This is a genomic window from Marinicella rhabdoformis, from assembly GCF_009671245.1.
GTDB lineage: Bacteria > Pseudomonadota > Gammaproteobacteria > Xanthomonadales > Marinicellaceae > Marinicella > Marinicella rhabdoformis.
Genome location: NZ_VTFS01000005.1, coordinates 1 through 57,671 on the forward strand (window position 1 = coordinate 1; position 57,671 = coordinate 57,671).

55 protein-coding genes and 1 tRNA gene (1 of these 56 running past the window's edge) are annotated in these 57,671 nt (G+C 42.1%); 12 read left to right on the forward strand and 44 right to left on the reverse strand.

Translation table 11 applies throughout. The features are described from left to right. Positions 1-459: 459 nt before the first annotated feature. From FET73_RS11765 to FET73_RS11775, 3 genes are read right to left on the reverse strand one after another with little or no spacing between them, the layout of a single operon-like run. Positions 460-909, reverse strand: a complete 450-nt coding sequence (locus FET73_RS11765; protein WP_154224163.1) for a hypothetical protein — start codon at positions 907-909, stop codon at positions 460-462. Further along, positions 909-1,484: a DUF1287 domain-containing protein gene (locus tag FET73_RS11770; RefSeq protein ID WP_154224164.1), complete on the reverse strand. Its 576-nt coding sequence runs from the start codon at positions 1,482-1,484 to the stop codon at positions 909-911. The genes FET73_RS11765 and FET73_RS11770 overlap by 1 nt, the downstream gene beginning before the upstream one ends. A 5-nt stretch (positions 1,485-1,489) precedes the next feature. Beyond that, positions 1,490-2,329 carry an FAD-binding oxidoreductase gene (locus FET73_RS11775; protein ID WP_218944322.1) on the reverse strand — a complete coding sequence of 280 codons (840 nt, stop codon included), beginning with the start codon at positions 2,327-2,329 and terminating at the stop codon, positions 1,490-1,492. A 28-nt stretch (positions 2,330-2,357) separates the two neighbouring features. Here FET73_RS11775 and FET73_RS11780 point away from each other — a divergent pair, with 28 nt between their 5' ends. After that, positions 2,358-3,377 carry a glycosyltransferase gene (locus tag FET73_RS11780; protein WP_179952260.1) on the forward strand — a complete coding sequence of 340 codons (1,020 nt, stop codon included), beginning with the start codon at positions 2,358-2,360 and terminating at the stop codon, positions 3,375-3,377. Positions 3,378-3,390: 13 nt separating this feature from the next. Here FET73_RS11780 and msrB read toward each other — a convergent pair whose 3' ends face one another. From msrB to lptM, 15 genes are all read right to left on the reverse strand, one after another. Beyond that, entirely contained in the window at positions 3,391-3,786 is a 396-nt protein-coding gene (gene msrB, locus FET73_RS11785) for a peptide-methionine (R)-S-oxide reductase MsrB (RefSeq protein WP_218944323.1), read from the reverse strand. 7 nt (positions 3,787-3,793) lie between these two features. Next, complete coding sequence (gene glmS, locus FET73_RS11790; RefSeq protein ID WP_154224166.1) at positions 3,794-5,626, reverse strand: glutamine--fructose-6-phosphate transaminase (isomerizing); 1,833 nt, start codon at positions 5,624-5,626, stop codon at positions 3,794-3,796. A 1-nt stretch (position 5,627) separates the two neighbouring features. Beyond that, the gene (gene glmU, locus FET73_RS11795; RefSeq protein WP_154224167.1) at positions 5,628-6,977 is read right to left on the reverse strand and encodes a bifunctional UDP-N-acetylglucosamine diphosphorylase/glucosamine-1-phosphate N-acetyltransferase GlmU; all 1,350 of its coding nucleotides are present in this window, start codon (positions 6,975-6,977) and stop codon (positions 5,628-5,630) included. A 171-nt stretch (positions 6,978-7,148) separates the two neighbouring features. Next, complete coding sequence (locus FET73_RS11800) at positions 7,149-7,571, reverse strand: F0F1 ATP synthase subunit epsilon (protein ID WP_154224168.1); 423 nt, start codon at positions 7,569-7,571, stop codon at positions 7,149-7,151. A gap of 11 nt (positions 7,572-7,582) precedes the next feature. Further along, entirely contained in the window at positions 7,583-8,974 is a 1,392-nt protein-coding gene (gene atpD, locus FET73_RS11805) for a F0F1 ATP synthase subunit beta (RefSeq protein ID WP_154224169.1), read from the reverse strand. Positions 8,975-8,986: 12 nt separating this feature from the next. Continuing rightward, positions 8,987-9,850, reverse strand: a complete 864-nt coding sequence (atpG, locus tag FET73_RS11810; RefSeq protein WP_154224170.1) for a F0F1 ATP synthase subunit gamma — start codon at positions 9,848-9,850, stop codon at positions 8,987-8,989. Positions 9,851-9,884: 34 nt separating this feature from the next. Continuing rightward, positions 9,885-11,432: a F0F1 ATP synthase subunit alpha gene (gene atpA / locus FET73_RS11815; protein WP_154224171.1), complete on the reverse strand. Its 1,548-nt coding sequence runs from the start codon at positions 11,430-11,432 to the stop codon at positions 9,885-9,887. A 35-nt stretch (positions 11,433-11,467) separates the two neighbouring features. Next, entirely contained in the window at positions 11,468-11,995 is a 528-nt protein-coding gene (locus FET73_RS11820; protein WP_154224172.1) for a F0F1 ATP synthase subunit delta, read from the reverse strand. Positions 11,996-11,997: 2 nt separating this feature from the next. Further along, positions 11,998-12,468, reverse strand: coding sequence for a F0F1 ATP synthase subunit B (locus FET73_RS11825; protein WP_154224173.1), 471 nt, complete (start codon positions 12,466-12,468; stop codon positions 11,998-12,000). A gap of 29 nt (positions 12,469-12,497) precedes the next feature. Continuing rightward, positions 12,498-12,785, reverse strand: coding sequence for a F0F1 ATP synthase subunit C (gene atpE, locus FET73_RS11830; RefSeq protein WP_154224174.1), 288 nt, complete (start codon positions 12,783-12,785; stop codon positions 12,498-12,500). Positions 12,786-12,829: 44 nt separating this feature from the next. Beyond that, positions 12,830-13,693, reverse strand: a complete 864-nt coding sequence (atpB, locus tag FET73_RS11835; RefSeq protein WP_154224175.1) for a F0F1 ATP synthase subunit A — start codon at positions 13,691-13,693, stop codon at positions 12,830-12,832. A 9-nt stretch (positions 13,694-13,702) separates the two neighbouring features. Continuing rightward, on the reverse strand, positions 13,703-14,131 hold the full coding sequence (locus tag FET73_RS11840; protein WP_179952261.1) for an ATP synthase subunit I: 429 nt from the start codon (positions 14,129-14,131) through the stop codon (positions 13,703-13,705). A 365-nt stretch (positions 14,132-14,496) separates the two neighbouring features. Next, positions 14,497-15,192: a DUF484 family protein gene (locus FET73_RS11845; RefSeq protein ID WP_154224177.1), complete on the reverse strand. Its 696-nt coding sequence runs from the start codon at positions 15,190-15,192 to the stop codon at positions 14,497-14,499. Next, positions 15,189-15,935 carry a diaminopimelate epimerase gene (gene dapF, locus FET73_RS11850; protein WP_154224178.1) on the reverse strand — a complete coding sequence of 249 codons (747 nt, stop codon included), beginning with the start codon at positions 15,933-15,935 and terminating at the stop codon, positions 15,189-15,191. The genes FET73_RS11845 and dapF overlap by 4 nt, the downstream gene beginning before the upstream one ends. Further along, positions 15,922-16,128, reverse strand: a complete 207-nt coding sequence (gene lptM, locus FET73_RS11855; RefSeq protein WP_154224179.1) for an LPS translocon maturation chaperone LptM — start codon at positions 16,126-16,128, stop codon at positions 15,922-15,924. The genes dapF and lptM overlap by 14 nt, the downstream gene beginning before the upstream one ends. Before the next feature lie 81 nt (positions 16,129-16,209). Here lptM and FET73_RS11860 point away from each other — a divergent pair, with 81 nt between their 5' ends. The 4 genes from FET73_RS11860 to FET73_RS11875 all read left to right on the forward strand — a co-directional run bounded on the left by FET73_RS11860 (position 16,210) and on the right by FET73_RS11875 (position 18,915). Next, entirely contained in the window at positions 16,210-16,863 is a 654-nt protein-coding gene (locus FET73_RS11860; protein WP_154224180.1) for an alpha/beta hydrolase, read from the forward strand. A 3-nt stretch (positions 16,864-16,866) separates the two neighbouring features. Then, a complete protein-coding gene (locus FET73_RS11865; RefSeq protein WP_154224181.1) occupies positions 16,867-17,742 on the forward strand; it encodes a biotin--[acetyl-CoA-carboxylase] ligase in 876 nt (291 codons plus the stop codon). Between the two features lie 153 nt (positions 17,743-17,895). Next, complete coding sequence (locus FET73_RS11870; RefSeq protein WP_154224182.1) at positions 17,896-18,525, forward strand: hypothetical protein; 630 nt, start codon at positions 17,896-17,898, stop codon at positions 18,523-18,525. 314 nt (positions 18,526-18,839) lie between these two features. Then, positions 18,840-18,915, forward strand: a tRNA-Thr gene (locus FET73_RS11875). A 17-nt stretch (positions 18,916-18,932) separates the two neighbouring features. Here FET73_RS11875 and FET73_RS11880 read toward each other — a convergent pair. The 5 genes from FET73_RS11880 to FET73_RS11900 form a co-directional block, all read right to left on the reverse strand. Then, complete coding sequence (locus FET73_RS11880) at positions 18,933-19,229, reverse strand: hypothetical protein (protein WP_154224183.1); 297 nt, start codon at positions 19,227-19,229, stop codon at positions 18,933-18,935. Positions 19,230-19,261: 32 nt separating this feature from the next. After that, positions 19,262-21,700, reverse strand: a complete 2,439-nt coding sequence (locus tag FET73_RS11885; protein ID WP_154224184.1) for an ABC transporter permease — start codon at positions 21,698-21,700, stop codon at positions 19,262-19,264. After that, positions 21,690-22,373 (reverse strand): ABC transporter ATP-binding protein, encoded by a 684-nt coding sequence (locus tag FET73_RS11890; RefSeq protein WP_154224185.1) that lies wholly within the window; start codon positions 22,371-22,373, stop codon positions 21,690-21,692. The genes FET73_RS11885 and FET73_RS11890 overlap by 11 nt, the downstream gene beginning before the upstream one ends. A gap of 11 nt (positions 22,374-22,384) precedes the next feature. Continuing rightward, positions 22,385-23,485 (reverse strand): efflux RND transporter periplasmic adaptor subunit, encoded by a 1,101-nt coding sequence (locus tag FET73_RS11895; RefSeq protein ID WP_218944324.1) that lies wholly within the window; start codon positions 23,483-23,485, stop codon positions 22,385-22,387. Between the two features lie 259 nt (positions 23,486-23,744). Continuing rightward, positions 23,745-24,620 carry a winged helix-turn-helix domain-containing protein gene (locus FET73_RS11900; RefSeq protein WP_154224187.1) on the reverse strand — a complete coding sequence of 292 codons (876 nt, stop codon included), beginning with the start codon at positions 24,618-24,620 and terminating at the stop codon, positions 23,745-23,747. 161 nt (positions 24,621-24,781) lie between these two features. Between FET73_RS11900 and FET73_RS11905 the strand changes: the two genes are divergently transcribed. From FET73_RS11905 to FET73_RS11920, 4 genes are all read left to right on the forward strand, one after another. After that, positions 24,782-26,110: a hypothetical protein gene (locus tag FET73_RS11905; RefSeq protein ID WP_154224188.1), complete on the forward strand. Its 1,329-nt coding sequence runs from the start codon at positions 24,782-24,784 to the stop codon at positions 26,108-26,110. Positions 26,111-26,364: 254 nt separating this feature from the next. Continuing rightward, positions 26,365-27,792, forward strand: coding sequence for a leucine-rich repeat domain-containing protein (locus tag FET73_RS11910; protein WP_154224189.1), 1,428 nt, complete (start codon positions 26,365-26,367; stop codon positions 27,790-27,792). A 7-nt stretch (positions 27,793-27,799) separates the two neighbouring features. Next, on the forward strand, positions 27,800-28,189 hold the full coding sequence (locus FET73_RS11915) for a hypothetical protein (RefSeq protein ID WP_154224190.1): 390 nt from the start codon (positions 27,800-27,802) through the stop codon (positions 28,187-28,189). A 101-nt stretch (positions 28,190-28,290) separates the two neighbouring features. After that, on the forward strand, positions 28,291-29,733 hold the full coding sequence (locus FET73_RS11920; protein ID WP_154224191.1) for a hypothetical protein: 1,443 nt from the start codon (positions 28,291-28,293) through the stop codon (positions 29,731-29,733). 297 nt (positions 29,734-30,030) lie between these two features. Here the strand turns inward: FET73_RS11920 and FET73_RS11925 are convergent, their stop codons facing one another. From FET73_RS11925 to sufT, 7 genes are all read right to left on the reverse strand, one after another. Beyond that, positions 30,031-30,375, reverse strand: coding sequence for a PAN/Apple domain-containing protein (locus tag FET73_RS11925; RefSeq protein ID WP_154224192.1), 345 nt, complete (start codon positions 30,373-30,375; stop codon positions 30,031-30,033). A gap of 51 nt (positions 30,376-30,426) precedes the next feature. After that, positions 30,427-32,511 carry a right-handed parallel beta-helix repeat-containing protein gene (locus FET73_RS11930; RefSeq protein ID WP_154224193.1) on the reverse strand — a complete coding sequence of 695 codons (2,085 nt, stop codon included), beginning with the start codon at positions 32,509-32,511 and terminating at the stop codon, positions 30,427-30,429. A gap of 328 nt (positions 32,512-32,839) precedes the next feature. Next, complete coding sequence (locus FET73_RS11935; protein WP_154224194.1) at positions 32,840-33,268, reverse strand: acyl-CoA thioesterase; 429 nt, start codon at positions 33,266-33,268, stop codon at positions 32,840-32,842. Positions 33,269-33,353: 85 nt separating this feature from the next. Next, positions 33,354-33,833, reverse strand: coding sequence for a hypothetical protein (locus FET73_RS11940; protein ID WP_154224195.1), 480 nt, complete (start codon positions 33,831-33,833; stop codon positions 33,354-33,356). 77 nt (positions 33,834-33,910) lie between these two features. Next, positions 33,911-34,432: a hypothetical protein gene (locus FET73_RS11945; RefSeq protein WP_154224196.1), complete on the reverse strand. Its 522-nt coding sequence runs from the start codon at positions 34,430-34,432 to the stop codon at positions 33,911-33,913. After that, the gene (locus tag FET73_RS11950; RefSeq protein ID WP_154224197.1) at positions 34,429-35,235 is read right to left on the reverse strand and encodes a polysaccharide deacetylase family protein; all 807 of its coding nucleotides are present in this window, start codon (positions 35,233-35,235) and stop codon (positions 34,429-34,431) included. The genes FET73_RS11945 and FET73_RS11950 overlap by 4 nt, the downstream gene beginning before the upstream one ends. Before the next feature lie 5 nt (positions 35,236-35,240). Beyond that, entirely contained in the window at positions 35,241-35,789 is a 549-nt protein-coding gene (gene sufT / locus FET73_RS11955; protein ID WP_154224338.1) for a putative Fe-S cluster assembly protein SufT, read from the reverse strand. Between the two features lie 180 nt (positions 35,790-35,969). On the opposite strand from sufT, the gene FET73_RS11960 reads away from it, so the two are divergent. Both FET73_RS11960 and FET73_RS11965 read left to right on the forward strand, forming a co-directional pair. Next, a complete protein-coding gene (locus tag FET73_RS11960; protein WP_154224198.1) occupies positions 35,970-37,685 on the forward strand; it encodes a choice-of-anchor B family protein in 1,716 nt (571 codons plus the stop codon). 105 nt (positions 37,686-37,790) lie between these two features. Then, complete coding sequence (locus FET73_RS11965) at positions 37,791-39,536, forward strand: vWA domain-containing protein (RefSeq protein ID WP_154224199.1); 1,746 nt, start codon at positions 37,791-37,793, stop codon at positions 39,534-39,536. 70 nt (positions 39,537-39,606) lie between these two features. On the opposite strand, the gene FET73_RS11970 is transcribed toward FET73_RS11965, so the two are convergent. The 9 genes from FET73_RS11970 to FET73_RS12010 form a co-directional block, all read right to left on the reverse strand. Further along, on the reverse strand, positions 39,607-41,781 hold the full coding sequence (locus tag FET73_RS11970; protein WP_154224200.1) for a M3 family metallopeptidase: 2,175 nt from the start codon (positions 41,779-41,781) through the stop codon (positions 39,607-39,609). A gap of 97 nt (positions 41,782-41,878) precedes the next feature. After that, entirely contained in the window at positions 41,879-43,069 is a 1,191-nt protein-coding gene (locus tag FET73_RS11975; protein ID WP_154224201.1) for a tetratricopeptide repeat protein, read from the reverse strand. 40 nt (positions 43,070-43,109) lie between these two features. Further along, positions 43,110-43,817, reverse strand: coding sequence for a glutamine amidotransferase (locus FET73_RS11980; protein ID WP_154224202.1), 708 nt, complete (start codon positions 43,815-43,817; stop codon positions 43,110-43,112). Positions 43,818-43,842: 25 nt separating this feature from the next. After that, positions 43,843-45,612, reverse strand: a complete 1,770-nt coding sequence (locus FET73_RS11985; protein ID WP_154224203.1) for a GspE/PulE family protein — start codon at positions 45,610-45,612, stop codon at positions 43,843-43,845. After that, entirely contained in the window at positions 45,605-46,297 is a 693-nt protein-coding gene (locus FET73_RS11990; protein WP_154224204.1) for an ABC transporter ATP-binding protein, read from the reverse strand. Before FET73_RS11990 ends, FET73_RS11985 begins: the two co-directional genes overlap by 8 nt. Beyond that, positions 46,294-47,253 (reverse strand): FecCD family ABC transporter permease, encoded by a 960-nt coding sequence (locus FET73_RS11995; RefSeq protein WP_154224205.1) that lies wholly within the window; start codon positions 47,251-47,253, stop codon positions 46,294-46,296. The genes FET73_RS11990 and FET73_RS11995 overlap by 4 nt, the downstream gene beginning before the upstream one ends. 10 nt (positions 47,254-47,263) lie before the next feature. Then, on the reverse strand, positions 47,264-48,583 hold the full coding sequence (locus tag FET73_RS12000) for a hypothetical protein (RefSeq protein WP_154224206.1): 1,320 nt from the start codon (positions 48,581-48,583) through the stop codon (positions 47,264-47,266). Positions 48,584-48,592: 9 nt separating this feature from the next. Next, on the reverse strand, positions 48,593-50,326 hold the full coding sequence (locus tag FET73_RS12005) for a phospholipase D-like domain-containing protein (RefSeq protein WP_179952263.1): 1,734 nt from the start codon (positions 50,324-50,326) through the stop codon (positions 48,593-48,595). Beyond that, positions 50,326-50,868 carry a 4'-phosphopantetheinyl transferase family protein gene (locus FET73_RS12010; protein ID WP_154224208.1) on the reverse strand — a complete coding sequence of 181 codons (543 nt, stop codon included), beginning with the start codon at positions 50,866-50,868 and terminating at the stop codon, positions 50,326-50,328. The genes FET73_RS12005 and FET73_RS12010 overlap by 1 nt, the downstream gene beginning before the upstream one ends. 5 nt (positions 50,869-50,873) lie before the next feature. Here FET73_RS12010 and FET73_RS12015 point away from each other — a divergent pair, with 5 nt between their 5' ends. Further along, positions 50,874-52,004, forward strand: a complete 1,131-nt coding sequence (locus FET73_RS12015) for a class I SAM-dependent methyltransferase (RefSeq protein WP_154224209.1) — start codon at positions 50,874-50,876, stop codon at positions 52,002-52,004. Here the strand turns inward: FET73_RS12015 and bioD are convergent. The 5 genes in view from bioD to FET73_RS12040 are tightly spaced (at most 2 nt apart) and all read right to left on the reverse strand, a layout consistent with a single transcriptional unit that may run on beyond the window. Beyond that, entirely contained in the window at positions 51,999-52,622 is a 624-nt protein-coding gene (gene bioD / locus FET73_RS12020) for a dethiobiotin synthase (RefSeq protein WP_154224210.1), read from the reverse strand. The genes FET73_RS12015 and bioD overlap by 6 nt on opposite strands. Next, on the reverse strand, positions 52,619-53,380 hold the full coding sequence (rsmA, locus tag FET73_RS12025; RefSeq protein WP_154224211.1) for a 16S rRNA (adenine(1518)-N(6)/adenine(1519)-N(6))-dimethyltransferase RsmA: 762 nt from the start codon (positions 53,378-53,380) through the stop codon (positions 52,619-52,621). Before rsmA ends, bioD begins: the two co-directional genes overlap by 4 nt. Then, positions 53,377-54,291 carry a 4-hydroxythreonine-4-phosphate dehydrogenase PdxA gene (pdxA, locus tag FET73_RS12030; RefSeq protein ID WP_154224212.1) on the reverse strand — a complete coding sequence of 305 codons (915 nt, stop codon included), beginning with the start codon at positions 54,289-54,291 and terminating at the stop codon, positions 53,377-53,379. Before pdxA ends, rsmA begins: the two co-directional genes overlap by 4 nt. Before the next feature lie 2 nt (positions 54,292-54,293). Then, positions 54,294-55,562, reverse strand: a complete 1,269-nt coding sequence (locus FET73_RS12035; protein WP_154224213.1) for a peptidylprolyl isomerase — start codon at positions 55,560-55,562, stop codon at positions 54,294-54,296. Continuing rightward, positions 55,562-57,671 carry the 3' portion of an LPS-assembly protein LptD gene (locus FET73_RS12040; protein WP_154224214.1) on the reverse strand. Its footprint extends 62 nt past the window's final position, so the window shows 2,110 of its 2,172 coding nt (coding positions 63-2,172); its start codon lies beyond the right edge, outside the window; it ends in the stop codon at positions 55,562-55,564. The genes FET73_RS12035 and FET73_RS12040 overlap by 1 nt, the downstream gene beginning before the upstream one ends.

Sequence of the window (57,671 nt, forward strand, 5' to 3'; positions counted from 1 at the left end):
AAAGAGTAGCAAGCTTCATTAATGCTGGACTAACATCCTCAGGCTTATACCACGGAGAGCCTGAGTACTCTTCCCAATCTATTTTTTTGATTCTCTCAAGTACGCTCATACTTTCCAATGAAACTTAACAATTTATTAAACACACATCTTATACTATTAACAAAGGTGAAATGCTTCAATTTTGCTTATTATTTGGGCTTTTTAGTCAATAATTTAGCTTATACTCACAAATTTATAGATTTAATTCGCTTAAATCATGATAAATAAGCATACATGCGCCAATATCAGACATATTCTTGATAACAAGGCGCATACATGTACATGAAGTTGCTACACCAAGTGAGGGTGAAAATTAAATTCCTTCATAACAGTATTGAGTCACAAAAGCCCAGAAATCACCATGGTTTATACCCATGTGGTCAAAGAACTGAGCGAAAAGAACCAATTCAGTCCTCTAAATTATTTGTCATAATTAAAAAAATCGTTAAGCAAGGGCTCATTCAACTTGATGATTTTTATTACTTCGCCAGATTCTTCATAAGCGCTGTCATCTACCAAGAATGCTTGATCAGAACTGAATAACAGGGCGTAATAATTTGACTTTGTGTTCAGCAATAGGCCGCTGGCATCACACATCGCCGAACATTTAAAGTGCTTTGAAATTTTTTGAGTCCAATTCAAAATCAATGCCATGTCATTTTTCTGACTGACATACACAGAAAGTCCGTATTTTAGTGTAGTCGGTATGTCTTCATTCACTTGGTAGTGCATGATAGGCAGCGTGTTTGGTGCGTTCTCCCAACCGTTGATGCCATCATAAATCAAAAAGGCATCTTCACAAGGCAAGACCTCAATTAAAAATTGCTTGAGCTTTTCTTGACTGATGGGTTTGTCGAAAATGATGTCCATCAATAACGATAATGCCCAGTAATCTTGGCAGCGAACAGCATGTCATCAAGTTTCGGGCCTAAGCCGATGTTGTGGACAATCATGGGGTTGCCTGTTTGTGGGTGTTTTTTGTCTGTGACGATGCCGATGTGGGGCAAGTTATTCGGTAGCATCCATGTAACCAAATCGCCCGATTGATAGTCTTTGGCCTGATCGCTGATGGCTAAGGACTGACCTTTGCGAGTAAAGAATGCCCTTAAATTGGGTACCCGACGGTGGTCTATGTTGGTGTCTGTTTTTGACAGACCCCAAATGCGTTTTGAAGGGTAGGCATCAAAATTGGCTTTCATGTCTTCATGAACCAATTGTTGTAAATCGATACCCAATTTTCTGTATGAACGTATCACCACATCAGTACAAACGCCAATCTCTGCCGGCACATCGCCATTGGGATAGGCTATTGATACGTATTTTCCATCGTAGCGGACTTGGTGGTTGGTGCGTTCCAATGCGGCTTTAACAAGCAATTCTGAATCAGTTGCTGCATGGACTGTGCCAATCCAAATTAATATAAGCCATATCAACCAACCCTTCATAAGGCTCATCCTCGTGGCTTGGGGCTGATGTATTTTTCGCGTTTGATTTGTTGCACCGGCAGGCCTTTTTCTTTTAACAGGGCAAAAGCTTCGTCGACCATGTTGGGGTTTCCACAAAGGTAGGAAATGTCGGTTTCTGGGTCAAAGTTATGCCCGGCCAGATACTGTTGTACATAGCCCTGCTGGTCATTGGCTTTTGGCGTTTCGCGTTGTTTACGTGATAAACATGGGATGTAATGGAAATTACTTTCTGCATCGCTCATGGCTTGAAAATCGGTTTCATACAGCAGACCGGTTTCGTCTTGCGCGCCCATGATGACATAGACCTCTGAACCTTGTTCTAAACGTTCTTTAATGATGTTGAGCATCGCACGGTAGGGTGTGACACCTGTGCCTGTGGCAATCATGAAATAGCGCTGATGCCGTTCAGGTAGCAAACAAAAACGGCCGAATGGCCCGCTGGCTTCCAAGGTATCACCTGCTTTCATGCCAGATAAAGCACCTGTGGCCAAGCCACCCTCGACCCAAGAAACGGCCATGCTGATTTCTTTTTTGACCATTTTCTCTTGTTCAAAAATATCAGCAATAGAATAACTGCGGAAAGTTTCTTTGCCATCGGCTTGGGTGAAATGCAATCGGACAAATTGTCCTGCTTGGGCTTCAAAAGGCACATCTGATTCAACAGAAAAGCTGATGTGAACCGTGTTGTCATTCAATGCTTGGCTGCCTTGGTAGGTCAATGTCAGTGGCGTCATGGTCGAAGTAGGTTTTAAAGCTTCATTATCACGATGCGCCCCTAAAATGTAAATGGAATTGTAAATGGAATTGTAAATGCCTCTTGGCATTCAAACAGAATTACCAGATAATCCATCCATGAAACATATTTTGTTTGTCGACAGCACCTACCCCAAACCTTATGACTTTGACACCTTGGCTCAGCAGGCCATGGGCGGCACCGAGTCCAGTATTTTAAGGACCGCTGAAATTTTACAAAAACAAGGGCATCAAGTGGCCATTTGTCAGCATGCACGTAAACAAGTCGTCGAACAACAGCAGATAACTTTCCACAGTACAGCATCATGCCAAACCGAAACATTCGATCATGTGGTGGTCCTGCGTAAATTACCGCAACTGATTCAGTACCAACAGCATTTCCCACAAGCACAGTTTTATTTGTGGCTTCACACCTATAAAAACCGTGAGTTTGCACTCAAACGTTTGATTAAAACGTCCAAGCCATTCACTGTGATTGGCAATTCAAAAAACCATCAAAAACACCTCGACCAATGTTTACAAGCTGGTTGGTTAGGTAAGCTGTTTACCCTATGTCGAGCAAAGAACATACAAGTCAAGCATGCTTACAACCCCATCCCCAGTTTTTGGACTGAATTACAAACTACTGATAAAAACTTGAATCAAATCATGTTCATCTCGGCTCCAAACAAAGGTTTGACTCAGGTCTTGGCTTATTTTCAAAAGCTTAAACTGGCCTTACCTGATTTGAAATTGTTGGTGGCCAATCCAGGTTACAGGGAAGACTTTGATGAGCGCTCAGATGGCGTTGAATTTTTAGGCGCATTGCCCCAAAAGGTTTTACTTCAAAAAGTGGCGGAAAGCCTGTGTGTGTTTTACCCACAGACCAGTTTTGCTGAAACTTTTGGCCTGATTTTTGCCGAAGCGAATGCCGTAGGTACTGCGGTTTTAGCGCATGACATCGGTTCAGCCAAGGAAATTTTACACCCCAATAATGGATTGATAGATGGGCATGATATAAATGCCATTACTGAACAAATCAAATTGTGGCAGCAGCAATTACCTGATGTCAGTTACCGAAGCGAGTTTGATGAAGCTGCTGTTTACAAACAATGGCAAAACATTTTAGCTTTGCCCTAATCTTCAGCCTGAATTAGTCTTCAGCCTCAAAATTAAGCGACAAAGAATTCACACAATAACGCAAGCCTGTTTCGGTCGGTCCGTCATTGAAAACATGTCCTAAATGTCCTCCGCACTTAGCACAGACGATTTCCGTGCGGCGCATGCCATGAGAATCATCGAACACTTCTTTGATTTTTCCTGCTTCTATTTCTTGATCAAAGCTTGGCCAACCACAACCAGCATCAAATTTTGAACCGTCGGCAAACAACGCTTCACCACAGGATTTGCAGTGGTAAACACCTTTTTCAAAATGCAGGTTATACTTTCCAGTATGGGGTCGCTCTGTTCCTTTTTCTGCAATCACATGGTAACTGTCCGCATCCAGCTTTTGTTTCAATTTATCTTTGGTTTCTTGCTTCATAGTCATTTATGCCTCACTCTACCGTCACAGATTTAGCCAAATTTCGTGGCTGGTCCACATCGGTTCCACGCAATACCGCCACATGGTAAGACAACAATTGCAATGGTACATTGAATACGATGGGTGAAGTGAATGAGCCACTGGCATCCAATGTAATCACATGATTCACACGATCGCTCAAACCGTGATCGCTTTTGTGGTCAACAAATACATAGAGCTCTCCACCACGTGCTCGGACTTCTTCAATATTTGATTTGAGCTTTTCTAATAATTCATCATTAGGGCAAACGGCAATCACTGGCATTTTTTCATCGACTAATGCCAGCGGCCCATGTTTCAACTCGCCCGCAGGATAACCTTCGGCATGGATGTATGAAATTTCCTTTAATTTCAAAGCACCTTCCAGTGCTATAGGGTAATGTAAGCCTCTGCCCAAAAACAAGGCATTGTCTCTTTTGACAATTTGTTCAGCGATGCCTTTGATTTGATCACTCAATACCAAAGCTTGGTTTATGATGCCTGGCATGGTGCGAAGCTGTTTCACCAAGCGCTTGCGTTTGGCGGGGTCTTTGTCATGAATTTCCATCATTTTCAATGTGAACAAAGCCATCACTGCCAATTGCGTGGTCAATGCTTTTGTCGATGCGACGCCAATTTCAGGTCCTGCGTAGGTCAATAAACAAACATCACTTTCTCGGTCTAAGGTCGAGTTAGCGACATTACATACCGCATAAGTGGACAAATACCCAGTGGTTTGGGCATAGCGCAAGGCGGCCAATGAATCGGCCGTTTCACCTGATTGTGAAATGGTTAAGAACAAGCTGTTTTTGGGAACCACTGGATTCCTGTAGCGGTATTCACTGGCTATTTCAACTTGAGTGGGAATACCAGTAAAAGCCTCTAGCCAATAACGAGCGACCATACCTGCATGATAAGAGGTACCACAGGCAATGATGTGAATGTGTTCGACTTGTTGCAGTGTTTGTGCCATCTCTGGTGTGATGAATTCATCACTGACACGCCCACCCAACAGCCTGTCTGCTATGGTGTTGGCTACCGCTGTCGGTTGTTCATGAATTTCTTTCAGCATGTAATGGGCATAACCGTCTTTGCTCAAAGCATCGGCTGACATTTTTACCGTTTGTATTTCACGCGATACCTGTTGGTCATTGCCGTCATATATCACGTAATCATCAGCGGTTATTTCTACAATGTCACCTTCTTCTAAATAACAAAACTGGTCAGTCTCATTGATTAAGGCTTGAACATCTGAGGCGACAAAATTTTCTCCTTCACCCATGCCCAGAACCAAGGGGCTGCCTTTTCTGGCGGCAATGATACGGCCAGGTTCAGACATACACGTAATGGCTACTGCATAGGCACCATCCAATAAACGAATGGCTTTGTGGCTGGCTTGGGCAAAACTCAGCCCATCACTTTGGTAATCATGTATCAAGTGCACCAAGGTTTCTGTGTCGGTTTCTGATTTGAATTGATACCCTTTGGCAATCAATTGCTCTCGCAACGGTGCATAATTTTCAATGATGCCATTGTGTACCACGGCTATGGCGTTGTTTGAATCGTGTGGGTGGGCATTGGCCGAAGTGGGCTCTCCATGGGTGGCCCATCGGGTGTGTCCGATGCCGCTGTGACCTGAAACCGGTTCATCTGCCAACTGCGCTTTGAGCTTGGTTAACTTGCCGGCTTGTTTCTTGATGGTGATGCCATCGCCTTCTATCACCGCAATGCCTGCTGAATCATAACCACGGTATTCTAAAGTTTGTAAGCCATTGATGATGATGTCAACGACATTGCGCTTGGCGCTGGCTGCTACTATTCCACACATATTATATTTTCTTTGGTTTTTCCCAGTTTGAGATGGTTCTCAGTTTACTTCTTGATAAAGTCAGTTTGTTATCGGGCGCATCTTTGGTGATGGTAGAGCCTGCACCTATGGTGGCATTTTCACCAATGATCACTGGTGCGACCAACTGGCTGTCAGAACCTATAAAAGCACCGTCTTTGATGGTGGTTTTGAATTTATTCACACCATCGTAATTACAGGTGATGGTACCTGCACCAATGTTCACTTCCTTACCAATTTCAGCATCACCCAAATAACTCAAGTGACTGGCTTTGCTGTTTTGACCCATGGTTGTTTTCTTAGTTTCAACAAAATTGCCTATTTTGCAGCCTTCAGACAACACCGTACCTTGTCGCAATCGGGCAAAGGGGCCAATCTGACAAGCACCTGTGGTCGTCACACCTTCAAGCACAGAATGCGCTGCCACTTGTGTCCCAGCCACCAATTCGCAATCCTTAATCACTGAATGCGCTCCTAAGCGAACGCCATCTCCTAACATCACTTCACCTTCAATTAACACACCTTTGTCAACTACCACATCACGACCACAGCGCAGTTGACCACGAACATCTATAGATTCTGGGTTCATTAAACGCACACCATTTTTCATTAAATCAGTTCTGATTCGTTGTTGAAAAATGGCATCCAATTCCGCCAATTGAACCATGTCATTAGCCCCTTTAACCGCATCGGAATCAGCCAATACAGCCGCTTTAAATGACTGTTGACTTTCAGCAGCCAAGGCAATTACATCTGTCAGGTAATATTCACCTTGCTGGTTGTCATTGGACAATTGACTTAACCAGTTTTTCAATTTTTTTGCTGGTGCTTGGATGATGCCGGAATTGATTTCTTTGACTTGTTTTTCGGCCTCATTGGCATCTTTTTCTTCGACAATAGCAGTAACCCTTTCACCATCACGGATGATGCGACCATATCCTTTTGGATTTTCAAGAACTGCGGTCAAAACAAATTGGCTTGCGTCAATGTTAATTAAATCATTGAGTTGCACCAATGGCGCATCTCCATACAATACCAAAACTTGTTCATCATCTTTAAAAAAGGGTACTGCTTGTTGAACGGCATGCCCAGTACCGAGTTGTTCCTTTTGTTCAGCCCAATTGACCTGCTCTTCAGCTAAATGTGCCTGCAACTGCTCACCTTGGTGACCAAAAACCATCGTGATTTGAGATGGATTCATAGATTTTGCTAAGTTCAAGACATGATCCACCATGGCAACACCTGCCACGTGATGTAACACTTTCAGCTTATCTGAACGCATTCGGGTACCTGCACCAGCTGCTAAAATAACGACATGTAAGGAATTGTTCATCAAGTGACTCGGGTTAGTAAGGTTAAATAGGCGTATTAAATGGTTCAATACTAATTAAGTTTAGCTATTATAAGTCATTTATATTAAAAGCTAAACCACACTATTTTTTCAAAAAACCAGAAACAAAAAAGCCGACTCAAGGCCGGCTCTTTTGATCATTATGACTAACGTTTAACGTTTGAGGTTTTTCTTCAATTTAGCCACTGCACTGATTTGAGCCAATGCTTTGGCCAAATCTGCTTGTACCATAGCCAGATCTTGCTTTTTGTTGTTGTCTTTCAACAACCTTTCAGCTTCTTCTTTGGCTTGAATCGCAGCCGCTTCATCAATGTCATCAGCACGCACAGCAGTATCAGCCAAAACTGAAACCAAATTAGGCTGCACTTCCAAGATACCACCAGAAACATAAAAATGTTCTTCAGTACCATCGGCTTGGATGACACGAATTTCGCCTGGTTTCAACTGAGTAATCAAGGGTGTATGTTGCGCAGTTATACCCAACTCCCCTTCAATACCACTGGCCACAACCATGCTCGCAGAACCATTAAAAATGGCACTTTCTGCACTGACAATATCACACTGAATGTTTGACATAATTATTTACCTCAAGCCGCTTTGGCTTCCATTTTCTTCGCTTTTTCCAACACTTCATCAATGGTACCAGCCATGTAGAAAGCTTGCTCTGGAATGTGATCGTATTCACCTTCGATGATGCCTTTAAAACCACGGATGGTTTCAGTCAAAGACACATATGTACCTGGTGAACCGGTAAACACTTCAGCCACGAAGAAAGGTTGTGAAAAGAATTTCTCAACTTTACGTGCACGGTATACAGTTTGTCTGTCTTCTTCAGACAACTCATCCATACCCAAAATCGCAATGATGTCTTTCAACTCTTTATAACGTTGTAATGTATTTTGTACAGCACGCGTTACGTTGTAATGTTCTTCACCAACCATTAATGGATCTAATTGACGCGAAGTTGAATCTAATGGATCAACCGCTGGATAAATACCCAACTCAGCAATAGAACGAGACAGTACAACTGTGGCGTCCAAGTGAGCAAAGGTTGTCGCTGGCGATGGATCGGTCAAATCATCCGCAGGTACGTATACCGCTTGGATAGATGTAATAGAACCTTTCTTAGTAGAGGTAATACGCTCTTGTAATTTACCCATCTCTTCAGCCAATGTCGGTTGGTAACCTACCGCAGAAGGCATACGACCCAACAATGCAGATACCTCTGTACCCGCCAATGTATAACGGTAAATGTTATCAATAAACATCAAAACATCACGTCCTTCATCACGGAAATACTCAGCGATGGTCAAGCCTGTCAAGGCTACACGTAATCTGTTACCTGGGGGCTCATTCATCTGACCGTAAACCAAGGCCACTTTATCTAATACGTTAGACTCTTTCATCTCGTAGTAGAAATCGTTACCCTCACGAGTACGCTCACCCACACCAGCAAATACTGAGTAGCCTGAATGCTCAATCGCGATGTTACGGATCAATTCCATCATGTTTACGGTTTTACCTACACCGGCACCACCGAACAATCCAACTTTACCACCCTTAGCAAAAGGACAGCACAAATCGATCACTTTAATACCTGTTTCTAAGATCTCGTCACTGGCTGCTTGCTCATCATAAGCAGGCGCTTCACGATGGATTTCCCAACGCTCTTCTTCACCAATGTCACCACAGCGGTCGATTGGATCTCCCAATACGTCCATGATGCGACCTAACGTTTTTTCGCCTACTGGTACAGAAATGGCTTTGTTTGTGTTAACCACATCCAAACCACGTTTCAAACCGTCAGTAGAACCCAAAGCAATGGTTCTTACGACACCATCACCCAATTGTTGTTGTACTTCTAAAGTTGTACCTGTTTCATCAATTTTCAATGCATCGTACAATTTAGGCACTGCGCTGCGTGGAAACTCAACGTCAACCACCGCACCAATAATTTGTAATATTTTACCTGAACTCATATCTGACTTCTCCTATACAGCAGCTGCGCCGCTGACAATTTCTGAAATTTCTTGTGTAATGGCAGCTTGTCTGGCTTTGTTATAAACCAACTGCAATTCTTTAATCAAATCTGATGCGTTGTCAGATGCTGACTTCATCGCGACCATACGTGCCGCATGCTCTGAAGCCAAGTTCTCTAACACACCTTGGAACACCAATGATTCGATGTATCTGGTAATCAAATGATCTAATACGTCTTTGGCACTTGGCTCATATAAGTAGTCCCAATTGTCTTTGCGAGCTACATCTGAATCGTCAGCAGGTAAAGGCAACAATTGATCAACCATAGGCTTCTGTGTCATGGTATTAACAAAATCATTAAAGACCAAGTACAAGTGACTGATTTCGCCTGCTTCAAAAGCATCTAACATGACTTTGACAACACCAATTAATTTAATCAATTCTGGGTTATCTCCCAATGAACTGATGTTGGCTTTCAAATTCACGTCAACATTTTTAAAGAACGATGCCGCCTTGTTACCAATGGTCACGACATCAACAGCAGAACCTTTGTTTTGCCATTCTTGCATGTGACCGACACACTTTTTGAACAAACCAGAGTTCAAACCACCACATAAACCACGATCTGTTGAGATAATGATGTAACCCACACGATCGGCTTCGCCTTCATGTAAGAATGGGTGTTTGTACTCGGGCGTTGCTTCAGCCAAATGACCAATGATTTGTCTCACCTTACGTGCGTAAGGACGAGATGCATGCATTTGGTCTTGGGCTTTTTTGATCTTGCTCGCTGAAACCATTTCCAGTGCAGTCGTCACTTTACGTGTCGATTTTACACTTTTGATTTTAGTTACAATTTCGCTACCAACTGCCATAAGACTACCTTAATTTGCGTGTTTGATTAATGCTTTACCAGCTACCTGTTTTTTTGAATGCTTCAACACCAGCTTTCAATTGACTTTCTATATCGTCATTGAAGTTACCTGTAGCGTTGATGTCATTCATCAAGCCTGATTCGCTGTTGTTCATGTATTCAACCAATGAAGATTCGAAGCTACCAATTTTGTTCAAAGCAACGTCATCCATGAAACCACGATCAATGGCATACAAAGACACAGCCATTTCGGCCACACTCATAGGTGCATATTGCGCTTGTTTCATCAATTCAGTTACACGTTGACCACGTTCTAATTGTGCACGGGTGTTTTCATCCAAATCAGATGCGAACTGAGCAAAAGCTGCCAACTCACGGTACTGGGCCAGTGCCAATCGAACACCACCACCCAATTTCTTAATGATTTTGGTTTGTGCAGCACCACCTACACGAGATACTGACAAACCAGCATCAATCGCAGGACGAATACCTGAGTTAAACAAATCTGTACCCAAGAAAATCTGACCATCAGTAATAGAAATTACGTTGGTTGGTACGAAAGCTGATACGTCACCTGCTTGAGTTTCAATGATTGGCAATGCCGTCAATGAACCTGTTTTACCTTTTACTTCACCGTTTGTGAAACGCTCAACATAGTCAGCATTTACACGAGCAGCACGTTCTAATAAACGTGAATGTAAGTAAAATACGTCACCAGGATAGGCTTCACGGCCTGGGGGACGTTTCAACAACAATGACACTTGACGATACGCCCAAGCTTGCTTGGTCAAATCATCATAAATGATCAAGGCATCTTGACCACGGTCACGGTAGTATTCACCCATCGCACAACCGGCGTAAGGTGCAATGTATTGCATGGCAGCAGAATCAGAAGCAGTAGCCGCAACAATGATCGTGTGATCCATGGCGCCATGCTCTTCTAATTTACGAACCAAAGCAGACACAGATGAACGCTTTTGACCAACGGCAACATAAATACAAGTAATGCCTTTGCCTTTTTGGTTGATGATGGCATCCAATGCCACAGCTGTTTTACCAGTCTGTCTGTCACCAATAATCAACTCACGCTGACCACGACCAATCGGCACCATGGCATCGATTGATTTCAAACCTGTTTGTACAGGCTCGTCAACTGATTGACGATCAATTACACCAGGTGCAATTTTTTCAATCGGAGCTGTCAATTCAGCAGTGATCGGGCCGTTACCATCAATAGGCGTACCCAAAGAGTCAACAACACGACCAGTCAATTCAGGACCTACAGGCACTTCCAAAATACGACCAGTACATTTAGCAATGTCGCCTTCTGAAATGTGACCATAATCACCCAAAATTACCGCACCAACAGAATCTCTTTCAAGATTCAATGCCAATGCAAATGTGTTGCCAGGTAACTCAATCATTTCACCTTGCATCACATCGGCCAAACCGTGGATGCGTACAATACCGTCCTGGGCACTGACAATCGTACCTTCGGTACGGGCTTCAGATTGAACTTTAAAATCTTTAATGCGATCTTTAATCAGTTCGCTGATTTCTGATGGATTCAATGTCGTTTGCATTGGGATTCCTCGTTTTTAGTATTAAGCCTTTCGACTTAATTGGTTAATTTCGTCTTCATGCGATCAACTTTGCCACGCAAAGTACCATCGATGACCAAGTCGCCGCATACTATGCGAGCACCGCCAATCAACGATGCATCAATGTGTGCATTGATGCTGATCTTCTTACCGGTTTTTTTGCTGAGTGCTGCAATCAAAGCTTGCTGTTGTGCATCTGTCATCTCTACTGCAGTATAAACATCTACAGTTTGAGAAGCTTCATCTTCTTCTTTATAAAGGTGAAACAGTTGCGCCACTTGAGGCAATAAGCTCAAGCGATCATTAGCAGCCATCAAACGAATCAAGTTGGTGTATTCTTCTGTAGCAAACTCGCCACACAACAATTTAACCAATTCATCAACCAACACATTGGGTTGGTTGATGAATGACAAAATATCATCGTTTTCAGTCAAGCCACCAGCCACTGACAGGTCATTTGACCATTGCTCAACAACCGAAGCTGACTTAGCAAACTCATAGGCTGCTTTGGCATACGGACGAGCTAAAGTGACTCTTTCATTCATAATCAGATCTCTTTGATTAAGTCATCAAGCAAATCAGCATGTTTTGCTGCATCAACTTCTTTAGACAACAATTGCTCAGTACCAGCAACCGCCAAGCCTGCTACTTGCTTACGCAAGGCATCTTTGGCTCGGTTGGCTTCTTGCTCAATCTCTACTTTAGCAGCAGTGAGCTGACGCTCCTTTTCTGATAAAGCGTCTGATTTCGCTTGGTCTTTGATTTTGCTGGCCATTTGGCTTGCTTGATCTTTGATTTGACTGGCTTGCTCTTTGGCATCACCAACCACTTTATCTGCTTTGGCTTGTGCTTCTTCCAATTCCTTTTCAGCACGATTACCAGCGGCTAAGCCGTCAGCAATCTTTTTCTCGCGCTCGTCCATGGCGCCCAAAATTACCGGCCAGATGTACTTCATAGTAAACCAACACACAGCAAAGAAAGCCAGTGATTGGATTAAGATAGTTACATTTAAATTCATGTTTCGTACTCCGCCTTAAATTTCAAGAATTAACCACCAATTGCTTTCAATGCAGCAGGAACGAATGGGTTAGCGAAAGTAAAGAACAATGCCATACCAACAGCAATCATTGAAATCGCATCCAACAGACCCGCGATCAAAAACATCTTGCCTTGCAACATAGGTGCCAATTCAGGTTGACGAGCTGAAGCTTCCAATAAGCGACCACCCAACAAAGCAAAACCAATCGCAGTACCCAAAGCGGCCATACCCAAGATGATTGCAACAGCAATAACTGTCATGCCTTGAATGTCTGCCAATAATGCCAAATTTTCCATCGTTTTTCTCCGATATATTTATATAAAAATAAAAGTTTTAAAAATTAATGTGCGTCATGCACTTCATGCGCCATATTCAAATACACCAGCGACAACATCATGAAAATATATGCCTGCAAAGTGATAATTAAAATATGGAACACTGCCCACATAAAGGTTAATACAAATTGGGAAATACCCATAACAGGTCCGCCCAATGTTGTGAACAACTCGGTGACTGCGTAATCTAAAGTAAACACCGCAATCAACATAAAGATCAATTCGCCAGAATATAAGTTACCAAACAATCGCAAAGCCAATGATACGGGCTTAGCCAATGTCTCAACTATATTCAGCAACAAGTTAAATGGCGCAATCAAAGCCTGCGCAAACATGTTGTCAATAGCGAAAGGATGCGTTAATAACTCTTTCACATAACCCAAAGGTGATTTAATTACGATGCTGTAATAAAACACCAACAACATCACGCCCAAGGCCAAACCAAAGGTGATGTTTAAGTCAGTAGAAGGTACGACGCGCATGTATTCAATTCCAACAGCTTGGCCCAATGCAGGCAAAACATCTACAGGAATCAAATCCATGAAATTCATCAGGAACACCCAAACAAATATGGTCAAAGCCAATGGCGCAACCATTTTAGACTCGCCTTTAAAGGTGTCTTTGACTTGTTCATTGATAAAACCAATAATCAACTCAATAAAGTTTTGCATTTTGCCTGGCACATCAGAGGTTGCCTTTTTCGCGACGCTGCGGAACAGCAACACAAAAACCAAACCAGTGATTAAGGTATATACCAAGCTGTCCAAGTGTACCGTCCAAAAAGCACTACCAGGAACCAATTCATATGTATTGTTGTGCAAATGATGCTCAATGTAACCACCAATGCCTTTTACTTCACTTCCAGCCATTTAATTCTCTCATTTAAAAGCCGTTAACAAGGCCACCCAAAACGTCACAAAGGTGGCTATAAATCCAACAAACAAAGGTAAAATAAGCAGTTTGAGCATGACGATGGCCACATAAAACAATGCAGCAACTGTAACCATTTTGTAGGCCTCACCTTTCACCATGCGTGATTTTATCTCTCGTTCATCTCGAACGGGTGACAAAAACACCTTCAACGCAAATGCCAATGAACCCATGGTGCTGATGAATGCGCCAAATAGGGCGGCATACGCAGCAGACTGTCCAGAAACAAAGTAAAACACCAGTGCCACAACAGCACCCACCAACAATTGATGAAATGGTATTTTGAACACAGTCTTCTTAACGTCTTTAAAGGATAATTCAGCGGTCATTTTCTGCTCTGACAAACCTGTAAAATTCAGGCCTATCGGACCTGTCAAACTTTTTGCCTTTGCTAAAAGCGCGTGCATTATAATTGCAATATGTCGTTAAAGCAACGGTTTAACTACAAATTAGAACGCTTAGATGGCAGCTTGTCTCAGAACCGTCATATTTCTAATAACGCTGATTTCAAGGATTATATAAGCTAATCCGAATACCACTGCACCGCCCCGGATGATCGTTTGTTATACAAATTTCGCAATGATTGTAAATTTAACTGTTTATGAATGGACTTGGTAGTATAACCCGAATTACCCAACAATTGTTTTCTGACTGAATTCGGCCTGATTCGACAAACACCTTTGAAAAGCTTTATCAATTATGGCCACAAACCTCATGTATATTCTTTTTCATTGTGCCAACCTCAAGACTGACTTTGTTGTCCATCGTTAACAGCTTGACTGTCAAAAAACACCGCTAATATCTGTGCTAATTTTTGCAACACATCACTGGCATGATCTGGATGAAATTTTTGATCATCTTTACTACCAAAAGCCAACAAACCGTGTGCTGCTTTTGCACCAATAGGCAACACAATGGCAGATTGCGCAGCCGACTCATCACCAAACAAAGCTTTGAGCTTAACCGCTGGCAAACGTCCAGCCAAGGGTGCGTCATTATTATTGAAGCTGGCAAACAGTGTTTTTAACTGGGCTGAATGGTAATGTACACAAACCTCATCGTCACTTAATTTAATATCGCCCAAGTACAACTTAAAATAATCACTGGCAAAATCCTTTTGTATAAACCCCACCAATGCACTGACAAATTCTCCTTTAGGCGCGTTCATAGACAGGTCTGTAAGCAATTGGAACAGTCGATCCATCAATCCCTCAGATCGCTGGGCATTGGCAATCAATTGTTTCATTTGTTTTGCCAACTGCTGGTTCTTTGTTTGTAATTGGAGCATTTTTCGGTCCGCCAAACTGACCACATCACCTTGAGGATTACCAATAGTTAACTGCTGTAACAAACCAGGGTTGTTGATAAAAAATTCGGGATGTTCCTTTAAATAGTTAATCACCTCATGCTCAGTGACTTGTTTTGTGCTGTCGCTCATGACTTTATGTCTCCTTGATATACATGCCGTGCCGGACCAATCAGGCTGATTCTATCACGATTTACATCACAAACAATGGTCAAAGCACCTCCTGGCATTTCGACCTCAATGCGTTCAGTCATGCCATACAAAACATGGCCTGCCCAAGCAGCTGCACATGCGCCACTGCCACAGGCTTGTGTTTCACCCACACCTCGCTCATTGATTCTGATCCGCATCGCTGCATCAGACAACTGTGTCATCAATTCAATATTGACCCCTTCCGGAAAATAGGATGCGGCTTGTTTTGATAATTTAGCCCAATCGACTTGATTCAAATCAGCATGCTTTTTTACCCAATGTGGGTTACCGACATCAACCGCCACACCATCGCCTTTGTTTTCGACCTTAACTTTACCCTGTAAAGTAGCTTCTATTTCATCCTCATTCTCACAGTTAAGGGTGACTTCACCTCCCAGTCCATGCACCGACACCGGCCAACTGTTCCAACCACTCCTGAACAAATACAGTGCCAAGGCACGCTGGCCATTACCACATTGTTCAGCCTCTGTAGCATCTGCATTAAAAAAACGATAGTGCAACTGACCACCTGATTGATGCAAATAAATCAACTGATCAAAACCTACCCCAGTACGCCTGTCAGCCCATTTTTTTATCGACTCAACAGTGGGCACAGCAACGCCATCACGCCCATCAACCAGCATGAAGTCATTGCCCAAACCATGCAGTTTATGGAATATCATCTGTCTTGATCTCAGGGCGGGGCGACTCAGCTTTCATCTTGGCTTGTTTCTTACCTTCTTTCTTACCTTCTTTCTGGGCTTTGTTTTGAGGTTCTTTGGGAATGTACAAATCACCTTTGTTACCACAGGCACTCAGTGTAAATAACACGGCCATCATTGCAAAAGCAGGTAAACCACTGACTCTTTTGTTCATGTCTTGCTGTCTCAACAGATAAATTGGACATTATAATACCGCACCTTATAATATGCACATCATTCAATTCTTTAGATACCCATGTTAGATTTCATCACAACTAAAACAGGCAACAACCCCAAACTCTTGATCATTTGGCTACACGGATTGGGCGCTGACGGCCATGATTTTGAACCCGTGGTTCCGCAATTCAAGAACCCCAAGTTTGACATTGAGTTCATATTCCCCCACGCCCCAATTCAAGCCGTAACCATCAACGGTGGCATGAAAATGCGGTCGTGGTATGACATCAAGATGATGGACATTGGCAAAATGCCTGACGAGCAAGGCATCCGTGAATCAGAAAGCAGCGTGCTTGAATTGATTGAAGCACAAATAGCCAAAGGCTGGCAAGCTGACCAAATCATCTTGGCTGGCTTTTCACAAGGTGGTGCCATCACCCTTCACACTGCCACACGCACAAAACACAAATTGGCAGGTATTGTTGCTTTGTCATGCTACCTGCCCATCCAAGACAAATGGCCAAATGAACACACAGACACCAACAAAACCACACCGTGCTTTATCGGTCACGGCACACAAGACCCTGTGGTGCCTTTTGATTTGGGTAAAACTTCAGCCGAACAGTTAAAACAGTCAGGTTTCGATGTCAGCTGGCACAGCTACCCACTTCAACATGGCGTGTCCATGGATGAACTGGAAGACATCAAGCAATTCATCCTCAAGTTAGTCTAACTAATGAACAAAAGCCCAATAAAACGTCAACAGCAGTTATTCCAACAATGGAGTCAAAGCCGCAGTTCATTGAATCCGGCCGAACAAGCCGAACTGATGTCACTGGGCTTAGATGTGTTCAGACCGATAGAACCCATCAACAAAGAACAGATTCAGTCCGAAATAGACTTCAGCAACATCGAAACAGTCTTTTCCACAGTGTCCACACAAAAAAACGTTCAAGCAAACAGCACCTTGGTTGCTGAACACCAAAGTGCAGGTGTAGGACAAAGAGGTAAATCATGGTCAACACCACTTGGCTTATCAGCATGTTTATCGCAGCGCTTTGAACTGGACATTGGCCTGCAAAAAATGACCGGCTACCCACTGATCATCGCCTTGGCCTGCCTACAAAGCATCAAAACCTTCGACCCACAAGCGGCCGTCAGCATCAAATGGCCCAATGATTTGTATTGCTATGGCGTTAAATTTGCAGGCATTTTGACCGAAGTTCAACCCAAAAGCGAAAAGCAAACGGAAGTCACCCTAGGCATCGGCATCAACTGGCAGCTGGGACCACAGCATTTCGCTCAAATCGACCAGCCCGTGTGTAACATCCCACTCAACACCCGCGACGTCACCCGCAATGAATACATCATCACACTGCTGAAACAAATCCAAAACAACAACCAGCAGTTCATCAATCACGGCTTTGCTTCATTTGTTGAATCATGGCAAGCAAATGATGCACTCAACGGCCAACAACTCACTTTAAACACAGCTTCCGGTGCCTACCAAGGTGATTATGCTGGCATCAGTGACCAAGGAGAAATCCAACTCAACATCAACGGTGAATTGAAGCGCTTTGCCAGTGGTGAAGCACAAATACTCAAATCTTGAAACAGAGAAAAAACGGCCACCTGACACCACAGAACCGCCTCAGCGTCAGAAAAATGACAAATCAATTCTCTGCCTAAGCGCCTCCAGTTGTATAATTCAAATTTTATTGCCTGAGATTTGAACGCCGTGAGGTATGTTTTTTTGATTTTGTTGATGAGTAACATTGGCTTCTATGTTTGGAGCCAAAAGCTGAGCGCACCACAGAACAAAAGCTTCACAGCCACAGACCCAGGCATCATAAAACTGAAATTATTGAGCGAATTACCTAAAGCGCCCATCCGAACACTTGAACCTGCGCCAAAAAACACAGCAGCAACCACAGTGAATCAAATCTGTTATTCGGCCGGACCGTTTGACTCAGAAGCCAGCATTTTAGCGACTGAAGAGTTAATCACACCTTTGGTGCTGAAAACATCTGTGCGCAAACTGACCACCACACAAGAAGCTGGTTACTGGGTGTATTTACCCGCCATGCCAACACGGGCTGAAGCATTAGCCAAAGGACGTGAACTGGCCGCTGCCAAAGTCAAAGATTATTACGTCGTCACCGCAGGCAACCACGAAAACACCGTGTCGCTGGGCTTGTATCGAGAACAATACAACGCCGACAACCGCATCACCGAGCTGACACGCAAAGGGTTCGCAGTACAAAAAGAAGTGCGCATTGAACAATGGCCAGAATTTTGGCTTGACTACAGCATCACCGATGAACAACTGGGCGCCCTTCCAGAACTCGCAACTGACACCATCAGCAGCAACGAAGTCAGCTGTCAAAACAGCTGAAACATATATCAGCCCCAATAATATAGCCGCAAGCACCACAACACCCAATCGTCACGGCCTTCCCCAAACGTCATTGCGGCGAAGGCCGTAATCCAGTCTTTTGTGTCCTTACCAGCCTAACACTTTAAATTTTTTTCACTGGATACCGACCTGCGTCGGCATGACGCCATGGTTGTTTTAGGTTTACTCCGAATGGCACAGTAAACAAATATCAAAAAACAAACAATTTTCAGAAAAAACAAAAAAAGGATTGAACAAAGAAAATTATTTGCTATACTTCGCATCCTCGTTTCACACGAGACAAAAACATACGTGCCGACATAGCTCAGTTGGTAGAGCAACTGACTTGTAATCAGTAGGTCCCGAGTTCGACTCTTGGTGTCGGCACCAGTTTTTGATTCCCTTTATTACTCCCCACCATCACATCCACCAGAATTACCAGAACCAAAATCTTGGTATGCGCCATCTGAATAAGCATCATTATTGACGCTTGCTTGATGATTTTTACTTCCTGAAATACCAAAAATACTGTTGATTGAAAAGGCGCAACCGACAAATGGAACCAGCCAAGCCAACAAACCATGAACAACTTTAGTTCTGGTTCCAATGTCATGATCTTTGTATAAAAAGAACATGCTCACACTGGCCAATAACACATGCACTGAAATAGTGATTCCTAATATCCATAATGTTGCTTGATCCATAATTCAGCTCAATAACAAAGCATACAATAATATCAGTTCACAAATGATTTAATTGGGCTTTTTGTAAATCGCCTCAATGAAAATCTACAGACCAACAACAGAATCAAGGCTATAACTGCGGTCATTATCAAAAATATCGATAGCCACCAAGTAACAGAAGGAATTACACCAGACATAACGCCCCAGTTTAGACTATACATGTAAAGCATAAAAAGTATGATGCAACTGAATACCAAGCCTTTTAGAATATAACTTAAAACGTCTTTTATTATCATAACTAACATGTGTTTGTATTTTCCACCAATGGCGAGCCTTACGCCAATCTCATACTGCCTTAACACCACAGAATAGTTAATTACCCCAAACAAACCCATAACAGCCATTAAAACAACGGCCACTAAACTGTAAATAGCCAGTTTTATACCAACGAGTTGCATAAACTGGGTGTTTGCCAATTGTGCTTCTAAAGAATCGTAGAGAAATACATCAACATGAGCACTGGTGCCGGAAACCGACTCTACTAATTGCTTTCTAGAAAGCGTTTTTCCAGTTTTTAACTTGATTACAAAATTGAAACCAGACTCAGATGCGATCAAATAAGCCCTTGGTTTTTTCGCTTTTTCATTTGGAAAGTCGACATCATTCACCACACCTTTAACTGTATAATTGGTTTTACCCCGCTTGAGTTGTAACCCAATAACTTTCTTCTCTTTTTCAAGTTTTTGAGCCAAGGCTTCATTGACCAGCATCACTTTATTATTATTTCTAACATCTGATGATGTAAAGTTTTCTCCTGCAATCAAATGTTGGCCAACCATGTCGATATACTTGTGATCAATTCTTTTGATGGCAATTGGATAATTTTCACCTGTTAACGATGAAGATACATTTGTTTCTATGAATTTTTGTAGTGGTGAATGAGATTGACTGACCAGCTCAACCATCGGAAGACTTGAAAGCTTGTCTTTTTGAGCCATCGCTTCAGCCTTTAAAAACTCAGGGGAGCTGTCGTCAAAATCTGAATATATTAAATAAGCATTGCTTAAATTATTGACATTAAACCCTTTGTCTTTTAATACTTGGTCATAATTTGTTTTAAAAACAAGCAAACAAATTACAATCAAACTTGAAGCCAAGGTGACTTGACTGACTATCAACACCCCCCTGACTTTTGTTGGTATTTGAATTCCAGCTCCTTTTCCACTGGCTATATATGACTTTAGTTTGTCATAATTTATCATGCTGACTGCCGCTTTGGAAAACACCCAAGCCAACATCACAACAATGAAAACCGCTGAAGCCAAGGTCGCATAATTTATTTTTAAAGCCACAATTCTTGGCAATACCATCGCGAAATTATTTTTTAAATAAACCATACCCACATGGCTCAGCAACAAGCCAACAAGGGTTGAAAAAAGCACCAATACCGTTGCTTCAACTAATACCAGCTTGAAAAGATCGCTCTGTTTAGCGCCCACAACAGCCCTTATTGCCCAGCTGCTTTGTTGTTGCGCCACACGAGATAAATACAAATTCACTATGTTCACACAAGCAATCAGCAACAGTCCAACCACAGCAACTAGTATCATTAAAACCACACGATCACTGTCTCCCACTATCTTTTCTTTCAGGCTTTGTGTTACCACAGCCGTACGCCAACTAGAGTAATTATCTAAACCACCCACGACTTCTGATTGCCATTTATTATTTAAGTCCTCGCTTATTCTTTCAGTCAAAACATCCCTTTCAGCTCTGTTCATTCGCATAACCAAATGGGCAGAATCGACATTGTTGCTCCACCCCCAATAATTCAATGCCAAATTGAATTGCCAAGGCACCCATATATGGGTCTTTCTGCCTATTTGATGTAACTGGGGTTCATTAAAATTTTCTGCTACCACTCCCACAATTTTGAACTGTTTTTTTCCAGCAAATTTTATTTTTACTCCTAAAATATCATCCCTTAAATCATAAAGGTTTTTCCATGTTTCATAACTGATAACCACATTGTGCTGCTGTTCAGCCAAGCCTTCAGCATCTGATAAAAACCTGCCTTTAGCCATAGCCACACCGAAAATCTTGCCGTATTCTGGCGTTGTGTAATTAATGAACACCATTGACTGCTCTTCATGTGAAGTTATGATGTCTTGGGCATAATCAACCATGGCTGCCTTACCTTTTACCAAAGCATTTTTATACACATGCTTAATAGAAGGAAATGTATAGTATCGCTTTTGCTCTGCACCAGATTCATCCAGATATACCTGATCTACAGCAAATAAACGCCCTTGCTCAGGATATGGTAACGGTTGTGTGACCAATAAATGATTCAGTGTTATGACACAAAGGAACATCGCCAAGGTAATTCCCAAGGTCAGTACAACCGTGAATGAAAATCCAGGAGTTCTTGCCAAGCTTCTTATACCAAATTTGATTCCCCCAAAGAAATTTTCTAATATTTTAATGCCCATCAATTTTTCCGTCTAACAACTGTAGTTGTGTCAAAGCCATCTGGGCATATTGCTGTTCATGAGTGACCAAACATATGGTTGTTCCTGCTTCATTTAATGCTTGTAACAAATTCATAATTTGTATACTTGTCTGCGTATCTAAATTACCAGTTGGTTCATCAACCAGTAAAATTGAAGGCTCAGTAACTAAAGCCCTGGCTATAGCAACCCGCTGCTGCTGCCCACCTGATAATTGATTGGGAAAATGCTGTGTACGCCCACTCAAACCCACCTGGCTTAAAACAGAATCAATCTTGTGTTTAACCTCTGCTCTCGTCATTTTTTGTGGGTGATACGTCAGCGGTAGCGACACATTCTCAAAGACAGATAATTCGTCAATCAAATTAAATGATTGAAAGACAAACCCAATGTACTGACACCTGATTTCAGCTGCTTGATCATGATTAAAACCAGATACATCTTGTCCATTTATTGAGTACAGTCCTGAATTAAATTCATCAAGCAAACCCATGATAGACAACAACGTTGATTTACCACAGCCTGATGGGCCAGAAAGAGACACATAGTCACCAGCATAAATTTTTAAATTGATGTTATTCAATGCATGGGTCTCAATTGTTTCTGTCTGATAAATTTTACAAATATTTTTTAATTCAATAATCACATCACTCATATCATTCTCACTTAGTTATTAATCACGACAGTGTCACTTTTATTTTTTGACAGCCCCGAGGTAATGAAAACATCTCCTTGATACGCCCCTTGGGTCAACTCGATGTATTGGCCACTTTCTTGACCAAAGGTTATTTTGTGCCTGATGGCCTGACCTGTTTCTTCTTGGTATTTATATAAATAGCCACTTGATTGCGCTTTGTAATTGATTGGTTTTTCTATATATAAAGCCTGCGCTAAAGTTTGTGTGGTGATTGATGCATCGACATTCAGGTTTAATCTTGCACTGTTTGGCAAGCTTTCTGGTAATAACACTTCAACTGTCACGTGGCCGTCAATTACATTAGGCTCTATTCTTGCCACAAGCCCTGAAATTTCATCTTGTCTCGTATCTATGGTCACAAACATGTTTTCCTGAACTTTATGAATGTCGCTCTGTGCCACCTGTATCGATGCCATTAAGCCACCCCCACCAATCAATGCAATGACGCTTCCTTTCATTACAGTTTGTCCAAGCTCCAATGGCAATTCCTGAATAACACCTTGACGACCTGCCAAAACTGTCAACTCAGACAATTTTTTATCTACCGCTGACAACTGAAGCTTTTTGAGTTTTATTTTTTCTTTCTGAATTAGAACAGATTCTTTTTGTAGCTCAATTAATTGCTCATAACTTTGATTATGAAATGACACTTGTTGTTTTAACTGAGACTCCTCAAGTTCTAGTTTGACAAAATTAAGTTTAGAGATGGTACCAGAAACTAACAAAGACTCAGTGGCGGTTCTTTGGTATTTAACCGATTCATACTTCGCCAATAGCTGTGCCTTTTGAAACTGTTCCTTTAGTAAGGCTCGCTTTTGATTTAACTTTTGCTCTTTTAAATTAGCTTCTGCTGTTGTAAGTTCTAATTCGATTGAATCTCTTTCGTGTACCAAATCAATATTTTCTAATTCAGCAATAACAGTATCAGGTTCTACATATTGACCCGTCTTATAGTGCAATCGCTTAACCGTGGCTTGAATTTTTGCAGTTATTAAATTTTGAGTAACTGGTTTTAAAACACCATAACCATTAACCGTCAGAGTTAAATCGTTTCTTTTTACTTGATCCAATGTCAAATCACTTAAATCAAAAGCAGGAATTGTATGGCGGTCTCTTAGCACAACATAAATCAAAACGACCAACACAAACACAATCAAATACTTTGGACTATAATTATTTTTTGGTTTTCCTTTTATCTTGTCCACAGCGCAACATACTTAGTTTTGAAATTGAGCTAAAGTTTGTCATGCTCAAACAGAGAACACCTGAGGAAAACACCTTCAAAAGGTGAGTAAATAATTCGCAAGATAAATTTATATTTATCTGTGGCTATAGCCCCGCAACAAAATCAATAAAACTTTGGCAATGCACATCAAGTGATGTTTCTGGCGTTATTGTGAATTGTTGGCTGTAAGTGACCAATGCGGTTTTTGCATCAATCAAGTTGAGCGTTAATCGCTGTCCAGTTGCTTGGTGCTCAATGCGGCTCTCTATAAACCACCTGACGCCGAATTCATGACTGAAATAGGGGAATGGACTGCCATTGTGTGATTGGACAGCGAATTGTGACAGGTAATTAATGTTGTCGTGCACTTTGGTGGCTTGCTTCAAGTGATGAGCCACATCGCTTACCGACTGACCATTTATAGCTGGGCTCACACTTTGCGTGGGCAGGATCACCACAGAAGTTCCAGTTGGCTGAAACCACCAATACAAGCCGGCCATCAAACTCCAAACCAACAGCAACAACAAGCCCAAAGCCCACAGCATCGGTTTCAGTTGCCGAGACCACAAGCTTTCTTTTTCATTGTTTGGCGCTTCACCTATGGACTTGTTGTCACCGTCGTTGTCATCATTGGGGTTAGTTTGATTCTCAGTCACATCTGACAACCAGCGGTACCCGACCTTAGGAATCGTACCTATCAATGGCGTCACTTCTGTCAATGGCTTGAGCTGCGCACGCAGATCAGAAATACACCGGGTCAAAGCATCGTCGCTGACCACTTGATTGGGCCAAACGGCATCGAATAACTGTTGGCGACTGACAGCTTTTCCTGCATTTTGAATCAACACCAACAACACACGACAGTTTACAGGGCTCAATCGCACACTGGCATCATTTCCTGTTGCATGGCGTACTTCACCTGTTTGTGTGTTGATCTGCAGCTGGGCAGAAAAATAGTTGTGTTGTCCCGTTTCATTCATGGGGCACAGTTTACCACCTGAGTGCGGCTTTTTTCAGTCACTCAGGCTTTGCTCACCCTTTACTCAGCCCACACAAAGGCGGCACTCAGCTTTCAATCAGGTGTTAAAATAACCTGCCATACATAATAGACGGCATGTTCAACAACCAATTGGAACCAATCATGAAAAAAATAAAGAAAACATTCTTTTATCTATTTGGCTTCGCCTTTTTACTCTTCGCCTTCACCGTCATTATCAATTTATCTGTTTTTGATGAAGAACTGTTACCCGAAGTCCAAGCCATCAAAGACATCAAAGCCCAACCCTATGGTGAGGACAATGCCTATCCTGCAATCATTGCCATCAATGGTGCATCTGGCCCTAGCCTACTACAAGCCACAAAAACCATACGTGACCACTTGAATCAACAAATCACGACAACTGGCATAGACTATTTATCAGATGCCGATTACAAAAATTTGATTGGCAAAGGCCATGATGACAGTTGGATAAACACCTACCACAGCTGCCGCTCACGAACAGATGATGGCTGTATGAACGCCTTGGTTAATGATTTATTGATTAATCCCATTACAGATCAGCGCTTACTTTCACAGTTACAACGCTATCAAAGTCTCCTTGGATTCAATGATTTCAGTGATGCACGTCAAATGTCATTTGACTCACCATTGATCGCATACGGACCCACCTTAAACCTTCAAAAATTGTTTTTAACTGATGCTTATATCAATCTAACAAGTGATGAATACCTGACACAATGGCACAATGATATGGTGTTTTGGCGCATGATCCTGAATAAAAGCCACCTTTTGATCTCAAAAATGATCGCTATCGCTGCGGTGTACACAGATATCGACAGTTTATCCACAGCCATCAAACACGGTGCTTTAAGTCAGCAACAGTTAAAACAACTACAAAGCAGTATTAAAACGCTCAGCCCAGCTGATATCAATATGGGCACCACCTTTGAGTATGAGTTTAAATACGGCATGAGCTTTATAGATGTTGCATTTGAGAGCGAAGAATATGACAGTCTGCTTGATGCGCTCTACAATATGTTCTATCAACAACATGCCACGCATAATATATCTTACTCAAAAGGCACAAAAAAATACAAAGAGGTCAGTAACTTAGATTCACGTTCTTTTTTCCTATACGCCAACAGCCATCAGCCAGAGATTGATTTTTCTTCTCCATTCACTTGGTCACCCACAACCCTTTACAACCCGATGGGAAAGCTGCTCATCAGTTATGCCTTACCCGCTTACAATGATTATATTGGACGCGGCCATGACTTAAACGGCATGTTTTATTTGCTGAAACTTCAAATTGAAATTGCACTGAACCCAGATAAAAGCGTTGAACAAGTGATTGCTCACTCTCAATACACCAACCCCTACACTTTGGAACCGATGCATTACAACAAAGACAGCCACAGCATTTACATTGACTGTATGGGCAAGCATTCTGTTTGTGAGTTGAGTTTGTAATTTAATATGTGTTGGGCATTAACAGCACGCTGTGCGTTATTTGCTTCGCAAAAAAGACACCCGCCTGCGCGGGTGTGACGGTAGGTATGTCATTCCCGAGACGTCGGGAATCTCTTTTTTATGTTTGACGCTGCTTATTGTTTGCTTTGTTAAAACCTGTAGTTGCTGGGTTTGCCCCAGCCATATTGTTTTTCATTGTTTTTTGTCAGTGAATAGCGCTATGCTTTGTTTTAGGTTACAAAGAGGGGTTTTTTATGAAGCAAGCTTTCAGGGTATTAATCATGGTGTTTGGATTGGGTCAATTGTTTTCATGTGGTCAAAACAACCAGCTCAGTGCCTGGTTGGAAAATGACAAGAAATTATCTCAACAGGACTCAACAGCCCTCTCCAAATGGTTGTTAGACAATGATTTAACAGCAGAAGACTTTAAAGTGAGTGAACCACCCAAGGGCCACAGTGGTGAGTTTTCAGTGGTCGTATCAGGTCAACACATTCAATCGATCAGAGCCAAAGGCGTCAAAAGTTTAAAAGGTTTGTCACAGTTAGCTGAACTGACTTCGCTGGATTTTAAAAACTTCAAACAAACCGACTTGTCAGATTGTCCTCCCCAGCTCAAATTGCTCGGGATTGCAGGCGATGAATTGCTTACATTAGACGGTGTCCAAAACTGTAAACAATTAGAACAAATCAAAACAGTTCACAGCGCAGTCAGTTCATTAGAGCCTTTGTTGGACTTACCCAAACTGACTTCAATCAAGATCAATTTCAGCCAGTTAAGCACCGTTGAGATTGGTCGCAGCGCGCCACTGTTAAAGTTCTTGGACTTAAGTCATAACCAAATCAATCACTTTGCTATCCATGCTGAATTACCACAGTTAGAGATACTGGTGCTGGACGATAACCAACTCACCAGCTGGAAACACAACCAAAACACACCGTTGTTAGTCGCCATATCGGTCAAAAATAACCGCATACAAGACTTGACCACAGTTGCGCCGATTAACAGCGTAAAGCGAATCAGTCTATCAGGCAATCCATTGCATGACTTAACCGCATTAACCGATTGGCCAAATTTAAAATCAATCGACTTTAAAGATAAATTAGCAGATTCATCCGCACCCATAAACCGCAAGATCCGTCATGCCAATGGTCCGCTTGAATTACAACTGGCCGAAGCGGAGTACCTCAAACAAAAGTATTTAGCTAACAGTGACTTCATTGAATCTTTGCCAGAGAAAACCGGCGGCCAAGCCTATGGCGTTGGTAAAAATATCAGCAGTCATTTCAATCTTCACAACAACCCCACGGTATCTGGCTCAATCAAGATAGACGACTTGAATGGACTGATGCGTTTACCGGTGGTCAGCACCGATGATCTGTTACAGTACCACCGAAAAATTGTGATGCGAGGTCAAGCTTCGGTCAAGCAAGGATCATTGAACATTTACAGTCCCACAGAAATAGACTTTTGGGACATGGCCAAGTTGTTTGTCGACACACCCATCAAACAAAGACCCAAAGACCGAGACGATTTGGTCATCAAAGGTTTTATAGTCAATCGGGTATCTCCTGGTGAAACAGTAGAGTTCAGTACAAATCTGGTTGCCATTGCCGGCAAATATCTTCTGCTACTGGGTCCAGAACAAGGTGAAGCTTCAGATATTCATCTTGAGTTTGAGTGAATAACCTGTGAGTGTTTCTGTCTGTGCATTTATTGAGTACCAACATAAAGGCTGTTGGCAATTATATAAAGCCATTGAATTGGCTGACCGAGAACCACCATACAACTTTGCACCAGACTCATGGGGCGAATACAACTTCAACATATACTACCAGCAATCAGGTGAAAAAGGATTACCAAAAGACCTCAGCATTGGACTCCAACAAACCATTGAAACACAGCTTGATCTTTACAATGATGACGCCTTGAACCGGCCTTCATGGATGTCGTTGGATGAATTGATCAATTTTTATCAGTCAGATGTGGATTATCAATACGCACATTTTGATCTTGAATACTTACAACAATTGAAAGACAAATTAAATGCGGACATACGCGTGGTGTGTTGGGCTGAGTGAGCTGTTTATTTCGCTCGACTCCTGAATCTTTGAAAGTTAAATGTCAGTAAACTCACGTTTAAATTGTTAAAAGCCAAGAATAACTAAAACAGGAGTCAATAATGAAAAGATTAATTTTAAGCCTAGCCGGCTTATTGGTGTTGCTAACCAGTGCTCAAGCAGCACTTATTTATGTTGATCGTGATGATGACCTGATTATCAATGGCGATGGTGGTTGTGATTTACGTGATGCGATTAATTCTGCCAATTTTAATTTGGCGTTTGATGATTGTAATGCGGGTGACGATGACTTGCTTGATTTGGTTTTGATTGATGTGGATGGACCCATTCAACTCAGTAATGGCATCGCTGTATTTGGCTCAACCTTGATCGGGCGCAATGGCCTCGGCCCCAGGCCTTTGATCATTGCAGCACCAAATAGCCGACATTTTGAGGTGTACAACGAAGATCCAGACGATGAATTTCTGATTGCGAATTTACACTTAAAGGGCGGTTTTGAAGCCACTGAAAATGGCGGTTCAATCTTGATTAACAGCGGTGATCGGGTTTCCATTGTTGGTACCATTTTTGAAGACAACCAAGCACTCAGCGGTGGGGCAATATATGCCACCGGTGCATTGGTTGATGATTTTGAAATTCTGCGTAATGAATTTATCAACAATACCGCAACCGGTGATGTTGATGATGTGGGTTCCGGAGGTGCATTCAGTGGCACCAATTCAGTGACTGGGGTGATGTTAATTGAGGACAATGTTTTTCGTGACAACATGGCAGGTATAGGTGGCGCCATGTACATCAGTGATGGTGGTGATGACATCACCCTCAGGCGCAATCAGTTTATCGCCAACGAATCTACCGGTAGCGGTGGTGCTTTGTATTTCAGTGCAAGAGAAGGCGGGCAAGATTTTAATATGCCTAACAACGTTTTAATGTTTAATACAGCAGCCAATAACGGCGGTGCCATGTTCAGCTTTGCCTCCAACAATTCAACCATAGAAATCACCAACAGCACATTGGCATTCAATGAAGCGGACATTGGTGGCGCCATCAGCACCAATGGTTCAAATTATCAAATCAGAGCCAGCACTTTGATTCACAACCGAGCCAATGATGGTTCTCAAGTTAACCGTTTGTTTAATACCGGTCTGATGGTTTTCTACAAAAGCATCATAGCCAACAATGGTCAACAAACTGATAACTGTACCGGTGGCGTTTTGGGTGGCCTTGGTGACAACATCGATTCGGATGGTAGTTGTGGTTTTGATCCACTAGACAACAACCAAGTGGCAGATCCAATGCTCAGTGGCATCAAAACTTATGACAATGGTTTTCCAGGTTTTGAACCGACTGTAAACTCGCCAGCACTGGACGTTGAGGACGATGCTTTTTGTTATGTTCCTCCTGGAATTGATTTAACTGAGGATCAAAATGGCAATCCCAGGAGTCTTGATGGTGATGATGATGGTACGGCCAGTTGTGATACAGGTGCCATTGAAGCACCCGCCAATACCGACTTAATTTATGCCGATCAGTTTGGTTTGTAATGTTGTTCGGTGGTTTGTAGCTGCAGGGCTAGTCCCTGCCTTGCACCACAACAGAAATCGATACAAAGTGATTTTCCTAATAGTAATAACACCCCTTTGTTGAAACATCACGCAAAGGCACCCGCAAGGGGTGCGGCTACGAGTTGATCTTATCGTAGCTGCAGGGCTTGCCCCGCATCAGAGATTAGAGATAAAGAAATTTTCTAAATAATCAGAACATGCATTCGTTTAAACAACACGCATAGGCACCCACATTGAGTGCAGCTACTGTGGCATGACAGTAGCTGCTTTTAGCATTCAGCGTGATTCCATCACGCCAGATGCAGCACCACTGAAAGGTGTGGTAATGCCTTGTTCTTGCATCAGTTTGGGTGATAATTTGCATGAGTTGGGACTGCCAAAGCGGCCTGGTTTAAAAGTCCAGACCACACAAGCATCAGCACCTTCGCAGGCTTTTAAGCATTGTGCGGCATCTGCAACTGAACCTTTTTCGGGCTGTGCCTCATTGGGCAGGTAGTATTGCTCGTGTTTGGCATCCGCTGGCATGCTGTAAATGGTGTCTTTTTCCATCGCATAAGCGGCCATTGTCGTAACAGCCAAAGCCAAAGTTATGATGCTTGCATTTATTGTTTTGATTTTCATAATGAATCTCCTCGTATTGTTAAAAGGTAGGGTTGACATAAAAGTAGCTCTTTACTGACAAATGATGCCATCAAAGCCGTCGTTAAAAATGTAGTCATCCACCGCCAGTTGATTGATGGTGATGACTTCTTGTCGTTCTATTGGAACCTGAAGATCTGCTCCGCCCACCACTTCGTTTAAATAGATCCCTGGCACCATGGCTGAATGATTGATGGCAACGGTGAATGGAACAACTGCTTGAGTGAAGCCGATTTCATCAGATGGTGAAAAACCGCAAGAACTGTCTGGATTATCACAACTCAAGCCCACTTCATCGCCCCAGCCATTAACCGCTTCGGCTTCACAATTCAAAGTGCAGCTTAAAACTGATGTGGTGGTGATTTTGGTGTTGCGGCAGGTGATGGAAAAGTCAGGTTGACCGGCCAAAGTGAACCCGGGTGAAAACTCAGAAGTTCTGCCACCACCTTCAGTGGCGGTGGTTACGATCACATCACCTTCACTGATGGGTGCCGCAGCGGATAAGGTTCTGGCCACAGGGTTGCCTGCCAGCCATTGAGACTCTGTGAACGTGGTGCTGGCCAGCCAGGTTTGACCTTCTTCACCATCACTGTCAGCGGCATAGACATCAACCGTTATCGGGTAATCACTGGCACCATTGTGGCTGTCGATTTGGTAATTCAAATTGATGCGATTACCGCTGGGGTCGTGTTGAGCACTGTTGATGTCTGGAAAGTTTTGTAAGCGGTTGGCGCCCGAATCAAAATCACCCGGGTCATTGGGCGTGAAGCCATCAGACTCTAAGTCGATGCCTTCATTTTCATTGTTGTGGATGCTGTTGTAGCGCAGCTCAATCACATTGTTGCTGAAATTACTGATTAATACACCACACCCGCTGGTTGGGCCACATTGATTGTATGCAATGGTGTTACCCTCACCAGGTTTGCCCACCTTGGTGTCGATGGCAATACCTGATGCGCGTATGCCTGCACTGTGATTGGGTAAAGGCGTTACCCCATCTTCTGCCACCCCGATGAAATTACTGATGATATCCACTCTTCTTAAGGGTGAATTAGAACTGGTAGATAGCAACAAACCAGTACCTGAGTTTCCTGATATGATGTTTTTTTCTACAACCACATCACGACCTCTTGATAAAACAATACCTTCTCTATTGGGCAATGCGACCATGCCTGACAAGTCTGTGCCAATCAAGTTGTTGGTAATTTTTAAGTTAAGCTCTTGGTCTGGAGAGATATGAATGCCATTGATGTTATTGCCAGAAATCAAATTACCCAACCCAGGAAGGTTAGCACCAATCATCACATTAGAATGAATCCTTGATGACAAGAATATACCTGTGGTGTCATTGGGCACAGCCAAATCACCTTCAGGATTGGTGCCAATTTTATTACCAAAAACACCAACAGACCCTTCGGACAAATAATAGTCAAACTGAATACCATTGACTAAATTTCCTGATATAACATTGCCCTCAGTTGGCATGTAACCACCGATGACATTGTTTTCACCTTCGTTAGTTGTGACAATGATGCCGAATTTATTGGGCGCGCTGGCTTGTCCATAGGGCATGTTCAATCCTATCCATGAGCTGATGATTTTGTTATTAAAACCATGGTCTTCGTAACTGCCGGTAAAATAACCCATCCTGACTCCGGCATTATACCAATTGGTCACAGACAGGGCTTTTATGTGGCTGTTTTCCAATAAAGTGAGCCCATCTAAGGTGTCATAAGGACCCGCGTTTTGATCTCCTGCCAGTGATCCATCAATCACAATGGTTGGGTTTCCAGCTGTTGATGTGCCTGCCGTTGAGCCGTCAATGGTGATGTCAATCAGGCTGGGTAATTCTGAAGTGGGTTGTATCATCCAATATTGAAAAGCCGAAGCACCTGAACCACCTGAAAAATAGTTTTCATTGATGGGGTCGGCTGGGATATCAAATGATATGGTGTCGGCTTCCGGTGTCGCCAATGCCGCAAGAATGGCGCCCCTTAAGGTACATGCTGTTTGGTTACAAGGGTTACCATCTGCAGTTGAATCTACAGTAAAGTTGGCTGCGGGACTCGATACCGCCCAAAGTAACAAAGTCATAGTCATAGTCATAATATTTTTCATAAATCACCTCTGATTTTTAATGTCATACCCCTATAAACAAGCGTGAGCATGATTGACTGACAAATATTTTTATTATTTTGGCTGCAGACCGTGACTTATGAACCAATGACATTGCCATTTGGTAATGTATTTGTAGCTGCAGGCCAGTCTTATAGCAACATGCTCCCCTGCCATGCCCCGCATCAGAGGTTCTGTGCAAAGTGTCACTCAATAAAAAATATAACCCTTCGATGAAACGCCGCACAAAAGCACCTGCACGGACGTACAACTGCGGGTGGGGTTAAGGTCATGGTTTGCGCTGCGTTGTTAACTGGGCAGCCTCGGGGAGTTATTTTTTAGCTAAATCTTCGATTCGCTGTTTCATCACGTCATCAACCACACCTTTGGCACCGGTTGCTTTGTCTATCAAAACAATGCGACCCGAACCCAAACTGGCTGCGGTTTGTTGTTGTTTGCTGAAAATACCGTATTGCATCATAAAACCATATTCATGGATTTCAGTCACGGCTGTTCCTACTGTAATTTGATCCGGGTAAAAAAGCGGCCTGCGGAATTTACATTGTGTTTCTGCCAATATCGGCGCCAGGTGTTTGTGACTCATCAGTTCCAATGACTCAAAATAAGCCAAGCGAACAGATTCAAAATAACGGAAATACATGACGTTATTAACATGGCCAAAGGCGTCCATGTCGCCCCATTGAACAGGTAATGTGATTTGGGTAGGGAAAGCTTGGTCAAATTCTTCGCGGGTTCTCATGATTCATGATTATTTTATTAAAGCCGCATCTTGCCATGAATTTAAGCGACCAACAAGTCCGATTAAAACTGCTTGAACTCCAACTTCATTTGAACATCATGCCTGTCTCTAGGTACTTTTTAAGCTCAGTTTCTGGATCGATCATTTTGGCTTTTTGACACACGTTTTCAATACACATGGCTTCATATTGATAGGGATCATAAGGCATGCTACAAACAATTTCTGATTGGTAGAAACAAGATTCATCATACTCTTTTTTCAAAATATCAATTTTTATAGCGCTTGCATTATTGATGACATAATTCCCACAGCCTCCCCCGTAAGGCTTCAACTGACAATCCGCATGAGATTGGCAACTGTGATTTTGTTTCATTAATTGCTTAATTTGAATACCTTTTTCACTGTTACAGTCTTTTAAATTAAGCGCTTTTTCATCAATAAAAGTGATACTTCCTTCTGGTTCTGGTTTTAGAATCGTAACTGGCGAATCAAACAATTCAAACATGCCCAGTGAAAAAGCGACCAAGCCCAATAAAGCCAGTACAGTCATTGCGATGTATTTCATTCCATTCCTTCAAAAGTCAGTCAGGGGATTAGGCAAGTAAACATCGTTTAGGTTCCACAGCTTACAAATACCGAAGTTTATTTGGTGTTTATGATGAACTCTTTGGGATCCGCCTTGAGCTCAATGACCCTTGATTTCTCACATTGATTTTTAATACACAAGGCTTGGTATTTGAAAACATCAGCAGCTATTGAACAACTTATTTTTAAGGTATCAACGCATGATGCGTTTTTATTCAGCCAATCATCTATTTTTGATCCATTGACTTTACTGGTAATAAAAGTACCACAACCTTGAGCAACAGATTTAAGCTCACAGTCTTCATGACGCTGACAAGTTTGCGGTCCTTCTTGTAATTCTAATATGGATTCTTGAATTAAAGAACCACAGACCTCAACAACCCGCCCTTCTTCTGACTTGATATCAGCTTTTGGCTCTGTTTTTGACACAGTCTCAGCATGGGTCTCCAGTTGATGCACAATTTTTTCTGCTGGCTCTTGCTCAGAATCAACCGATGAGCTGTCCATTAAGTCGATAACAAACAATGAAATTGCACCCAACGTCAATACAGAAACCAAGGCCAAAAGTATGTATTTCATGATGATTTCAAAATCCCTTCCAGTTGATCAATCTTTTGCCAATGCTCACCACAAACATAACGAGGTATCGCCCAAATGTCACTGTCTTTGCTGACATGACTAGGCTCGGTAGTGAATGCCGCTTTAAGGCCAATTTTTTCTGCATTTTGGGGCAGATATTGCGTTTTAAGGTAATCGCTGAAGTTACCATAAGGGTAAGCAAAATACCTCGATTTTAAATTCAGGGTTTGATTAAGGTATTCTTGAGATTGTTGCAACTGATGGTCACAACTCGGTGCATCATTGACTTCCCTGAATGATTTTTCCCGACTGAAATCACGGTGAAAGGTGACGTGATTGTGGTCCCAACTGTGATTTTCAATCGCCATCACACCTGATGCTTGTGCTTTTTGCCACCAATCATCTTTCCACCAACCCAAGCCCGCCAAACAGGTTTTATCCAACTCTTCACGACCTTCGGGTGAAACGATGACAAAACTGCTGATGTGAACTTTTGAGCCAGTGGCTTGTTGGTGGTCTTTGAGGATGTTGAAAAAACTGCGTTGTAATCCAAAATGAGGGTGTTCAATGTCGTGGTAATCAAACCACGACCCATCATCACAGGTCAAAACCACGGCATGCTCAACGTTAACATCAACGGCTTGACCTTGGTGCCATTGCATCAATTGATCCAATGAAATTACTTGAAGCCCTAGTTTTTCAATCAGCTTGAGGTCAGCTGCCAAAGCGACATGGTCATTGTTATGGTATGCATTACCCAGCACGTTGTTGCTGTGGTAAGTCAAAATAGGTACTTCAACCATCGACCTTATAACATGCCAGTTTCTAATTTCGCCGCTTCAGACATCATTGAAGAATCCCAAGGTGGATCAAAAACAATCTGGCAATCTACTTTCTTGATGTTGGGAATCAATTTGATTTTGGCCGAAGCATCTGAAACCAACACATCACCCATACCACAACCAGGTGCTGTTAAAGTCATGTCCATGCTGACAATAAACCCGTCAACCGCTTGCTCAACGATACATTCATAAACCAATCCTAACTCGACTATATCGACTGGGATTTCAGGGTCATAGACGTTGCGTAACTGATTCCAGACTGCCTCTTCTACATCGGCTTTGTTGGCGTTTTCGGGTAACTTTGGTGTCGGCAAGGGTTCTTTGCCTAAGGCATCGGCATTGTGTCCCAAAACCATGAACATACTGCCATCAACAAAAATGGTGAAACTGCCACCCAAGGCCTGGGTGATATATCCCACCACACCGGCTGGCAATTCGATTGTTTCACCGGTTGGCACTGTGATGGCTTCTACATCACGTTCTAATTTGAATGGTTCACTGGTCAAGCTGTACATGACATTCTGGCGTTTTAAAGCAGCGGATTTTACCATGATTAGAAAGGCAAATGCGTTTGATTCAATCACAGTGGCTTGCGATTTTGATAAATTTGATTCACATCATGCTATTTATTCATCACTACGTATTGATTCGTACAACATATGTAATACAATATTCTTTTTGCTTTTAGCTTTGATATGAATTTTGCTCGCTCTTTATGCCTCACTCTGGTCTTCGCCTCTTTCACAGCCATGGCCTGTTTTACACCACAACGATCTGCTGTACTCAATAAATCCTATCCTGACACCAATTTCAGTAAAATGATGCATGAAATGCACAGCCAGCCATATAAAGGGTATCAGTTCAAAGGCGTTACAAAATGCATCAACGGCAAAGCAGACATATATGATTGCCATAATGTCGACTTGATTGGCCATTTGAATTTGAATGAAATTGGCGGTGGCCAAGGATCTGACAGCTGGGGCTGGAAAGACCAAAATTCAGGACGCTATTTTGCCTTGGTGGGTCGCTCCAATGGCACCTCTTTTGTTGAAATTACAGATCCTGCATCACCCATATATCTGGGCAATTTACCCAGCCCCAACGGTACAGCCAGTGCTTGGAGGGATATAAAGACCTACCAGAACTATGCCTATATCGTTGCCGACGACATAGAGGATCATGGGATGCAAGTGTTTGATTTAAACCAGTTATTAAACCACTCAGGTGAGCCCAAAACCTTTTCACCTTTGTTAAATTACCGTCAGCAAGGTTTTCAATACGCCCATAACATCCACATCAATGAAGCTACAGCTTATGCTTACATTTTAGGTGCAAACACCTGTGCAGGTGGCTTGGTGGCAGTTAACTTAAACAATCCGAGTGCTCCTGAATATGCAGGTTGTTATGCACAAGATGGCTACACCCATGATGTGCAATGCGTTATATATACAGGTCCAGATATTGAGCATAAAAATAAAGAAATATGTTTTGCCAGTAATGAGGATACCCTGACCATTGTGGATGTCAGCAATAAAAACAACATGGTCTATTTATCCCGTACCAATTACCCCGGTGCTCAGTATGTTCATCAAGGTTGGCTTTCTGATGACCAAAAGCATTTTGTTTTAGATGATGAGCTGGATGAGTTGGCCAGAGGCGGAAGCAGACCAGACGAAGCACGGACCTATGTCATGGACTTGACCAATTTAGACAGCCCCAACTATATTGGCTTCCATAAAGCCACAGGAAAATCGATTGATCACAACCAATACATTGTCAATAACCACAGTTACCAAGCCAATTATTCTGAGGGACTGAGGGTAATACATTTAGATAATTTGTCACAAGCCGAGATGTCTGAAGTGGCTTTTTTTGATACCCACCCAAATAACCCTGCCGTATCTAATTTCAGTGGTGCATGGAATGTGTATCCGTTTTTTGATAATGGCATGGTGCTGGTTTCGGACATCAATCGTGGCATATTTATCTTAAAGCCAAACCTGCCACCTACCATCAATATCCACAGCTACCATACAGGTCTGTGGTTCAATACCGAACAATCAGGCCATGGTCTGAGCTTAGAAGTCTTGGCTGACAATCGCATGGCCGTTTATTGGTACACTTATGATAAAGATGGCAATCAAATGTGGTTGGTCGGTACAGGCACTTTTGAAGGCAACAAAGCGATTTTAGATGTCGCTCGAACCAGTCAAGCCATGTTTCCGCCTTTGTTCAATCCTGACGACTTGAATACAGAAATTTGGGGACAATTTGAAATAGAGTTCAGTGACTGCAATAACTTGAATTTCACATGGTTTCCCAATCAAGAATCAGGTTTCGATAGTGGTGAAATGACCATGACCCGTTTGACAGAAATCCCAGGTTTGAGTTGCCAAAACAACGATAACTGAACCAGCTGAACCTGATTCAGTGATGCAATTGGCAATTCAGCACGTGCCAATTGCATTTTTTTTAACCTCATTTAAAAATAACACAGTTATATAAAAGAGGTGAGTATGAAAAACATATTAATATCAAGCTTGTCACTGCTCAGTGGCCTTTGCTTAGCATCTGACCCAACTGACAAACAAACCATGATTGTCTTTGATGGGTCAGGCTCGATGTGGGGGCAAATTGATGGGCAAGCGAAAATCACGACTGCACAACAGGTGATGGCCAAAATCAGTGGTCAATTTCAATCAACTGATGCCATAGGCTTAATGGCTTATGGTCACAGAAAGAAAGGTGATTGTGGTGACATTGAACTGTTGTTACCCGTTGCTCGAAACCAGTCAACAGCGCTTATTCAGCAAGTTCAAAGCATCAAACCCAAGGGCAAAACACCGATAGGGGCTGCATTAAAAATGGCCACTGACCAATTAAAAATTGCGGAACAGGCCGCTGAAGTGATTTTAATCTCAGATGGATTAGAAACGTGCCATTTGGATCCCTGCCAAGTGGCCACTGATGCCGAAGCCTTGGGCATTGATTTTACAGCACATGTGATTGGGTTTGGCTTGTCTCAGGACCAAGGCAAACAATTGGCTTGTGTCGCTGACATCACAGGCGGCCAATATTTGGCGGCAGAAAATGCAGAGGACCTAACCGCTGCATTGAATCAAGTGCTGACTGAGCCAGAAACGGAGCCAGTTTCAGACGCCTTACCAACAGCCACCATCAATGCACCCCAAACCTGGCCAACCATAGGCACCACTTTTTCAGTTGAATGGACAGGCCCCAATGGCAAACATGATTACATAGATATTGTTAAGCCCAATGATAACCGTGTCTACGGTGAGCTCAGCTACAGCTGGGCCCAAGACGGTCAACCCGCTCAACTGAAAGCACCTGGCACACCCGGTCAATACCAGTTACGGTATATTTGGCAAGGCCAAAAGAAAAAACATGTTTTGGCAGCAGTAGACCTTGAAGTAAAAGACAGCGAAGTCAGCCTCATAGCCCCAGTTAAAGTGTCGGCAGGCGAAGGATTTGATGTGAGTTGGACCGGTCCAAACCAGCCAGGTGACTATGTTGATTTGGTCAAAGCCGGCGACATCAGGGCTTATGGGGAATTGAGCTATTTTTATACTGAAGCAGGAAAAAAAGGGCAGTTATTAGCTCCTGCCAATGCTGGAGAATACGATATTCGCTACATACTTGAAGCCGCTGATGGGCGAAAGGTATTACATAGGATTCCAATCTTAGTTGAAACTGCTGTTGTGACTTTGTCAGCTCCACCTGAAGTTGAAATAGGACAATCATTTGATGTCTTTTGGAACGGCCCTGTTAACAAAGACGGCTACATAGACCTGGTAAAACGTGGTGACATTCGAACTTATGGCGAGTTCAGTTACTTTTACCTCAAAGACCACCCCGAAAATGGCGAACTCAAAGCCCACGTGATAGCCGGTGAATACGACGTCAGGTTTATTATGATTGGCAGTGATGGCAGACAAATAATGGCCACTCAACCCATCAACATTTTACCTGTCGAAGTGACTTTGGATGCACCTGACCAAGCCACTGTAAACAGCCCAGTAATGGTTGAATGGCAAGGACCAAGCAGAAAAGGCGACTACATTGATTTGGCCAAACACAACAGTAAAAAACCCTACGGTGAACTGAGTTACTTTTACACCAAAGACAACCAAGGAAAAGGGCAGCTTAACATGCCCAAAACACCAGGAACTTATACCATACGCTATATCATTCAAGGAAAGTCGCGCCAAATATTGGCCACCAAAGACATCACAGTAAAATAAAAAACCATTCCACAAAAAAGCCCCGAACAAATGATTGTTCGGGGCTTTGATTTACTTAATTGAATGTCGCTTACTTCTTCTCTGGCACTGGAAAGCCTCGATCACGCATCAGAGCATCAATGGTGGCATCTCTACCTCTGAATTTGCGGTAAGCTTCAGCTGGGTCCATGGCGTTGCGTGGCGCAAACAGGTATTTCACTAACTTGGCAGCCACTTCTTTGTCATAAAAACCACCCGGTGCTTCTTTGAAAGCTTCTGCTGCATCTGCTGTCAGAACATCCGCCCACATGTAACCGTAATAAGCTGTAGCATAGCCTTCACTAGAGAACACGTGACCAAAATGTGGCGTTCGGTGACGCATCACCAATTCTTTTGGCATGTTCAATGCCGCCAAAGTCTCACGCTCAAATTTGTCAGGGTCAATACCTTCTGGGTCTGCCAAGTGGAATTTCATGTCCATCAAAGCCGATGCCAAGTATTCCGTGGTAGAAAATCCTTGGTTGAATGTCGCTGCTTTTTTGATTTTAGCAATCAACGCTTTTGGAATCACCTCACCTGTTTTACTGTGCTTCATGTATTTGTTGATGACCACATCGGTTGACAACCAACGCTCCAACAACTGTGATTGGAATTCTGTGTAGTCACGCACGCCACCGTTCAAGCTGGGGTAACGCACATTCGATGCCAAGGCATGCAAAGCGTGACCAAACTCATGGAAGAATGTGTTCGCATCGTCCCAAGAAACCAACAATGCTTCGCCCGGAGCGGGTTTGATGAAATTAGAATTGTTGGAAGACAAAACGGTTTGTTTACCGTTATAAGTTTCATGTGAGCGGTATGAAGTCGCCCAAGCACCAGAACGCTTGCCTTGACGAGCATAGGGGTCCAAGTACCATAAGCCGATGTGCTCTCCTGATGATTTGTCGGTTACTTCCCAAACATTCACATCTTCGTGGAAAACTGGTACTTTGCCTTTTTCAATGGCTGTGAATTTGAAGTTAAACAATTCACCTGCTACATAGAACATCGCTTCAGTCAGGTTATCCAACTGCAAGTATTGTTTCACTTCATTGGAATCCAGGTCGTACTTTTTCTTGCGCACTTTTTCAGCGTAGTAACGGTAATCCCAAGGCTCAATGGTAATACCATGCCCTAATTCATCGGCCACTGCTTGCATGTCAGCAACTTCCTCTTTAACACGTGCAATGGCAGCTGGCCAAACCGCTTCCATCAAACCCATCGCATTTTCAGGGGTTTTTGCCATGCGGTTTTGTAAACGCCATTCGGCATAGTTGTCATAACCCAAAATGCCCACACGTTCTTTACGCAGTTTCAAAATTTTTGCGATCAACTCGTTGTTATCGTATTCATCACCATTATCACCACGTGAATAGTAGTTAGTCCACACGATTTTGCGCAACTCGCGCTCATCAGAAAAGGTCAAAAACGGATCCATTGATGAACGTGTATTGGTCACTGCATACTTGCCTTCTTGGCCTTTATCAGCCGCTATCTTTGCTGCTGATTTAGTGAATGATTCAGGCAAGCCAGAGAGCTGGTCTTTGCTTAAAAATGTGACATAACCTTCTTCATCATGCAGCACATTGTTACTGAATTTATTGTAAATTTGACCCAACTCTTTGCTGATGGCTGCGTATTTCTTCTGCTTTTCAGGGTCTAAATCCGCACCACGCATGGCAAAACCTTCATAGGTAGTTAGTGTCAATCTTTGTTGATCGGCATCCAATGGTGTTTTCAAAGCGTCTTGATAAACCTTCTTAACACGGGCAAACAATTTTTTATTTTGTGAAATTTTCGCCGACATATCTGAAAATTTTGGCGACAATTCCATTTGTAACTTTCGCACTTCCGGACTCGACAAATTACTGCTCCAGATACCAAAATAGGTACCCGCTCTTCCCAAACGCTCACCCGCACTTTCCATGGCCACGATGGTATTTTCAAAAGTAGCAGGTTCTGGGTTATTGGCAATCTTTTCATAATCTGCCAAATTTTCTTTGATCGCAATATCAAACGCAGCGCTGGCATCTTTCAAGTTCATTTTATCGAAAGCAGGCACACCACCGTAAGGACCTGTCCATTCAGCCAATAATGGATTGACTTGCTCAACTTGGACTGACTCATGTTCATGGCCCGCATGTGCTGAAGCCGTAGCAGCACCGAATGACAAAGACATAGCCATCGCTAAACCGACAGCTAAAGTGTGTTTATTGAAACTTTTCATACAATTCCTCTTAAAAATTTGGCAACCATATTGCCCAATCCATGAGTACTTTATAAGTACCAAAAGTCATGCTATAAATGAACAAGGGGAATCAGGATCAGTTGTGGTTTGAATGGCTTGATTTCATGTGATCGTATTTGCTTTGATATACCGATACAACTTGCCCATTGTGACTATTTTCAATCGCTTTAGTGATTGCTTTTATGGCTTGATTGGTCCGGCCCAAAAAGAAGTTAGCTTTCGCTAAACCCGCATAAGGTTGGTGTAAATAATCTGCTTTTTGTATCGCCTTTTCGTAGAATTTAATTGCCCTCAGGTAATTTTTATTTTTCAATTCTTGATCAGCTAAATCTAACCATTTAAACGGATTTGGATCATTGTATTCATCTATAATAACAGCAATTTCCTGCGCTTTATTAACCCTGTTATTTCGCACCAAAAGTTTATGGTAGTTGTTTAACATTTCTAATTGGTCATGACCAAATGAAAGTCCATATTCAAACAACCGTTCAGCAAAATCAACATGGCCCATGCGGTCGTATAAAACACCTAACATGTTGATAGCCACTAAATTATCTTTATCTAATTGAATCGCTTCTTTCAAATGCCAATAGGCTGTTTCTAACTGACCATCGATCATAGATTCTGCTGCACGATTACTGTAAAACATGGCATAAAATTCTTCTTTTTTAACTTTCCTCAACGTTCTTGAACCCAACGTCGAAAAATAATCAATTTTAATCTTCAAGTCTTTACTAGAGAACATGGGCACGTTTGTTACGTGCTTGTCATAAATAACCGTTCTGATGTGTTGGGAGTTCAATAAAAACCCACTTTCTCTTTGAAAGACACCGGGCGTTTTTGCTAACTCATATTGAATGGCCACATTACTCATCTGGGCCAAAGCCTTGGTTAAAATAGCCAATGACAAGCAATTACCCGAATTCAACTCTAAAGCATCTGAAGCGACCAGGGTGTCTGAATGAAAATTAAAATACTGTAGTTGGGTTCTTAGGAACTTATAAATCTTGCGGCTGGGAGAGAGCTTTCTGTAATCAGAGGAACCAAATAATTGCTTAATTTCTTTTTTTTGAGTTTCTGTGAGTTCAAATAATTGATCTATTGCCAGTAACTGTGGTTTTTCTCCCATGGGCTTATTGTGGAAGAGTTCTTGCTGTTGGTAGTCACTTTTAATTTGATAGGTTTTTACAGAGTTGCAAGCCACCAAACCCGACAAAAAAAAGAGGGTTAATATACAGCGTATCGACTTGTCGAGCTTGAAGTACATTCAATGATTATAACCCATTCCGCCACCTTTGGCAAAAAGGCTAAATGCGGTTGATAAATTGATGAATTAAATCTGATCCGTCGACAGTTTCGGAGTCTTCTCCCATCATCACCCTGGGGTCAAAATTTTCAGCTGCTAATGCCTTTCTCCTGTCACTGATATAAGCTTTCATTATTTGGGCATTCCATTCTGGGTGGAACTGAACACCATAAACATATTGACCGTATCGAAAAGCATGGTTCTTATCTTTTTCGCTTTTGGCCAGCCTAACGGCCCCCTTAGGCAGTTGACTGACTGATTGTAGGTGTGACACCCAAGTTTGGTATGTGTTGCGTTGGGTAAAAGCAAACAAAGGGTCTTTTATACCATCGGCTGTTAACTCACATTCATCCAATCCCATGTTTCGCCCCTTGGGGTTATAAGAGACTTCCCCGCCCAGCATATCAGCAAGAAGTTGGTGTCCAAAACAAACACCTAGCGTGGGTAAAAGGTCAATACTTTTGGTCAACCACTTTTGGGTTGATACCATCCAATCTTGCTGTTCAGTTATCATCGCAGCAGAACCTGAAATAATCACATGACTGCAATGATCAATGGCCCACTCAAGACTGGGCAAAACCTCGCCTTTATGGACATGTACGGTGTGCATTTGTTTATCAGGTACCGCGCGTTGAAACCAGTCATCGAAATTACCGAAGATTCGCGCGCCTTCAGTGGCATCACCTGTTTGAATTACGAGCATTTTCATCACTTTATCCTTACTGTAAAGCCTTTTAATGAGATGAGGGCGGCGCGATACGAATCGCTTCTTCTAAGGAGGTTTGACCAGATTTCAACAACTGTGCCATGCCAATACGCAACGGTAACATACCCTGTTGAAATGCGGCAGCAGTGACTTTTTCAGATGGTATATCTGACTTAATCAATTTCCTTATGCTGCCTTTGATGGGCATCATTTCAAAAACACCTGAACGGCCATGGTATCCGGTATTCCTACATTCATCACAACCTTTTGCTTGATAGAGCTTTTCTGGAGGACTGATGTCCCAAGGATGCACCATTGACACCCATTTTTCAGCATCCACTTTGGTGGGTACCTTGCAATGTGGACAGAGTAAACGAATCAGCCTTTGGGCAATCACACCTGCCAAGGTACTGCGTAATAAATAGTCTGGCACGCCCAGGTCTAACAAGCGATTGATCGCCGATGGCGCGTCATTGGTATGTAAAGTTGATAACACCAAATGTCCAGTTAAAGAGGCTTGAACAGCCATGGTAGCCGTTTCTAAATCACGAATTTCACCAATCATGATAATGTCTGGATCTTGACGCAAAAGGGTTCGTACCCCATCAGCAAAGTGCAAATCAATTTTGGCATTGACCTGCATCTGGTTCAAAATTGGCACCACCATCTCAATAGGGTCTTCAACCGTCGATACATTCACATCCGGTGTGGCCAGTTGTTTTAAAGTTGAATACAAAGTTGTTGTTTTACCCGAACCGGTAGGACCTGTGACCAAGACTATGCCATGAGGCCGATCAATCATCTCTCGCCATGCAGCTGCCTCTTCCACACTGAACCCCAAATCTTGGTAATTAATAACCACGGCATCAGGATCAAAAATACGCATCACACATTTTTCGCCAAAAGTGGTGGGCATGGTGGAAACCCTGAGCTCTATTTCTCTGTCACCTTCAGATAATGTTTTGATTCGACCATCCTGAGGTCTGCGCTTTTCTGCCACGTCTATTCGTGACAATATTTTTATGCGACTGGTGACAGCGGCCATAACTGCAGGTGGCAGGTCATAGACTTGCATCAAACGACCATCTACCCTGAATCTGACTACACCATTGTCTCTTTTAGGCTCTAAATGGATGTCACTGGCACGTTGATCAAAAGCATATTGCAATAACCAATCAACCAGTCCAATCACATGTTGATCATCGGCATTGATGTCTTTTTTGCTGCCCAATTTTACCAATTGCTCTAAATTGAGCACTGGATCTAAAGATTTTTGATTGTGCCTTTTTTTAGCGCTTTGTACTTGTTTATTGACACCGTAAAATTCATACAACAACCTTTGAATGTCTATTGGGTTGGCATGAATCCTTTTGATTTCTTGGCGGTGAATTTTGTTTAAGTCTGAAATCCAAGCCGTATTCAAGGGATTAGCCACAGCTATGGTTATGGTATCTTTGGTGACTTCAACGGGCAATATCTGATGCTGCCGAGCATAAGCCTGAGAAATCACCTGGGTCACTTGATTCACATTGATCTTGGTTGGATCAATTTTCAAATAAGGCATCTCATGGGTTTTAGCCACCCATTTGGTGATGAACTCCATGGTGATCGGTTTTTGATTGCGTTGATTAATGAGTTTGTTATCAACAATCGCTACATAAGGATGAACTGATGCCGATGCCACCGTGGCTTTTTCTAACAAAGTAACAAAATCTTTTTGACTGATGATGTTGGCTTTTAACCACTGCTTGGCAATGGCCGCCATAAAAGTGTTCTTGATCGTCGTATTTTCAGTCATCAAACAGTCTTTGTAAGTTATTGTCGTTAAGTATTGTAGCGGATTCCCCCGCCAGATAACAATCTTTCGCCAAAAGCAACAACACATGACTACAATGTGTTTTGATGGCATTAACATCATGACAAACCATCACCACAGCTTGCGCTTTACTTTGTTCCTTCAGCAAATGCATTAAAAACTGTTGATAAACACAGTCCAAGTGATTCAAAGGTTCATCCAATAACAAATGCGGACTTTTTTGAGCCAGACAAGTGGCCAACTCCACTTTGCGCCTTTCTCCTCCAGACAAGTGGAGCAGTGAGCGGTCTTTGAGGTGACTGATTTTTAACTTGTCCATTAATTCTAAAACAGCTTCAGGGTCATTTTTTTTCGTTTGCCATGCAAACTGGCCCATTGATATGGCTTGAGTCACCGTAAAGTCTAAACAAGGCTCCTGGATTTGTAACAAATAACTGGTCTTTCTGGCTCTGGCTTGAATGTCTAGTTGTTCAATGGGTAAATCATCAATAAAAATCTTTTTTTTGGTGGCAGGTAACAACCCTGTAATGGCATGTAACAAAGTGGTCTTTCCTAATCCATTGCGCCCTAAAACACCCCAAAATTGACCAGATTTAAATGTCACACTTAAACCTTGGAGTAAAACCTGATGGTTTCGTTGGATATCAAGATTCTTTATTTCAATCATGGTGTTTTGCTGTTAAGCCAAAGAAATACTGGCACGCCAATCAAAGCGGTAAAGATTCCTACAGGTAATTGGATTGGAGACATAACAATACGCGACAAAGTATCTGCCGCCAATAAAAATATGCCACCGGCCATGACGCTCAAAGGAATCAACATAGAGTGCCTGTTTCCTACCAATAGTCGCATCAAGTGCGGCACCACCAATCCAACAAAGCCTATGGTTCCCGCTTGTGCCACCGCAATAGAAGTCAATAAAGCAGTGACCGTAAATACCAACAAGTTAAGTTGCACTGCATTGACACCCGATTTGAGTGCAAACAATTCACCTCGTGCCAATATATCGAGTGATTGACTTTTGCTGAATAGCAACAAAGTCGCAATCAAAAGGACAACTAAATGCCACCACTGCGTGCGCACAAATGACAAATCTCCCATTAACCAAAACATCATGGATTTCATCTGATCAGGTGGTGCTAAAGCCAGCATCATACTGATAATGGCTGCAAACCCAAAAGCCAAAACCACTCCATTCAAAGTCAATTTACTGGTTCGAATTTGACCATAATAGCTCAATTTTAATAACAACATCGCAGCACCAAACCCGCCTGCAAAGCCGGCTAGTACTTGAAGGTTTGAGGATAAAGAAGTTGCTGTGAGTATAAAAAACAATTGGACCGTGGCAGCACCACCAGATACGCCTAATAAGTAGGGGTCTGCCAATGGATTTTTCACCATGTTTTGAATCAACAAACCAGCCAAAGACAAACAACCACCGACCAATATGGCATTAAGTACCCGCGGCCAACGTACTTGCCAAATGATGTCATGTAATGGGTGTTCGCTATTCGACAATGCATCCAGGGGTGTCGAGACAGGTCCATATAACAAAGACCAAAGTATGACAAAAGAAAGAACAACCCCTCCAATGAGACACCCAGCCAACAAGCTGCTTTTCATGTTTAATTTATCAGTTACTCAAACCAACTGACATCACCTCATGTCTGGGTACAGTCAACGTCGCATTACCACTCATATAACGGGTTGAAACCGTCAATTGTTTGGCGTCCATCGACATCAACTTGCCAAAAATTGGACGACCTCTTTTGGTCTTTATTCTGACATTTTTTCCAATGGCATCATTCCAATTCGTTAGGTTGTTACTGCTTTTCTGTTTACCAATTTGATGGGTAATCACTTTAATCAGTTCTTTGGGTTTGTTGGCCTCTGCCTCTGCTTCTGCCTTTTTCTCTTGTGCTTCCATTTGCAAGCGCAACAAATCCATATTCAAGTCTAAGTGATCAATCGCTTTCAACTCGACTTTTTCGTATTCATTTTCACCCAAGGCCACTTCTAAACTGCTGGCAGCTAAAATATCATTTTGCGGCACACCGGCCAATTCGAACATATATTTCGGCTCATCTAATTTAAGAATGGCATTCACTTCAGACTCTGCTGCCAAAGACCTTTGGTATAAATTATTGAGTTTTTCAGGCATGTCTTTAGCCACCAATGCACGCAACAATTGTTGCAACTGGTTGGCACTGTCTAAACGAAAAGCTGCGAAAGAATTTCTGTGTTTTTTGGCACACATCTCGTTGCGCTTAATATTAAAGCCTTGGTCAGCATGATAATAATATAAAGTATCAACTATGGTGTCATTAAATGTTATTCTAGGCACATCGCTGGAACGTGTTAATGAACCTGACCAGGTGATATACCAGGCATCTGAAGTTTGTACATTAACACTGAAGTCAATATTCAGTGCATCTGATAATTGGTAAGTTATCTCTATATCATGACTTAAACCGCCAGGGTACATGGTTTGCCACTGCGATTGACTGAATGTGTCGTTTTCGCCTTCTCCACAAGCAAAGCTGCCTAAATGACCTGCCACCAATGGCCAAAAGTTATTACCGTATACCTCTTCAACCAAATCATTACCATTGCCATTAAATCGGACACCGTAAAGATTAATGCCCAAAGAATGGGGGGCCAGAGCAACCAGATCACGAGAATCTTTCAACAACAAGTCCCATACATCTGCATGAATTCTCATTGAGTCAATTTGATACCCTTGTCTCTTCCCTGCAGGAATAAATGTGAGCCTTTTGAGCCTGATTTCACCGTCCAAGCTGCTTTCCATTTGGCTGTGCTTCCATTCACCCAAAGTACCCAAGTGACCCATCACACCTTCTACAAAGTATTTACTGTTACTTTGAATTCGCCAAAAAGGTAAACCCACAAGTAAAGCGATCACAACCAAAGCTATAATTTTATTGTTATTCATAAAGTCATCTTACATCACAGGCTCTGCAAAACCAGCAAAAGCAGAGATTATTATTGTCTGAATTTCTTTCAAAGGCAAATCCACTTTGGGGAAATTACCTACTGCTTCATAATTTTTATAAAAATCAGGGTGGTTAGGAGCTACTTCCTCATGATTTTCTTTAAGCTCATAACTCGTTGCATAACGGAATGGCCAGATATCAAAAACAGGTAACTTCCTCGAAATGGTGGCCATGAATCCACTGACATCACTGAAAAAAGGAATTTGTTCTTTTGCCGCAACACGCCATGAATTTTTATTCAAAATATCTTGGGTGATATTTTTTGTCAGTTTTTGGGCAAAAATTTCACTGTCAATGATAAAACCTGCTTCTGTATTCAAATAATCTGATCGTGGATCAAAATTATGTGACCCAATCATTGAATACCTGTCATCAACTACGAAAGACTTGCTGTGCATCCCAAAACGTGTTTTTTCATTGATTTGTCCAAATGAAAACATGTCTGTCCAGTCTGCTGGTTGCTTCCTGAATTCATGGATGTTCATGCCTAGTTTTTTAAGGTAATAACGTTTGTATTTAAACGAAATAGCATAAACATAAAAGGCGTCAGTGGATGCCAACGAATTGGTAGATACAATCAATTCATAATCAGGTTTTTCTTTGCGCAGCTTCTTTAGCATTTTTCTTGCCTTTTTACTGAACACCAAATACGGGGTTTGCATCAACAATTTGTGCTCCGTTGAAGCTATCAAATCGTTAATACTTTCGGTCAACTGAATATTTTTCTTTCGTGACTTTTTATTGAAAGGTTTGTCGTGTGTGTCACTGAAAAAATCCAACTTATTAACCGCAACGACCTCCGAAATCCATTTTTCCTTTATCGATTTTATGTCCGTGGCTTGTTGTACTTTAATTACCGCTTTTTCATCGTATGGCTTTTCCCAGTCATTGTGTGTCACCTTTCCAGATAAAATGCGTTGACTCACATCCAACAAATATTCTGTCGGCACCACATGCTCTGATTGCCAAAAGGATTCAAATGATTCGCTCATCGCTGATACTTCAGGCCCTATACCCAATACATCACGGTCTTTATAGTTGAACACTGCATCCCAGTCATAATAACGATTTTGAAAATTTCGGCCGCCTACCATGCCATATTGACCATCAACTATAAACACTTTATTGTGCATGCGTTTATTCATGGAAGCCAAGCAACATGCCAAAGCACCAACAAAGTCCAAGGGCGAAGTATCTGCTTCACCAAACACAGGGTTGTACATACGAAACGATAAATTTTCATGCAAGGTGCTGATTTCAGCCACAAATCGGGGCGAGCCCATAGAAAACATTTGGTCAATAATCACCCGTACTTTGACCCCCCTTCTGGCTGCAGCTAACAACTCACGAATCATCAACAAACCCGCATCATCATTCACCCAAATAAAGGTTTGTATGTCTATATTTTTTTTAGCCGCCCGAATGAAATGTATTCTCATCGCCAAGGCGTCAGAACCATAATCAATCAATTGAACACGGTCTTTACCATCAATCATGGCCTGATTGAATACAGATTCATAAGGAGATAACAGCGCACAACGGTCAATGACATCATCACAAGTTAATGTATTGTCTTTTTGCACCTCAATGATTTGTGTTACTTTTCTCTTTGTCTGCTGGCTTATTTGGCAAGAAGCCAAAGTAAAAACAAAAAATAACAGTGTCAGAAAACGCCAATTCATCATTTCAATACATTCAATGTGACTTTTGTCACGGGTTCTTTTGTTGCCACAGAACATGCCATGCCTTTTATCAAAGGCACATCAAAAAAATGTAAGCCGCTGCTTGAAATGGCTTGTGGCAAAAAATACCACAGCACACCACCTTCAAATTTGCACCAAGCTTCCTTTTGTGCCCACCATTTAAAAAACAGTTCAGTTTGGTCCTGCTTGTTCATAGATTTCAACTGTTGCCATTCTGTTCTATGATAATGTCTTTGGGCTATGCCTTGGGTATTTCTTTTGCTGTTGATTCGCTCTACATCAATACCAATCTGCTCATCATCAATCACATAAGCATGAAATTGGCCACAATGTGCATAAGAAAAGTGTGGGCCTTGTTCAACGTAGGGTTTACCATTTTTTCCTCGTTGAACATCAAAAACACCCCCATTAGGGTGAAATTCACTCAATAAATTCTGTAAAATGTCGGCACTGTACTGCTTGGCTTTTTGCCTGTCGCGGTGCGGATTGACATTCAGCCAAACTTTCAACTCTTTGTTCATTAAATATGACTTCCAGTGCTCAACAAATCAGTAACACATTGCAACATAAAATAACCCAAGAAATCAATAACAAGGGCAGCATCAGTTTTGCACGATTCATGGAAATGGCTTTGTACCATCCTGGATTAGGCTACTACAGTGCTGGCCTGAAAAAATTCGGTAAAGAAGGTGATTTTATCACTTCTCCAGAGTTGGGGTCTTTATTTGCGCAATCTCACGCCCAATTATTTCAACCCGTACTCGAAAAACATGATGATGCCGTTATATTTGAATTGGGTGCTGGCATGGGCAGTTTTTGCCATGATTTATTACTGGCTTTAGATAAACTTGACCAATTACCCCAAGCTTATTGGATTCTTGAAGTCAGTGCTGACCTGAAGCACCAACAACAACAAAAAATTGCTCAATTGCCAAACCACTTAGCAGACAAAGTGATGTGGCTAGATGGCTTGCCTGAACAACCGTTTAATGGTGTAATTTTTGGAAATGAAGTGCTAGATGCCTTACCAGTGGAAGTCTTCAGATATCAAAACAATGAATACCATCGTTTGATGTTAAAAAATGACAATGACCTGTTATCAGAATCTTGGCAACCATTCTCCTCTGAGCTGGCCCAGCAACTCAACGATAAAAAATTAAACTTACCCAACGGGTATCGCTCAGAATTTATTCCGAATTTAAATCAATGGCTGACAAGCGTCACCACTCAATTACAATCAGGTCTGATTTGGTGGGTGGACTATGGGTACGGCGCACCTGCCTATTATCACCCCCAAAGAAATGAAGGCACTTTGGTTTGTCACCAAAGGCATGAAGCCAATTTCAACCCCTACCAATCTGTAGGTTTACAAGACATCACTGCTTTTGTTGACTTCACTCACGTTGCCGAATGTTTGTCTAATTTGGATTGTGAGGTCAAAGGGTTCGGTACACAGGCAGATGTGTTGATGGCCGCAGGCATCGATAAACTGTTACAACCTGAAGGAGATTTTGTCGATTATTATCAATTGGCCTCTGAAATGAAACAATTGATGCTGCCCACAGAAATGGGAGAAAAATTCAAAGTTTTGGCTGCCACAAAAAACCATAAAGGGGATATCAGCGGCTTTGAAAACAACCGCCTTTATGACCTATGAGGGGTGAAGTTTTATGCGTGTAGCAATGCCCTCAATGTTGCTTTTTTGATCTTCAAAATCATTGTCAATACAATTGGCTATCCAGCCATACAACAATTTTGAATCATATTGAATTTGATTGATGGTGAGTAAACTGTGGTTGATACAACCCAAGCCAATTCTCGCCACCATCACCACAGGTAAACCCAAAGCCAAAGCCAAATCTTTTAGCATCAATTTTTCCGACAAAGGCACACACCAGCCACCGACGCCTTCAACCAGCACCCGATCATATTTTTGATACATTTGAGCGTACAAGTCCAAACATTTTGCTAAGTCAAACTCAGCTTTTAGATCAGCTATGTGCGGAGAAGCGGGCTTTTCAAAAGTATACGGATTAATTTCACTTAATGCTTGTCCCGTTACTTCGGCCAATCGTTGGGCATCTTCACTGACCCACTTGTCATCAATTTTTATTGCACCTGAAGCAATAGGCTTAAAAGCGCCTACACTATAACCTGCATTTTTCCAGGCTTTTAATACTTCACCTGCGATATGGGTTTTGCCTGCATCGGTATCGGTTGCAGTTAAAAAACAGCTGGGTAAACCAGCAAAGTTATTTGAGCTTATTGGTTTCATGCTTTGGTCGCTTCAAGCAACTTGGTGAGTTCTTCGTATTGCTTTACTGTGACGGTTTCCGGTCGCTGTTTGGGATCGATACCAACCGCTTCTAATTGTGCCACTTCAACAATTTTCTTTAAGTTATTTCGAATCGTTTTGCGACGCTGTTGAAACGATTGCTTCACCAACAACTCAAGCGCTGGTAAGGACACGGTATTGACTTCACTTTTGGTAGTCAATTGCACTATTTGTGAATCTATTTTTGGCGGCGGATCAAAGGCCTCTGGCTTGATTACCAAGTGCGCAGTGCAATCAAATTGATGCTGGAGCATCACAGACAAGCGCCCAAAGTTCTTTTCACCCGGAGGGGCACATATGCGCTGCACCACTTCTTTTTGCAACATAAAAACCATGGTGGAAATGTTTTTAGCCTGATACAACATGTTAATCAGCAAGGGTGTTGAAATGTTGTAAGGTAAGTTTCCAACCACTTTGTAAGGGCCATCAGTCAACTGCAACTGCAAAGCATCCATGTGATGAATCTGGACATTATGAGCTGGCCCAAATTTTTGTTCTAATACTGGAATCAAGTCATTATCCAACTCTATCAGTTGTAAATCTGCTTCACTGGCCTGAATGTATTGTGTGATGGCACCGTGACCAGGGCCAATTTCAATGATGCGTTCTTTTTGCTTGGGTCTGATGATTTTAACAATGTTATTAATCACACCATCGTCTTTTAAAAAATTTTGGCCTAAATGCTTTTTGGCTTTCATTGTTGTTTCCTGGCGCAAGCTTGTGCGCATGATAAGGCGGCTTTTAAACTGCCAGCATCTGCTTTGCCCTGGCCGGCAATGTCCAATGCTGTCCCGTGATCAACACTGGTTCGAATGATAGGTAACCCTAAGGTGATGTTAACTGAAGAACCAAAACCGGCATACTTTAATGGAGCCAACCCTTGATCATGATACATCGCAATGATGGCATCAAAAGCTTTGACTTTATTGGGCGTAAATAAGGTATCTGCTGGGTAAGGACCATAAACGTCCACATCTTTTGATTGCAACAATTTCATGGCAGGAATAATGGTATCAATTTCTTCCATCCCCATGTGACCAGATTCACCCGCGTGTGGGTTCAAACCACACAAAGCAATTTTTGGTTTTTTGATTCCAAACTTTGTATCCAAGTCATGGGCAACAATTTCACATGCTTCCACCACTGCATCAAAAGTCACACATTGTGCCACATCTTTCAGTGGGACATGCGTAGTCACTAAAGCCACCCGCATTACCTCATTCAACAGCATCATGATGACTTTATCAGTACCCGTCAGCTCAGCTAAAAATTCAGTGTGTCCCGAAAATTCAACACCTGCATCATTGATGACACCTTTGTGAATTGGACAAGTAACCATCGCTTTAAAAGTACCATTTAAGCAGCCTTTGACTGCCTCTTTGATGGTATCCAAAACGTATTGAGCATTGTTAACATTTAAATGCCCCAGTTGGTTACTGCTTTTCAGTGCTACGTGGTGGATTTGATTGGCTGGGAAGTTGGGTATTGATTGGTGAATCATGTCACGATCACCTATCAATACACAACCTTTTAACTTTCCTTCTGTTTCAAGCTGCGCCACCAACTCTAACCCGATACCCGCAGGCTCGCCCAAAGTAATGGCAATCATTATTACAACCTGATATCGACAAATGCTTCGCCACGGATTTCACGAATCCAATATTCAATCGCTTCTTGCATTTTACGTTCTTTAATGGCATTTTCAGCTTGTTGCTTTTTGAATGCTTCGGTGATGTCAGATTCTTTTTTACCCATATACTTAACAATATGCCACCCATTTTCTGTTTGGAAAGGCTTTGAAATATCTCCTTCATTTAAAGATTTGATCACATCGCCCATGCGTTGACCGTATTGATTTAACTCAAACCATCCCAGGTCTCCACCCAATGGTGCAGAATTATGATCATCAGATTCTGATTCAGCCAGTTCAGCAAAATCTTCTCCTGCCATTAGCTTTTCATGAACGTTGTTGATGATATTCATCCCCTCTCTTTGTGTCACCACTTGATTGGTTTCAACCATGAAATGTAATGCATTATGTAATTCAACTTTCTTAACCGTATTGCTACGCTTTTCATCCAGTTTTATGATGTGATAACCATTAGGAGAGCGAATAGGGCGTGAAATGTCTCCCACTTCCATAGACTTAATTTGATCAGTAAACAGTGGTGGTAGTTGATTGATTGGCCTCCATCCTAGACGACCACCTTCTAATGCCCTTTGTCCATCTGAAACTTGAGTGGCCAAAACCGCAAAATTTTCTCCTGCAATCAATTTTTCATACACCTCATCTGACTTTTTCTTTGAGGCTTCTGCATCAGACACGCTACCACCTTGAGGAACAGCAATCAAAATGTGTTGCAAAGACACTTCACCCTGATCTAAAGCGTTATCAGCCAAAAACAATTTGATCTCATGGTCGCTGACCTTAACTTTTGAATTGGCATAGGCATAACGCACTCGTTCGGTCTGTAAGTCTCTTTTCATGTCGCGCCTGAAATCTGAAAAATCAAAACCATCATTTTCAACTGCTGCAATCATTTGCTCTAAAGAAACACCATTTTGCTGAGCGATGTTGCTCAAAGCTGCATCAATTTCTTCTTCAGATATTTGGATGCCCACTTGTTCTGCACGAGCAATTTGAACCTCTTGTACAATCAAACGCTCTAAAACCTGACTTTCTAACACGTCTTTAGGAGGCAGTTGATTGCCTTGTGCTTCAATCTGTTTGGTGATTGAGTTCATCGCACGATTCAGTTCAGACCTCACTATAATGGTGTCATCAACAACAGCAACGATTTCATCTAACAGCTGCTCTTCTGCCTGTACTGAGTTAACTAATTGCATCATGCATACAGCTAAAATAATTTTCTTAAACATTAAAATGCCTCTTCATATCCTAAAATTGATTGTTTCAATAAACGCCTGGGATTTCTCCCCAAAGCGCCTAAGCCATTGAGTTGAAATTCCACATAAAAACCATTGTTACTTAAACCCGTTTCATCTACCAAATGGTGCCTGCCCATCAAACGCAAAGCCCAGCAGCAACCTTTATACTCATAGCCAAACAAGGCTTCAATGGTTTTATGGCTTTTTAATGAATAATTTACTCGGGTCAATAACCGGTGCGAGTCTTTAATTGGAATCACCGCAGAGGTGTCAATTTGTTCTATTTTATTTTGCCTGTATCGATAAGCAAAATTAAACACATCTCCACGCGATGATTTTCGTTGTAATTTAAATAAACCCCTTTCGAAGTCTTTACTGTCTTGGTCATAATGCAAACTGACGCCTGCACTCCAATTATTATGCAGGTACAAATTATATTCGGCAATGAATGGAGATTTCGTTAAATCTTGTGGCGTACCACTCAATTGCACCAATTGATCATCAAAATAGTTGATTTGTCCTAAAGTTAAATTCCACCGTTCTTCTCCAGAAGCTGCAAAACTTCTGTGAGTGATGGCCAGTGCTGCTTGATTCATGTCCGCTTGTCGATCTGAACCAGAAAAACGATTCGTTTGAAATAGCATGTTGGAACCAAATGTTAACAATCTGCTGTCAAAAACAGGAATGTCGTCTTGGTTCTTTTCAGGCACATAAACATAAAACAACCGTGGCTCAATGGTTTTATATGTACCAGAGTCTGCCCATTTTTCAAATGTAAGCCCACTGTCTAATGAAAAAATAGGTAGCGACCTGCTGATGCCTTCTCTGTTATCATCAAAACTGTAATGTGTTGACCTGTAAACCAGCTTTGGCTTAATACTACCCCAAGTATTCGAAAACTCGGTACTGACCCAAGGCTTCAGCTCTGTTCGCCATGCACCAACGGCATCTTCCCTATAAAAATTCACTAACTCGCTGTCGATACCATAATCAAATCCCGTGGTACTGGCAGGTTTATACCAAGAAAAACGCACTTCAGGTAATTTTTGATAGGGTTCATTGGCTGCGGTGATGTTTTGACTCAAGACTTGATAATCGTTGAAACCAGCAAAAAATTGCCAACTATTGGCATGACCTTGAATGCTGACCTGGCTTTTTAGATATGGTGTAGATGTGAGGAATGAACTTGATGAAAAGTCTTCATAGTATTGACTGTCTGAAACGTGGTTCAAATCAGTTGAAAAGCGCCAAGCACTGTTAATTTGCGTGCGGTGTTTATATTGAAACAAACCTCGGTCATTACCCCGCTTATCATCATTTGGTAAATAAGTACCCTCTAAAACCCCAGCCGATCGTTTACCTAAGTACCTGAACTCAGTGCCTAACATCATTCCATGGTCTTGTAAGTAACGTGGTATCAACGTCAAATCATATTGTGGGTTGATATTGAAATAATAAGGTACTGACAAGTCAACACCGGTTGTGTTTGAATAAGAAAATGCAGGCATGAGTAAACCACTTCTGCGATCACCGTTTAATGGCAACTTAATCCATGGAATATAAAGCACTGTTTTATCTTTAATTTTTAATCTAGCTCCTTTGAATGTTCCCATGCCTTCTTCATTATCTAAATGCGCTTCTTTGGCTACTATTTCCCAACTTCGTTGATCAGGTGAACATGTTGAAAAAGTCATATTTTCAACAAACGCTAGATCACCACTCAACTCCATCTGATCGGCCTTTCCATTCATATCTGAATCAAGCATGAAATAGCTTAAATGTTTAATTTTTGCAGATTTATTTTGATTGTCCATCTCTGCATCTTTAGCCATGATGCGCTGGCTGTCATTTTGTAACCAAACACCACCATCTGTTTTGAATCGCTGTGTTGCTTTATCAAATGAAAGTTGAGGCGTCATAAAGCGCAATTGGTCTCGTTTGATGCAAACATTGCCTGACAACAAGAACTGCTTATCCGATATTTTTTTGGCATTTGAAGAATTGACTTCAATATTTGATGACGAACTCGGCTGTTCAAGACAGCGTGTTTGCACGTCTGACAAATTGATGTCGTTAAACTCACATTGCAGCTGTGCAGAA

Excerpts from the sequence above, each read along its gene's own strand:
- FET73_RS11765 (WP_154224163.1), bottom strand. The coding sequence starts at position 909 with ATGGACATCATTTTCGACAAACCCATCAGTCAAGAAAAGCTCAAGCAA.
- FET73_RS11770 (WP_154224164.1), bottom strand. The coding sequence starts at position 1,484 with ATGAAGGGTTGGTTGATATGGCTTATATTAATTTGGATTGGCACAGTC.
- FET73_RS11775 (WP_218944322.1), bottom strand. The coding sequence starts at position 2,329 with ATGCCAAGAGGCATTTACAATTCCATTTACAATTCCATTTACATTTTA.
- FET73_RS11780 (WP_179952260.1), top strand. The coding sequence starts at position 2,358 with ATGAAACATATTTTGTTTGTCGACAGCACCTACCCCAAACCTTATGAC.
- msrB (WP_218944323.1), bottom strand. The coding sequence starts at position 3,786 with ATGACTATGAAGCAAGAAACCAAAGATAAATTGAAACAAAAGCTGGAT.
- glmS (WP_154224166.1), bottom strand. The coding sequence starts at position 5,626 with ATGTGTGGAATAGTAGCAGCCAGCGCCAAGCGCAATGTCGTTGACATC.
- glmU (WP_154224167.1), bottom strand. The coding sequence starts at position 6,977 with ATGAACAATTCCTTACATGTCGTTATTTTAGCAGCTGGTGCAGGTACC.
- FET73_RS11800 (WP_154224168.1), bottom strand. The coding sequence starts at position 7,571 with ATGTCAAACATTCAGTGTGATATTGTCAGTGCAGAAAGTGCCATTTTT.
- atpD (WP_154224169.1), bottom strand. The coding sequence starts at position 8,974 with ATGAGTTCAGGTAAAATATTACAAATTATTGGTGCGGTGGTTGACGTT.
- atpG (WP_154224170.1), bottom strand. The coding sequence starts at position 9,850 with ATGGCAGTTGGTAGCGAAATTGTAACTAAAATCAAAAGTGTAAAATCG.
- atpA (WP_154224171.1), bottom strand. The coding sequence starts at position 11,432 with ATGCAAACGACATTGAATCCATCAGAAATCAGCGAACTGATTAAAGAT.
- FET73_RS11820 (WP_154224172.1), bottom strand. The coding sequence starts at position 11,995 with ATGAATGAAAGAGTCACTTTAGCTCGTCCGTATGCCAAAGCAGCCTAT.
- FET73_RS11825 (WP_154224173.1), bottom strand. The coding sequence starts at position 12,468 with ATGAATTTAAATGTAACTATCTTAATCCAATCACTGGCTTTCTTTGCT.
- atpE (WP_154224174.1), bottom strand. The coding sequence starts at position 12,785 with ATGGAAAATTTGGCATTATTGGCAGACATTCAAGGCATGACAGTTATT.
- atpB (WP_154224175.1), bottom strand. The coding sequence starts at position 13,693 with ATGGCTGGAAGTGAAGTAAAAGGCATTGGTGGTTACATTGAGCATCAT.
- FET73_RS11845 (WP_154224177.1), bottom strand. The coding sequence starts at position 15,192 with ATGAGCGACAGCACAAAACAAGTCACTGAGCATGAGGTGATTAACTAT.
- dapF (WP_154224178.1), bottom strand. The coding sequence starts at position 15,935 with ATGATATTCCATAAACTGCATGGTTTGGGCAATGACTTCATGCTGGTT.
- lptM (WP_154224179.1), bottom strand. The coding sequence starts at position 16,128 with ATGAACAAAAGAGTCAGTGGTTTACCTGCTTTTGCAATGATGGCCGTG.
- FET73_RS11860 (WP_154224180.1), top strand. The coding sequence starts at position 16,210 with ATGTTAGATTTCATCACAACTAAAACAGGCAACAACCCCAAACTCTTG.
- FET73_RS11865 (WP_154224181.1), top strand. The coding sequence starts at position 16,867 with ATGAACAAAAGCCCAATAAAACGTCAACAGCAGTTATTCCAACAATGG.
- FET73_RS11870 (WP_154224182.1), top strand. The coding sequence starts at position 17,896 with ATGAGTAACATTGGCTTCTATGTTTGGAGCCAAAAGCTGAGCGCACCA.
- FET73_RS11880 (WP_154224183.1), bottom strand. The coding sequence starts at position 19,229 with ATGGATCAAGCAACATTATGGATATTAGGAATCACTATTTCAGTGCAT.
- FET73_RS11885 (WP_154224184.1), bottom strand. The coding sequence starts at position 21,700 with ATGGGCATTAAAATATTAGAAAATTTCTTTGGGGGAATCAAATTTGGT.
- FET73_RS11890 (WP_154224185.1), bottom strand. The coding sequence starts at position 22,373 with ATGAGTGATGTGATTATTGAATTAAAAAATATTTGTAAAATTTATCAG.
- FET73_RS11900 (WP_154224187.1), bottom strand. The coding sequence starts at position 24,620 with ATGAATGAAACGGGACAACACAACTATTTTTCTGCCCAGCTGCAGATC.
- FET73_RS11905 (WP_154224188.1), top strand. The coding sequence starts at position 24,782 with ATGAAAAAAATAAAGAAAACATTCTTTTATCTATTTGGCTTCGCCTTT.
- FET73_RS11910 (WP_154224189.1), top strand. The coding sequence starts at position 26,365 with ATGAAGCAAGCTTTCAGGGTATTAATCATGGTGTTTGGATTGGGTCAA.
- FET73_RS11920 (WP_154224191.1), top strand. The coding sequence starts at position 28,291 with ATGAAAAGATTAATTTTAAGCCTAGCCGGCTTATTGGTGTTGCTAACC.
- FET73_RS11925 (WP_154224192.1), bottom strand. The coding sequence starts at position 30,375 with ATGAAAATCAAAACAATAAATGCAAGCATCATAACTTTGGCTTTGGCT.
- FET73_RS11930 (WP_154224193.1), bottom strand. The coding sequence starts at position 32,511 with ATGAAAAATATTATGACTATGACTATGACTTTGTTACTTTGGGCGGTA.
- FET73_RS11935 (WP_154224194.1), bottom strand. The coding sequence starts at position 33,268 with ATGAGAACCCGCGAAGAATTTGACCAAGCTTTCCCTACCCAAATCACA.
- FET73_RS11940 (WP_154224195.1), bottom strand. The coding sequence starts at position 33,833 with ATGAAATACATCGCAATGACTGTACTGGCTTTATTGGGCTTGGTCGCT.
- FET73_RS11945 (WP_154224196.1), bottom strand. The coding sequence starts at position 34,432 with ATGAAATACATACTTTTGGCCTTGGTTTCTGTATTGACGTTGGGTGCA.
- FET73_RS11950 (WP_154224197.1), bottom strand. The coding sequence starts at position 35,235 with ATGGTTGAAGTACCTATTTTGACTTACCACAGCAACAACGTGCTGGGT.
- sufT (WP_154224338.1), bottom strand. The coding sequence starts at position 35,789 with ATGTACAGCTTGACCAGTGAACCATTCAAATTAGAACGTGATGTAGAA.
- FET73_RS11960 (WP_154224198.1), top strand. The coding sequence starts at position 35,970 with ATGAATTTTGCTCGCTCTTTATGCCTCACTCTGGTCTTCGCCTCTTTC.
- FET73_RS11965 (WP_154224199.1), top strand. The coding sequence starts at position 37,791 with ATGAAAAACATATTAATATCAAGCTTGTCACTGCTCAGTGGCCTTTGC.
- FET73_RS11970 (WP_154224200.1), bottom strand. The coding sequence starts at position 41,781 with ATGAAAAGTTTCAATAAACACACTTTAGCTGTCGGTTTAGCGATGGCT.
- FET73_RS11975 (WP_154224201.1), bottom strand. The coding sequence starts at position 43,069 with ATGTACTTCAAGCTCGACAAGTCGATACGCTGTATATTAACCCTCTTT.
- FET73_RS11980 (WP_154224202.1), bottom strand. The coding sequence starts at position 43,817 with ATGAAAATGCTCGTAATTCAAACAGGTGATGCCACTGAAGGCGCGCGA.
- FET73_RS11985 (WP_154224203.1), bottom strand. The coding sequence starts at position 45,612 with ATGACTGAAAATACGACGATCAAGAACACTTTTATGGCGGCCATTGCC.
- FET73_RS11990 (WP_154224204.1), bottom strand. The coding sequence starts at position 46,297 with ATGATTGAAATAAAGAATCTTGATATCCAACGAAACCATCAGGTTTTA.
- FET73_RS11995 (WP_154224205.1), bottom strand. The coding sequence starts at position 47,253 with ATGAAAAGCAGCTTGTTGGCTGGGTGTCTCATTGGAGGGGTTGTTCTT.
- FET73_RS12000 (WP_154224206.1), bottom strand. The coding sequence starts at position 48,583 with ATGAATAACAATAAAATTATAGCTTTGGTTGTGATCGCTTTACTTGTG.
- FET73_RS12005 (WP_179952263.1), bottom strand. The coding sequence starts at position 50,326 with ATGAATTGGCGTTTTCTGACACTGTTATTTTTTGTTTTTACTTTGGCT.
- FET73_RS12010 (WP_154224208.1), bottom strand. The coding sequence starts at position 50,868 with ATGAACAAAGAGTTGAAAGTTTGGCTGAATGTCAATCCGCACCGCGAC.
- FET73_RS12015 (WP_154224209.1), top strand. The coding sequence starts at position 50,874 with ATGACTTCCAGTGCTCAACAAATCAGTAACACATTGCAACATAAAATA.
- bioD (WP_154224210.1), bottom strand. The coding sequence starts at position 52,622 with ATGAAACCAATAAGCTCAAATAACTTTGCTGGTTTACCCAGCTGTTTT.
- rsmA (WP_154224211.1), bottom strand. The coding sequence starts at position 53,380 with ATGAAAGCCAAAAAGCATTTAGGCCAAAATTTTTTAAAAGACGATGGT.
- pdxA (WP_154224212.1), bottom strand. The coding sequence starts at position 54,291 with ATGATTGCCATTACTTTGGGCGAGCCTGCGGGTATCGGGTTAGAGTTG.
- FET73_RS12035 (WP_154224213.1), bottom strand. The coding sequence starts at position 55,562 with ATGTTTAAGAAAATTATTTTAGCTGTATGCATGATGCAATTAGTTAAC.